Origin of the sequence: Kitasatospora sp. NPDC001547 (genome assembly GCF_042894165.1) — a bacterium.
In the GTDB taxonomy this organism is placed as follows: domain Bacteria; phylum Actinomycetota; class Actinomycetes; order Streptomycetales; family Streptomycetaceae; genus Kitasatospora.
This window is the reverse complement of record NZ_JBIAVL010000014.1, coordinates 1-54,988: the sequence shown is the minus strand read 5'-3', so window position 1 is coordinate 54,988 and position 54,988 is coordinate 1. Positions and strand designations below refer to the sequence as shown.

The window sequence follows — 54,988 nt, the reverse complement described above, 5'->3', positions numbered from 1 at the left end:
GGCCGCCGCGACCTCCGCCGGGTCGCCGAGCCGGCCCATCGGGTGCAGCTTCTCGATCGCCGCGAGGTACTCGGTGCCGCCGGGCTCGTCGTACAGCCGGGCGACGCGCTCGGTGGTGATGGTGCCGGGGGCGACGGCGTTGATCCGGATGCCGCGGTCCGCCCATTCGACGGCGAGGTGCTTGGTGAGGCCGGAGGCGACGAACTTGGCGGGCCCGTACACCGCCTGCCCGCGCTGGCCGGCCTCGCCGGAGATGGAGGACAGGCAGACGATCGAGCCGCCGGGCCGGTCCTGCGCGGTCATCGCCTCGATCGCGTACTTGCAGGTGAGGAACATCCCGCGGCCGTCCACGGCCATCACGTGGTCCCAGTCCTCGGCGGTGGCCTCGGTGATCTCCATCAGCGGGATGATCCCCGCGTTGGCCACCAGGACGTCCAGTCGTCCGTGCCGCTCGACGGCGGCCGCCACCATCCGGCGGGCGTCCTCGTCCCGGGCCACGTCCCCGACCACCGTGCTCACGGCGCCCGGGAGTTGCTCGGCCAGCCGGTCCAGGCCCGCGGCGTCCACGTCGGCGGCGACCACCGACGCGCCCTCCCGGACGAAGCGCTCGGCGACGGCCCGGCCGATGCCGCTGGCCGCGCCCGTCACCACACAGGAGCGGCCGGCCAGCCGCCCGCCCACGGGGCCTCCCGCGTTCACAGTCACCATGGCGCGACTCTACCCAGCGGGCGGGCGGGAGCCGGGGCTCTTCGACCGGTGCGCCGGATCCGGCCGGTGCGCGGCTCAAAAGCGGCGCGGGGGCCGGGCGATGGCCGAGAACACCGCACACCGCACCCCGCCAGGACAACAGACACCGCACCCGCCAGGAAAACGGCCACCGCCCAACGCGGCCCCCGCCGACAACGACGGCGACGGCGGCCGGGACCGTCGTACGGTCCCGACCGCCGCGCCGGCTGAACTCCGCGGACCACACCCGCGCGTCGGTGGTCAGGGCCTCCGCCACCGGAAGGTCGGCTGCGGGTGGGTCAGCAGGTACACGCCCGCCGCCAGCGCGCCGCCGGCCGGCGGGGCGAGCAGGAACAGCCACAGCTGCGACAGCGCGTCACCGCCCGCGAACAGCGCCGGGCCGGGGCTGCGCGCCGGGTTGAGGTGGCAGCCGGAGACCGGGCCGAGCGCGTACGCGGGCGCGAACAGCACGAAGCCCAACGCGAGCGCGATGCCCACCGGCGGCGGGCGGCTGTCAGACCGTCAGCACGATCTTTCCGCGCAGGTGTCCCTGCTCACTGATCCGCTGCGCCTCGGCCGCCTCCGCCAACGGGAGCACCCGGTGCAGCGGCAGCCGCAGGGTGCCCGCCTCGTGCAGGGCGAGCGCGGCGGCGTAGGCGCGCTGGTGGTAGGACTCGACGCCCTCGGCGCCGCCGGTGAAGCGGACGCCGTGCTCCTCCGCGCCCTGGATGTCGGCGATCGTCAGCACCCGGTCCGCGCTCCCCGTCAGTTCGATCGACAGCGGCAGCACCCCGTCCCGACCGGCCACGTCCAGCACCCGGTCCACCCCGCCCGGGGCGGCGGCCCGCACCCGCTCGGCCAGGCCCTCGCCGTACGTCACCGGGATCGCGCCGAGCTCGCGCAGATGGGCGTGGTTCGACTCGCTCGCCGTGCCGACCACCGTGATCCCGCGCGCCCGGGCGAGCTGGAGCAGCACGGTGCCCACCCCGCCGCCGGCGCCGTGCACCAGCAGGGTCTCGCCGGAGCGCACGCCGAGGACGTCGAGGGCGCGCTCGGAGGTCTCGGCGCCCACCGCGATCGCCGCGGCCTCCGCCCAGCCCAGCGTGGCCGGCTTGTGGGCCAGCGTCTCCGCGTCCACCAGCGCGTGCTCGGCGTACCCGCCGCCCATCAGGGCGCCGAACACCTCGTCGCCGGGCGCGAAACCGCTCACCTCCGCGCCGACGGCCTCGACCACACCGGACAGCTCGAAGCCCGGCACGTAGGGGAAGGCCACCGGGAAGTACGCGGCCAGCTCGCCGGTGCGCAGCTTGTGGTCCAGCGGGTTGACGCCCACGGCGCGGACCGCGACCCGCACCTGGCCGGGGCCGGGGGCGGGCAGTTCGATGTCGATCGGGCGCAGCAGGTCCGCGCCGCCGAACTCGTGGAAGGCGATCGCCTTGGTCATGGAAGGTCCTTGGGGTTGAGGTGAGTTGGTTCCTCCGACGCCTTCCATCCTGCGGCCGGGCAGCGGCCGTTCGGCCAGCCCTTCGGACGGTTCGACCTGGCCGAACGGCCAGGCACGGACGGCACCGCCCGAACTAGGCTGGACCGCATGGACGGCACGAGCGGTACCAGCGGCGCGGGCGGCAGCGCGGGCGGCGACCCGGACCACAGCGCGGACGGCGGCACGGACCACCGCACGGACGGCGGCGCGGACAAGACCTGGCGGCAGCACTGGGGCCGCCCCGAGGACGCGCTGGCCCGGGTCGCCGAGGTGCTCCGCACGCCCCGCCCCGACCTCCTGCGGCAGCTGTCGGCGGTGCTCGACACCCTCGTCCCGCACACGGCGCTGGCGCAGCTCAGCGGCGTCTGCACGTTCAGCCCCTCGCTCGGCTACGGTCCGCCCGAGCTGACCGGGGCCATCGGCGCACTCGACCTGTCCCGGCTGGCCGAGCGCGCGGCCGGGACGACGGCGGCCGGCCGCCCCTGGCAGGGTGAGGCCGAACTCGCCGGACGCTCCTGGCCGGTGGTGGTCACGGCGACCTCACCGGGCAACGGCCACGGTGCCGTCCTGGTCCTCGTCCGGGCGGACACCGGCCCCGTGGCGTCCGGGGCACTCGCCGTCCTGCATCAGCTGTGGGACCTGGTGATCGCCCACTCCGACCACCGCGCCACCGACGCCGCCCCCGCCCAGACCGCCACCTCCCGCGCCTCCGCCAACGCCCGCGCCCGGGCCATCGCCGAGTTCACCGGCACCCACAGCGCCGCGCTCGCCGCGATCCTGGCGCCGCTGCGCTCGGCCGACCTGGACGACGCCACGGCCCGCCGCAGCGCCACCGAGCTGGCCGTCACCGCCCTGCTCGAACTGCGCCAGGGCGCCGAACTGGACCGCGCGCTCAGCGAGAAGCCCGCCGCCGAGGCCTTCGCCCGGATGGTGCGCGAGCTGCGCCCACTGCTCCGGCACACCCGGGTCCAGCTCGACGTCGCGCCCCCGGCGGAGGCCGACCGATCCCTGCCCGCGGACGCGGCGCACACCGCCCGCGACGCCGTCCGGGCGGCCGTGCTGCTGATGCTCGAACAGGAGAAGCCGACCCGGCTGCACGTGAGCTGGCAGTTCACGGCGGACGGCCTGCTGCGCGCCGTGGTGCGCGGGGACGGGCTCGGCCTGCTCACCGCTGAGGCCCTCACCGTCCACCGCACCGCCGACCGCATCGCCGCCCTCGGTGGACGTCACGGCGTCGAGGCCGTTCCCGGCTGGGGCACCACGGTGACCGTCGACCTCCCGCTCGCCCTGCCCGAACCCGTACCCGCCACCGCCGCCGACCCGCTGGACGGCCTCCACCCGCGCGAGCGGGAGGTCCTCGACCAGTTGGCGCGCGGCCGCCGCAACCGGGACATCGCGGCGGCGCTGCACATCAGCGAGTCGACGGTGAAGTTCCACGTCGCCAACATCCTCGCCAAACTGGACGTCGCCTCACGCGGTGAGGCCGCCGCCCTCGCCCATCGCGCCGGCCTGCCGCACGGCCCGGTCGGGCTGCACGCCGCCTCCTGACCGACCGACTCGCCCCGAGGAGAGCCGACATGACCGACCCCGCCACCTGGGACCCGACCGCCCCCGGCGTCCTGCGCCTGCCCTCCGGCCGCCTCCTGCGCGGCCGCGGCCTCAGTCGCCCCCTGCCACCCGGGCCCCAACCGACTTTCGGGCTCTACCTGTTGGGCCGTCGGCCGCAGACCTTCGACTGGCCGAGCCGCTGGGTCCGCTGGCCCGACTTCCGCCTCCCCGCCGACCGCGCGGACGCCGCCGACGCCTTCCGCGAAGCCTGGGACCGCTCCGCCACCGAACGCGTCGAACTCGCCTGCGCCGGCGGCCGCGGCCGTACCGGCACCGCCCTCGCCTGCATCGCCGTCCTCGACGGCGTCCCGCCCACCGAGGCGGTGGCGTACGTGCGCGAGCACTACAGCCGGCACGCCGTCGAAACGCCCTGGCAGCGCAAGTTCGTGGAGCGGCCGGCCTCCGGCGCGTGACGGTCCACCTCACCTCCGCCGGACGAGTTCGACGTCCGGCTCTTCCCGCGCCACTGTGAAGCGCTCCGGGGCACCCGGGTGGTCAGGGTGCCACCCGGCGGCGAGCGCGGCGCGGACGAGGGTCGCGGCGAGGGACGGGGTGACGGGGGCGAGGTGGAAGACCTCGGCGACGCGGTCGGCGGGGGCGGTCAGCAGGGTGCCGTAGTTGAGCCACGGGTCGTCGAAGCGTCGGACCAGTTCCACCCGGCGGCCGGACCGCCGGTCGGGCCAGATGCGGACCACCACGTGCTCGGCGTCGTGGAAGCGGACCACCCAGCGGTAGTCACGGCCGTCGACGTGGATCCTGCGCGGTGTCCTGGGTGCCATCCGGGCAACGGTAGGCCCTGGAGGTCAGAGGTCCCAGGTGCGGGCGGCCGCCCAGGTGTCGAGGGACTGCCAGTCGATGTCGGGGTGTGCGGCGTGCAGGGCGTCGGTGTCGACGTCGAGGCCGGGGTCCTGGAAGTACCGGAACATCGCGGCGAGGTCCTCCGAGTAGCCGGCCACGACCGAGAGCGGCACCTCCTCGCAGCGGATGGCGCGGCCGCTCGCCGCGCTGATGGCGGCGGCGATCTGCTCGCCGGTGCACCACTGGGAGGCGATGTCGATGCGTCGGCCCGCGTAGGCGTCGGGCCGGGCGAGGACGTGGGCGGCGAAGGCGCCGATGGTGTCGGCGGCGATCACGGGCAGCGGGACGCCGGGCGGCATGGGGAGGTGGAAGACGCCGTCGCGGAGGGACCGGAGGGTCCAGTCGTTGGCGTAGTTGTCCAGGAACGCGGCGGGGCCGAGGACGGTCCAGGGTAGGTCGAGGCCGGCCAGGTGCCGCTCGATGCGGTACTTGCTGTCGAAGTGCGGGATGCCGGTGGAGCGGTCGGCGTTGGTGGCGGAGGTGAAGACGACGTGCCGGACGGTGCCCACGGCGCGGGCGGCGTCCAACAGGGCGATGCCCTGGCGCACCTCGGTGTCGGGGTCGGTTCCGAACGGGGTGGACATCGCGAACAGCGCACCGGTGCCGTCGAGGGCGGCGGCGAGCGAGTCCGGGTCGTCGAAGTCGGCGCGGGCCAACTCGGCGCCGAGTGCGGTGAGTTCGGCGGCAGCGGGCGAGCCGGGGTCGCGGGTGAGGGCGCGGACGGGGCGGCCGGCGCGCAGCAGGGCGCGGGCGGTGGCGCCGCCCTGGGCGCCGGTGGCTCCGGTCACGGCGACGGGGAGCGGGGCGGCAGCGGCGGGGAGGGTGGCGACCGACTTGTTTATCTGCGTCATGCAGACAACATAGGGATAGATGTCTGCGCGACGCAAATAAATATCGCTGAGCCCGGCCGGTTACCCTTCCCCCATGACGACGACCCGCGACGAACTGATGGCACGGCTGTGGCCGGCCTCGCGCCGCTACCTGGCCTCGTACGTCCTGTTCAACCAGGCCGTCGCCGACCACCTGGGCATGCACCCGACCGACGTCCAGTGCCTCAATCTGCTCACCCTGGAGGACGGGCCGGTCACCACCGGCCGGATCGCCGAACTCACCGGGCTCACCAGCGGCTCGGCCACCCGGCTGGTCGACCGGCTGGCGAGGGCCGGGCTGGTCGCCCGGCAGCGGGACGAGGCGGACCGGCGCCGCGTGCTGGTCGTGGTCCTCCCCGAGGCGCTGGACCGCTTCGGGGAGGTGTGGCGCGAGCTGTCCACCGACTGGGTGGCCGCCTTCGCCGAGGACAGTGAGGACGAACTCGCCTTCCTGCTGCGGCACATGAACCGTACGGTCGAACTCGGCCACCGCCAGGTCGCCCGGCTGGCGGCGATGGACTCCGGCCTGTCGAGCGATGCCGCCGAGCCAGGCGGGGCCGGTGAGTCGAGCGACGCCGCCGGGCCAGGCGCGGCCGGTGAGTCGAGCGAGGCCGGCGAGGCGGGCAACTGTTCTACTGACGGTTGACACCGGCGGCGCCGGAGCCCGCGTTCACCGCGCCCGGCCGCCCAGATGCCGGGCCAGGAACCGTTCGGACGAGGCCAGTTCGATCTCCGGCACGTCCAAGTGCCCGCCGGGGTTGGCGTGCAGCGTCTTCTCCCGCGAACCCAGCGCGCCGAACAGTGCGAGCGCCCCCTCGCGCGGGACCAGCTCGTCGTCCCACTGCAGGAGGAACTCCACCGGTACCCCGACCCGGGCCGCCGCCTCCGTCTGCGACGCGTGCCCCGTCAGCCCGAACACGGCGACGGCGATGCGCGGTTCGACCGCCGCCAGCGGGATGCCGATCACGCTCCCCAGCGACAGGCCCCAGAAGCCCACCGGCCCGAAGCCCTCCCCGCGGTCCCCCCACTCCCCCCGCTCGCCCAGCGCGTCCAGCACGGCCACCCACTCCGGCACCGCCCGCTCCGCGAGCGCCGCCGTGTGCCGCGCGACCCAGGCGCTGATCGGCCGGCCCGCCGCGATGAGCTCCCCGATCTCGGTGGCGAACCGCTCGTCCTGCGCGCTGCGCGGCCGCTCCCCGTGCCCGGGCGCGTCCAGCGCCAGCGCCGCGAACCCGTGCCGCCGCACGCACCGCCGGGCCCGGTCCACCTGCCCCGGCCCCAGCTTGTGCTGGCCGCCGCCGTGTCCCAGCAGCACCAACGGCCGCCCGTCGAGGGGTGGTCCGTCCGGCTGCCAGAGCACACCGGGCACGCCGTCGAGGGTGAAGCGGCGTTCCGTCACGCCGTCCGCGCTGGATTCCGAGGTGAAGTGCACCCCGCCATCATGGCTCCCGACACACGTTCGAGTCCCGGCTTTTCCCGTTGTCGACGGACCGGCCGCGGACGACCGCGTTCCCGGCGGTCGGGGAGGCTCGGCACGGCGGTCCGGGAGGAACGGTGGGACACGTCGCGGGGACCGGCCGGTACGGTGCCCACCGGCGACGTGATGAGCTCGACGACGGACGCGCACAGCCCCCGGATCACTTCCGGGGGCTGTGCGCGTCCGTCCGAAGAGGCCCCCGGCACCACCGAAGCGGGGAGGACACCGCCACCGGCCCGGCGCGGGAGCCGCCCGCCGGGGAGACCGGTGGGCGGGCGGGGGTGCTACCGCGCGACCGGGGCCGACTCGCGCAGGAAGGCGAGGAGCAGCTCGGTGGTCTCGGCGGGGCGTTCCAGGCTGGGGAGGTGGCCGGCCCAGGGGAGTTCCTGGTGGCGGGCGTCGGGGAGGATGGTGGGGAGGGTCGCGGCGATCTCCCGGAAGTCCGGGAAGTCGTGGGCGCCGGACACGGCCAGGGTGGGCGCGGTGATCCGGCTGAGGTCGACGTCCTCGCGGTCGGGGCCGACCGTCGCCTCCAGCTGGACGTCGAAGGCGTGGCGCTGCATCCGGCGGACCTTCGCGCGGGTCTCCTCGTCGGCCTCCGGGCCGAGCCAGGCCTCGACGTTCAGCTCGACGGCCGCGTCGATCTCGCCGGCCTCGATCAGCTCGTCCTCGCGGCCGCCGAAGGCGCGCAGGGTGTCGCTGGGCTGGTGTCCGGGCATGCCCGCGCCGAGCAGGGCCAGCGCCGTCACCGCCTCGGGGCGCAGCGCGGCGGCCGTCAGGGCGATCCGGCCGCCGTGGGAGGCGCCGACCAGGGCGGCGGTCTCGATGCCGAGGTGGTCGAGCAGGGCCAGGACGTCCGCGGTGTCGCTGTACGGGACCTCCGAGAGCGGGGTCTCGCCGAATCCGTGGAAGTCGCAGCGGACCACCCGGTACCCGGCGTCGATCAGCGGCTGCCACTGTGCGTCCCACATCCGACGGTCGCACACCGAGGAGTGCAGCAGGACCACGGCGGGCCCACTGCCTGCTACATCATGAGAAATGATCATCAGGCGGATAGTAGCGTCCCCGCCGCCCGTTCCCCAAGCACTTTTATCCGCCCCACCGGTAAGCGCTTCCGGCCGCCCCCGGGCTCTGGACAGGTGAAGGAGGTGCTCATGGGAGAAGCGGAAAGCGGTCGGGACGACGGGTTCCAGGCGTTCATCGTCGCGGTCTGGCCGCGCCTGGTGCGGACGGCGTACCTGCTGGCCGGCGAGCAGTACGCGGCCGAGGACCTGGTGCAGTCCGCCGCCGAGAAGGCCTGCGCGGCCTGGTCGAAGGTGCGCCGGGCCGACGATCCGTACGCCTACGTGCGGCGGATCCTGGTCAACCAGCACGCCCGCCGCTGGCGCCGCCGGGCGCCGGAGCTGCTGGTGGACGCGGTGCCGGACGCGGCGGGGGTGGAGGACGGCTTCGCCCGCTCCGACCAGCGCGGGGCCCTGCTGGCCGCGCTGGCCACCCTGCCGCCGCGCCAGCGCGAGGCGGTGGTGCTGCGGCACTGGGAGGACCTGAGCGACAGCCGGACGGCCGAGGCCATGGGGTGCTCGGTGGGCGCGGTGCGCAGTCACGCGGCGAAGGGCATCGCCCGGCTGCGGCAGGTCACGGCACTGGTGGAACTGAAGGACCCGACCCGCATCGGAGGAGCGGTATGACGAACGGTACGAACCGGGAACCGGACGGGACGGGCGCCGGCCCGGACGGCGGCACGGACCTGTGGGTGGGGCTCGGCCTGGCCGAGGCGGCGGCCGGCGCGCGGATCGGCCCGCCGCCGGTGGCGGACATCGTGGCGGGCGGCCGTCGGCTGAGGCACCGCCGCCGTACGGTGGCCGGCGCGGCGGCGCTGGCCGCGGTGGTGGCCCTGTCCGGCGGGGCGCTGGCGCAGCTGCGCCCGGACCCGGCCGTCGCCCGCGGGACCGGTCCGGCGGGCGTCGGCGCCGGGCTCGCGCCGGCGGCGGCCCCCACGGCGACCGGCCCCACGCCGACCGCGGCCGCGCCGACCGCCCCCGCGACGGGCGCCACTCCCGGGGTGCGCGACCCGCTCACCCCGGTCCGGGTCCTGCTGGGCCAGGGCCGGACCGGGGACGGCAGGCAGTGGCAGCTGTGGGAGGCGCTGTGGCCACTGGCCCCGCAGGAGCGGGCGTTCGAACAGGCGACGGCGGTGTGGGAGGAGCGCAGCCGGTACGACCAGACGGTCCCCAAGCCGACGGAGGAGTTCGTCCGGCAGTACTGGCAACCGGACAGCGACGTCACCAACGTCTACCTCACGCTGGACGGGCAGCGGCTCGGCCACGACTCCGCGGGCTCCCAGCCGGCCCCGGGCAGGGTCGACCCGCGCAGCCGGACGACCTTCGCCGGTGGCCTGGTCGGCCGTTCGAGCAAGGACGGCGTCATTCCCCCGGTCGACCTGGTGCTGATCTCGCTCGGCCCGGACGTCGGCCGGGTGGTGGTGACCTGGGCGGACGGCAGCACCACCGAGCCGCAGGCCGTCACGGTGGCCGACTCCCCCGTCCGGGAGATGGCGGTGGCCCGCCCGGGGACGATGCGGGCGAAGTCCTGGCAGTTCTTCGACAAGGACGGCAGGGAGCTTCCCGACGCCGGCGCCAGGTACTTCACCGAACCGGCCTCCTGAGGTGGACGGCGGGAGTGGGCAGTCGGCCGGGCCGACTTCCCACTCCCGTCCGACGTCCCGTTCCCCGTCCGACGTCCCGCCCGACGTCCGACGTCCCGCTCCCCGTCCGCCGCTCAGCCCAGCAGCAGCTTCGCGGCCACCGCCGCGCCGTCCGTGCGGACGCCGGCGGCGAGGGCGGCGGCGCGCTCGCGGGTAGCGGGGGCGAGGGCCTCGCGCAGGGCGGCGGTGAGGGACTCGGTGGTCGGGGTCGGGCCGTCGTGGGCGACGCCGATGCCCAGCGCCGCCACCCGCGAGGCCCAGTACGGCTGGTCCACGATCTGCGGGACCAGCACCTGGGGCACGCCGGCCCGGGCGGCCGTGGTGGTGGTGCCCGCGCCCCCGTGGTGGACGACGGCGGCGACCTTCGGGAACAGCGCCTGCTGGTTGACCTCGCCGATCGCGAAGCAGTCCTCGGCCCCGTCCACCTCGGCCAGTCGGGCCCAGCCGCGGCCGAGCAGCACCCGGCGGCCCTGGGCCCGGACCACCTCGACGGCGACCCGGGCGGCGTCCGCCGGGTCGCGCAGCGGCATGCTGCCGAAGCCGACGTACACCGGCGCCTCGCCGGCCGCCAGGAAGGCCGACAGGTCGGCGGGCAGCGGGCGTTCGTCCGGCAGGATCCAGGCGCCGGTCTGCACCACGTCGGGCCAGCCCGCGCCGCCGCCCTCGCCCGGGCTCGTCCACGGGTCGAGCAGCGGGTCGGTCGCCAGCCACGGCCGGTCGGTGAGGACGTGGTCCCGCACGTTGTCGACCTCCGGCAGCCCGACCGCCGCCCGGTGGGCGTTGACCGGTCCTCCGAACAGCGCGTTCATCGTCCCGATGTTGAGGTCCCACAGCTCCCGGGGGTCGGTCACCTCCGGCGGGTACGGCTGCATCGGGTACTCGAACGGCCGGTGGTGCGGGGAGGGCAGCACGGTCGGCTGGAGGGCGATGTACCGGAAGCGGGCGCCCAGTTGCTCGGCCGCCGAGCGGGAGCCGGCCACCGCCGGGAACAGGCCGGTGGACACCACCGCGCCGCCGGGCTCGGCCGCCCCGAGCACCGCCGCGTGGAACTGCTCCACCAGCGCGGCCGCGCGCTTGGGCAGGTCGGACGGCGCCGGGGGCGGGCCGCTGACCAGCTCGCGCACCGACTGCCCGACCGGCACCAGCTCCACCCCGGCCTCGGCCAGCCGGGCCGCGAACTCCTCGTCCGGCGGCGCGCACACCCGCGCCTCGGCGCCCAGTTCCCGCAGCCGCAGCGCCAGCGCGGCCATCGGCTCGACGTCCCCGCGCGACCCGTACGTCGACAGAACAACTCGCACTTCGTGACTCCCCGTTCCAGCGGATCATGCCCTTGAGCCGGTGATTCTGCGTCATCACCGGGGCCTTGCCGCAAGGCCCCCCATGCGCTATAAGTTGAGCGTGGCGAGGAGTGGCCGCACCTGCGCGAACGCCGGGGCGACACCGAACTCCCGCCGGCCGCCGGGCCCTTCCGGCCCCTCCGGCGCACCACGTGCCAGACTCTCCCCATGCGCGCGATCATCGAGAACATGGCCGCCCGACTCGCCCGCGTACCCGGCGTGGTGGGGGTGATGCTCGGCGGCAGCCGGGCCCGGGGCGAGGAACGGCCGGAGTCGGACTGGGACCTCGGGGTGTACTACCGGGGCGTCCTCGACCTCGACGCACTGCGGGAGCTCGCCGGGCCGGAGACCGAGGTGGCCGGGCCGGGCGGCTGGGGCCCGTGGGTCAACGGCGGGGCGTGGCTGCGGGTCGACGGCGTCGCCGTGGACTGGATCCTGCGGGACCTCGACCGGGTCGAACAGGTCTGGGCGGACTGCCGCCAGGGCCGCTACGAGGTGGGGACGCAGGCCGGCCACCCGCTCGGTTTCTGGTCGCCCTGCTATCCGGGCGAGGTCGCCCTCGGGCAGCCGTTGGCCGATCCCACCGGGGAGTTGGCTCGGCTGAAGCGGCAGACCGCCGACTACCCGGAGCCGCTGCGCGAGGCGCTCACCGCAGCCGGTTGGGAGGCCGGGTTCCTGCTCGACACCGCCGCGAAGAGCGCCGCCCGCGCCGACGCCCTGCACGTCTCGCTCTGCCTGTCCCGCGCCGTCGGCGTCCTGGTCCAGGCGCTGTACGCCCACCACCGCCGCTGGTGCCTCAACGAGAAGGGCGCCCTGGCCGTGGCCGAGCGACTGCCCGACGCCCCACCGGAGTTCGGCCCGCGCGTGCGCGGTCTGCTCGCCGCGCCCGGCGGGTCGGCGGCCGAGCTGACGGCCACCGTCGCCCGGGCGCAGGAACTGACCCGGGAGACCGTGGCGGCGCTGAACCGCTGACCCGGGAGACCGCGGCCGCGCCGAAGCACTGACCCGGCCCTGGTCGGCCGCCGAGCGAACGCCCGGCGGCCGACCGGGGTTCAGCCGCCGAGCCCGGCGGCGGTGCGCGGATCGCCGCCGGCCAGCACCCCGGCGGCCGCCGCCGTCACCTCCCGCACCCAGGCCCGCGCCAGCTCCTCCGGCCACGCGCCGAGGCAGTCCGGGCAGCCGGCCTCGTCGACCGCCGCCACGAACCGCCGCTCCGCCTCGGTCGCCTCCGCACCGGTCCAGTGCCAGGCCGTGACGGCGACCTCGTCGGGCGAGAGCTCCCCGGACACCAGCTCGACGGCCGTCTCGTACATCCGGCAGCGCTCCACCAACTCCTCGTCGAGGACCGGCAGGCCGAGCTCCTCCGTCGCCTGCCGCAACAGCTCCGTCAGCTCGCCCGCGCGCTCACCCCGACCCGACCGTCCCGCCAGCTCGCACAGCGCGGGCGATTCCCCGCCGATGCCCCGCGCCAGCAGTTCGGCGGCGGCCATCGGCAGGTCCTCGGGGAACACCCGCCCGGCGTCGTGCCGCAGGGCCAGGGTGAATACGGCGTCCATGGCGCCATCCTGACGCCACGGCCGGGGGCCCGCCAGCGAATTCCGGCACCCTGCGGAAAACCGCAGGGTGCGGGGGTACGGAAAACCGCAGCCGGTTCGCCGGAAACCCGCATACCGCCGATGACCTGCGGTTCCTAGCGTGGAGTCGACCGGGGACAAGCCGTCCCCCGACCCCTCCGGAGCCCCGCATGCAGCACACGATCCTCGCCGTCGCCCAGCAGCCCGCCGACGGCTTCGCCGGCTGGGCGGCCGACCTGGTGGACACCATGGGCGGCCCGGGCGCCGGCCTGGCGATCGCGCTGGAGAACCTGTTCCCGCCGCTGCCCAGCGAGGTGATCCTGCCGCTGACGGGCTTCGCCGCCGGGCAGGGCGTGATCAGCCTCGCCTCCGCGCTGACCTGGACCACCCTCGGTTCGGTCGCCGGGGCGGTCGTCCTGTACTGGCTGGGCGCCCTGTTCGGCCGGGAGCGGATGCACGCGCTCTGGGCCCGGCTGCCGCTGGTCAAGGCCTCCGACCTGGAGCGCACCGAGGCCTGGTTCGCCCGACACGGCACGAAGGCGGTGCTGCTGGGCCGGATGGTGCCGATCTTCCGCAGCCTGATCTCGGTGCCCGCCGGGGTCGAGCGGATGCCGCTGCCCGCGTTCGTCATGCTGACCACGCTCGGCAGCCTGGTGTGGAACAGCGTGCTGGTGATGGCCGGATTCCTGCTCGGGGACCGCTGGGACGTGGTGGAGACGTACGTCGGAGTGTTCTCCAAGGCGGTCCTGGTGCTGGTCGCGCTGGCCGTGGCCGGGTACGTCGCGATGCGCTGGCGCGGGCGCAACGGCGCCGCCCAGCACCGTCGCGCCCGGTGACCGCCCCGGCCCGCCGCCCGGGCCCGGCCCGGCCCACCAGCCCCATGCCCCCCTCGGGCCCCTCAGGCCTCCCGGGCCCGGCCGAACCCTCCGGGCCCACCGCCCCCACGGGCTCCGCACGTCCGGCCCGCCCCGTAAGCTCGGACCCCGTGCAGGGGGACGGACCGGACACCACGTCATGGCCGCGCCGCGCGGCCGGAGTTCTGCTCGGCTGCCCGAGCGCCGCCCTCGGCGCGCTGTACCTCCTGCTCGCCGCCACCGCCCTCGGCCCGTTCCTGCTCTGGCCGCGCACCCGCCCGTACGCGGTGCCGGGCCTGCTGTCCGGGGCGCGCCGCCTCGCCGCGCTCGAACGGGCCCGGCGCGGCGCCTTCTTCGGCGACCGCTTCCCCCGCCACTACCGGGCGGACGACCGCAGGCTGCTGCGCTACCTGGCGGTGCGCAGCGGTGGCGGGCTGGTCGCCGGGGTGGTGCTGGGGCTGCTGGTCTTCGGGCTGGTGCTGGCCGTGCTGCTGGTCGGCGGGGTGGTGCGCGGCTCGCTGGGCTGGGAGGAGCTGGCGACCCAGGTGCTGCTCGGCGGGGTGCTGCTCTTCCTCGCCGTGCAGGGCCTGTCCTCACTGGCCGCGCTGGACGCCCGGCTCGCCCGGGAGTGCTTCGGACCGTCCGAGGCCGAGCTGCTGCGCCACCGGATCGCCGAACTCGCCGACAGCCGGGCCGCGGTGGTGCGGGCCGTGGACACCGAGCGGCGGCGGATCGAGCGGGACCTGCACGACGGCGTGCAGCAGCGGGTGGTGGCGCTGGCGATGCTGCTCGGCCGGGCGCGGCGCGGCCTGGACCGCGACCGGGACCCGGAGCGGACGGAGGCACTGCTGCGCCAGGCCCACCGGGAGGCGCAGGGGGTGCTGACCGAGCTGCGCGAGGTGGCCTGGCGGGCGTACCCGTCGGCACTGGACACCCTGGGGCTGGAGGAGGCGCTGGGCGGGGTGGCCGAGCGGTGCGCCATCCCGTTGCGGCTGCGCTACGAGGTGGCCGGCCCGCTGCCCGAACCCGTGCGGACCGCGGCCTACTTCGTGGTCTCCGAGTGCGTCACCAATGCCGCCAAGCACTCCGCCGCCTCGGCGGTGTCGGTGCGGGTCGAGCGGGCCGCCGGCCTGCTCACCGTACGGGTGGAGGACGACGGCGGCGGCGGCGCGGACCCGGCGGGCAGCGGCCTGACCGGCCTGCGCGGGCGGGTCGCCGCGCTGGACGGTACCCTCCACGTCCACAGCCCCGCCGGGGGCCCGACCGTCATCACCGCGGAGCTGCCATGCGCGTGACCCTCGCCGAGGACTCGACCCTGCTGCGGGAGGGCCTGGTCCGCCTGCTCGCCGAGGAGGGGCACGAGGTGCTGGCCGCGGTCGGGGACGCCGCGGCGCTGACGGCGGCGGTGGCGCGGCGGCCGCCGGACGTCGTGGTGGTGGACATCCGGATGCCGCCGACCCACACCGACGAGGGGCTGCGGGCCGCGGTGGAGATCCGCGGGCGGTGGCCGGACGTCGGGGTCCTGGTGCTCTCCCAGCACATCGAACGCCGGTACGCGGCGCAGCTGTTGGCCGCCGGTGCGGAGCGGGTCGGGTACCTGCTCAAGGACCGGGTGGCCGAGGTCGACGAGTTCCTGGACGCGCTGGTGCGGGTGGCGGCGGGCGGCGCGGTGATCGACCCGGAGGTGGTGCGGCAGCTGGTGGTGCGCACCACCCGGACCGACCCGCTGGCCCGGCTCACGCCGCGCGAGCGCAGCGTGCTGGAGGCGCTCGCGCAGGGCTGGACCAACGCGGCGATCGCCCAGCGGCTGCACGTCTCGTCGAGCGCGGTGGAGAAGAACCTCAACGCCGTCTTCGACAAGCTGGAGCTGCCCCGCACCACCGACTACAACCGCCGCATCCTGGCGGTGCTGCGCTACCTCGGCGGGTAGGACGCCCGCTCGGACACCCCGCGCCTCAGTGGTGCCAGGCCTGCCCGCCGGTGTTGTGGACGAACCGCTGGAGGACCTTGAGCGCGGCCAGGTACTCCTCGTCGGAGATGCCCGCGTGGCGCTCGGCCCACAGCTCGTCCTGAAGGGCGGCCGCCTTGTCGAAGAACACCCGGCCCTCCGGGGTGAGGTCGAGCCGGCCCGCGGCGGACTCGGTGACCCAGCCGCGCTCGACGGTCGCGTCGATCTCGGCGTCCAGGGCCTCCGGCCCGGTGTCCAGGTAGTCGCGCAGGACGGCGGAGACGTCGTCCCGGGTCCGCGGCTGCTCGGCCCGGGCAAGCTGGGCGAGCACCCACCACTGCGGCTGGGTGGTGCCGAGCTCGGCCAGCGCACCGCGGGTGCGGCTGACGACGGCCTTGTAGGCCGCCCAACTCCAGTAGCCGATCGGCTGCTTGACCAGTTCGGCGTCGCTGTGCGAGTACTCCACGGCCCGGACCTTCCCCGTCCTCGTCGACCGCCCTTGCGGCGGCCGCTCCGATGCGGACGACGATAGGAGTTCAAGTCGACTTGAGGTCAAGCGCGGCCCGGGCGGGCCGGCCTCGGCGGCCGGGGCGGCTATTCGGCCGCCACGGTGGCCGGGGTCCCGCCGGTGACGGCGAGCAGTTCCCGGTAGGTCATCGGCACGACGGTGTGCGGGTGCCCGGCGGCGGCCCAGAGCACCTCGTACGCCTCGAGCGCCGTGTCGACCACGGTGCGCAGCCGCGCCGGGTGGCCGGTCGGGGCGACGCCGCCGATGGCCTGTCCGGTGGCCTCGCGGACCTGGGCGGCGGTGGCGCGCTCGATCGGGCCGGTGCCCAGCTGCCCGGCCAGGTGGGCGGTGTCGACCCGGTGGGCGCCGCTGGTCATCACCAGCAGCGGCGCTCCGTCGCAGACGAACACCAGGCTGTTCGCGATGGCGCCGACCTCGCAGCCGAGCGCGGCGGCGGCCTCGGCGGCGGTGCGGGCGGAGTCGGGCAGGACGCGGATCTCGCCGGGGACACCGGCCGCCGCCAGCGCTTCGGCGACGGCCTGACTGCGGGTGGGGAGAGAAGAGGTCATCGGCCCATCATGCCGCCCGGGCCGACGCGGTCCGCACCGGGCAGCGCGCCCGCGGACGCACCGGCCTCCGCCCGCCGGGTGCCTCCCGTCGGGGCGTCACACACTTTTCACACCCCGGCCATCCACCGGCCGCGCAGCTCGTCGACACTGTGTCGAGCAAGTCCGGAACCGCCTGCTCCGCATACGTACGGTCAATGACCAGGTGACATTGTGTCTACTGCGTGTGCAACCACGGCTCAGGCGGCGAACGGGTTTTCACTCCAATCACACGGTATGACTAGTATCGCTTCGTCAAAATCCCGTGCCCGGACGGCCCGCCCCTCACCGGCCGGCCGCCAGCCCCAAGGAGTCAGCTCTGCGCGCGCGTGCGAATCGGCGGCCCCCGACGCCGAAGGGCCCCCGCAGGCGTCCACGCCTGTCCCTGCGGACGGCGCTGCTCGTCCTGGCCGTCGTCCCCAGCATCGCCCTCGCCGTCCTCTGGGCGGTCACCAGCGGCGAGACCGTCTTCGACTTCCAACGGCAGGCCGCCCAGGGCCTGCTGGCCCAGAAGGCCGGACAGCCGTCCAACATCGTCTACTACAACCTCCAGGAGGAGCGCCGGCTCAGCGCCGAGGCGCTCGCCCGGCCCGGCGCCAACGCCGACCAGCTCCGCCGCCAGCGCCAGCTGACCGACGAGGCGGTGCGCCAGTTCCAGACCCTCTCCGGCGAGACCGCCGACAACGCGCCCGAGGAGGTGCGCACCGCCGTCACCGAGGCCCGGCAGGCGATGGGCAGGCTGGCCGAGCAGCGCGCCAACGTGGACCGCGGCTCCGTCGACCAGCAGACGGTCTACACCTACTACACCGACCTGATCGCGGTGGACCTGCGGCTGTTCACCGCGCTCAGCCACGTGGACACCGGTGAGGTCACCTGGATCTCCAAGACCCTGGTCAACGCCTTCTGGGCCAAGGAGATGATCGCCCGCGAGGACGCCCTCCTCGCCCGCGGCTGGCCCACCGGCCGGCTGAGCACCGCCGACCTCCAGGCCGTCCAGCAGACCATCGGCGCGCAGGACCACCTGCTCACCGTCCAGGTCCTCCCGTACATCCCGGAAGGCGAGTCGGCCGCCTGGCGCGAGCTGATGAACAGCCCGGCCTGGCAGGCCAAGGCCGCCGTCGAACAGCAGCTCACCAAGCCCACCGCCGCCGAGGCCAACGGCACCGTCAGGCTGCCCGCCGCCCAGGAGCAGTGGCGCCAGGCCCTCGACCAGCTCAACCCGCCGCTGGTCAAGGCCCTTGAGACCCGCACCAGCGGCATCGTGGACGTCGGCAAGGGCACCATCATGGACCTGCTCGTCCGCGTGGTGCTGACCACCGTCATCGGCCTGATCACGGTCGTCGCGGTCGTCATCGCCTCCTGGCGCCTGAGCCGCTCGCTGCGCCGCCGCATCAAGGACCTGCACACCCAGGCCGAGGAGATGCGGCGCACCCTGCCCGAGGTGGTCGACCGGCTCGGCCGCGGCGAGCAGGTGGACGTCGAGGCCGAGAGCCGCACCATCACGGCCGGCTCGCACGGCGACGGCACCGACGAGCTGGCCCGCCTCGGCCAAGCGCTCGACCTGGCCCGCTCCGCCGCCCTGGAGGCCGCCGTCGGCCAGGCCGAGCAGCACCGCGGCTTCGAGCGGCTGCTCCAGCGCATCGCCCGCCGCACCCAGCTGCTGATCGGCCGCCAGCTGCGCAAGCTGGACGAGCTGGAGCGCCGGCACGACGACCCGGAGGTCCTGGAGGGCCTCTTCGACCTCGACCACCTCACCGCCCGCCTGCGCCGCTACGAGGAGAACCTCGTCATCATGGCCGGCGGCCAGCCCCAGCGGCGCTGGCGCAAGCCCGTCCCGCTGCTGGACGTGCTGCGCGCCGCGCAGGGCGAGGTGCAGGACTACCGCCGGATCTCGATCGACATCGAGGGCCACCCGTGGCTCTCCGAGCGGGCCGTCGGCCCGGTGGCGCACGTGCTCGCCGAGCTGATGGAGAACGCCACCACCTTCTCCAAGCCGCCCACGCCGGTCGAGGTGCGCGCCGCCATGGTCGGCCGCGGGCTCGCGATCGAGATCGAGGACCGGGGCCTCGGCATGGACCCGGAGCAGTACGACGCCGCCAACGAGCTGATGAGCCGCCCGCCGCGCACCGACGTGCTGGCCCGGGCCGACGACATCCGCCTCGGCTTCCACGTGGTCTCCCGGCTGGCCGCCCTGCACGGGCTGAGGATCGAGTTCCGCCCGTCGGCGTTCGGCGGCACCCGAGTGGTCGTGCTCGTCCCGGACCAGCTGGTCATCGAGGGCGACACCGGGCTGCCGGACGGCGCCGGCGGCACGGCCACCGAGCCGATCCCCCTGGTGCGCCGCTCGCGCCGGGCGGTGCGCTCGGCCTCCGACGAGACGCCCGCCCCGGCGCCGGCCGGTCCGCCGGTCGCTCCGGTGGACTCCTTCGCGCAGAGCGACTTCGCGCCGCAGGCCGCTCCGGTGCCGCTGTCGGCGCCGGAGCCGCTCCCGGCGCCGACTCCGCTGCAGGCCCCGGTTCCGGAGCCGGTGCCCCTGCCGGTTCGGGTGCCGCTGCGGCTGCCCCGGGCGGACGCCGGGGCGGGCGACGGGGCGGGCGACGGGCCGGTCGAAGGGCCGGAGACGACGCTCCAGGACGTCCCGGTGCCACCGGCGCCGTTCCCGGCGGAGCAGCCGTTCGCCGCCGGGCAGCCCTACCCGGCGGAGCAGCCGTACCCGGTGGAACAGCCGTTCGCCGCTGAGCAGCCCTACCCGGGCGAGCAGTCGTACGGCTCCGAACCGCCGTACGCCGGTGAACCGCCGTACGCCGCGGAGCCGTCGTACGGGTCAGGACCGTCCTACGGCTCGGAATCCCCCGTCCAACCGGAGCAGCCCATCGAGCACAGCTCGCCGGCCGACCCGGCGCCCGCCCTGGACGCCCCGGCCTACCCGGACATCGCCTACGCCCGGGTCACCGAGGCCGAGGCGCCGTACGCCGACGAGCAGTACCGCCCGGCCGACCACTACCGGCTGGCCGAGCGGCGCCAGCCCCGGGAGTACCGGACCTCGGTGCCGTTCAGCCCGGCCGAGGGCGGCCAGCCCCCGCTGCCGCAGCGCGTCCGGCAGGCCAGCCTGGCGGCCGAGCTGCGGGTGCCCCCGCCCGCCCAGCCGCAGTGGGTCGGGCGGCCCGCCGAGGACGCCACGCCCGCGGGCCCGTTCCAGCGCACCGAGCGCCCGGTGCGGCGCTCGGGTGCGGCGATCGGCGCCTTCCAGCGCCAGTCCCGCGCCGCCCGGGCCCAGGACAGCGGCGAGCACCCGCTGCCCGCCGCCTCGCCGACCCCCTCCCCCGCCCCCACCGACCCCCCGGCTGCCGCTCCCGCCCCGTCCCCCTGGGCCCTGCCGGGTGCGGACTCCCGAACCACACGAACGGATGACCAGTCATGAACCGCACGATCGCCACCCACCAGGACCTGGACTGGCTGCTGGACGGACTCGTCGACTCGGTGCCCGGGACCAGGAACGCCGTCCTGCTCTCCGACGACGGTCTCGTGGTCAGCCACTCCCGCACCATCGAGCGGGCCGACGCCGAGCGCCTGGCCGCCGTGGCCACCGGCCAGCAGAGCCTGGCCCGCGGGGTCGGGGCGCTGTTCGACGGCGGTCCGGTGCACCAGGTGATCGTCGAGCTCGCCGAGTGCTGGCTGTTCGTCATCGCCGCCGCCCAGGGCACCCACCTGGCCGTGGTCGCCTCCCAGGAGGTGGACGCCGAGGTGATGTCGGTCGCGATGCACACCCTGGTGCAGCAGGTCGGCCAGAAGCTCACCACGCCGGTCCGCGACGACGCCGCCGGTGCCCCCGGCGCCGCTCCGGCGTCCTTCGACGCCTTCGCCGCCCGGAACCGGGGCTGACCGTGGTGGAACCGTACGGGAACGACGCCTGGGGGGACGGCCTCGACGACGGCCGGCAGGCCGACCCGGGGCCCGGCCCGCAGCCGGCCGCGTGGTTCGGTCGGGACGACGGCGGGCGCCGCGCCGCGGTACCGCACTGGAGCGAGCTGGAGGAGGACGACGCGGAGGACGGGACGGGCAGCATGGTGCGTCCGTACACGATCACCCGCGGCCGGACCGCGCCCGAGCGCGACGACCTCACCCTCATCACCGTGCTCACCACGGTCGAGGAGGAGGCCGACGCGGCCCTGGCGCGGGGCAGCCGCGCCGGTGCGCGCGGCCTCCAGCCCGAACACCGGCTGATCCTCGAACGCTGCCGGCGCCCGATCGCCGTCGCCGAGGTGTCGGCGGGCCTGGACCTCCCGGTCTCGGTCACCAAGATCCTGCTGGGCGACCTGGTCGCCCAGGGCCTGCTGAAGGCCCGGGCGCCGCTCTCGGTGGCCCGGGCCGCCGGGGGCGTGGACCTCGGCCTGCTCACGGCCGTACGCGAAGGACTCCGGAGACTCTGAACATGGCAACGCCCCACTCCGCCACCGACCACCCCGCCGCCGCCCCGGCCGCCGTCAAGATCCTGATCGCCGGCGGCTTCGGCGTGGGCAAGACCACCCTGGTCGGCTCGGTCAGCGAGGTCACCCCGCTGCGCACCGAGGAGTACCTGACCCGGGCCAGCGTCGGCGTCGACGACCTGTCCGGCGTCGACCAGAAGACCACCACCACCGTCGCCCTCGACTTCGGCCGGATCACCGTCAGCCCCGAGCTGGTCGTCTACCTGTTCGGCACGCCCGGCCAGGAGCGCTTCTGGTTCATGTGGAACGACCTGGTCAACGGCGCCCTCGGCGGGATCGTCATCGCCGACACCCGCCGCCTGGAGACCAGCTTCGCCTCCATCGACTTCTTCGAGAGCCGGGGCATCCCGTTCGTGGTGGCGATCAACTGCTTCCACAACACCAACACCCGCACCTCCGACGAGATCCGGGCCGCGCTCGACCTCGACCCGCAGGTGCCGATGCTGCTCGGCGACGTGCGCGAGCGTGCCTTCGGGCGGGACCTCCTGCTCGCCCTGGTCGACCACCTGATGGACCTCGCCGCGGCCCCCGTCGGCTGAACCGGCTCCGGCCGGACCCCGCCGGCCCTCCGCACCGCCCCTTCGCACCAACCCTTCGCACTCCCCGAACCGCCTGTGAACCCCCCTTCGGAGCACCCCTCATGAGCAGATCCCTGCGCGTCCTCGTCAACGGTGGCGGCATCGGCGGCCTGACCCTCGCCACCGCCCTCGCCAAGCGCGGCCACCAGGTCGACGTCGCCGAGCTGCGCGAGCAGTTGGAGGCCCTCGGCGTCGGCATCATCCAGCCGTCCAACGCCCTGCACGTGATGCGCGAGATCGGCGTCCTGGAGGACTGCCTCGCCGTCGGCTTCGAGTGGGAGGTGCTGACCATCTGCGACCCGGCCGGCGCCACCCTCGCGCGGATCCCGCAGCCCCGGATGGGCGACGCCCCCGCCAACAACGGCATCCCGCGCCCCGCGCTGGCCCGCGTGCTCGCCGCCGCGGCCGCCGCGGCGGGCGTCACGGTCCGCTTCGGCACCACCATCGGCACCCTGTGCGAGGACGCCCACGGCGTCGAGGTCGCCCTCACCGACGGCCACGTCGGCCGCTACGACCTGGTCGTCGGCTTCGACGGCATCGGCTCGCCGCTGCGCCGCCACCTGTACGGCGACCGGTACCTCCCCGAGTACACCGGCTTCGCCAACTGGCGTGTCACGCTGCCGCGTTCGCCCGAGGTGCAGGGCGTGGTGATGTCCTCCGGCAACCTCCGGGCCAAGGCCCTGCTCACCCCGATCAGCGCCGAGCGGATGTACCTGGGCGCGGTCTTCGCCGAGGCCGAGGACTTCCGCCCGGACCCGCGGCGCGCCCACGAGCAGCTGCGCGAGCGGCTGGCCGGCTTCGGCGGCCCGGTCGCCGAGGCGCTGGCGGAGGTCACCGACCCGGCCGCGGTGGTCTACACGCGGATCTCCCAGGTCACCGTGGAGGAGCCCTGGCACGTCGGCCGGATCGTCCTGGCCGGCGACGCCGCCCACGCCTCCACCCCGCACCTGGCCCAGGGCGCCGCGATGGCCGTCGAGGACGCCCTCGTGCTCGCCCAGAGCCTGGACGCGGCCGACGGCGTCCCGGCCGCCCTCGCCGCCTGGGAGGAACGCCGCCGCCCGCGGGCGATGTGGGTCCAGGCCCTGTCCCGGGCGATCCTCAAGCAGGAGACGGGCGCGCCGACCACGCCGGAGGAGGACGAGCTGCTGAAGGTCGGCATCCCCGGCGCGGCGCACGTCCTCGTGCAGCCGTACTGACGTCCTCGCCGTCCTCGCCGTCCCGATGTCCTGACGTCCCGACGTCCTGACCTCCCGACGGCTCCGGAGGCCGGCGGACCCGGCGGGGCGCTTCGGCGCTCCGCCGGGTCACCAGAAGCCGGCCAGCTGCAGCACCCGGTAGCCGAGCCAGCCCGGCAGCACCAGCAGGACGGCCAGCCACATCCCCACCAGGTCGGCCTTCCGCGTCGCCAGCTGGGCCCGGTAGGCCATCGTCCGCCGTCGCCGCCCGGTGGCCGCCAGCGCGGTACGGATGGTGTGGGCCACGTGCACCGTGGGCGTCTCCACGGTCGCGACGCCCGAGCGCACCCTCCAGACCCGCAGCCCCCTGCGCTCCTGCACGGGCAGGGCCCTGGGCATCCAGTACCGGTCGAAGACGACGACGGCACCGACCCAGTACTTCCCCGTCGCCACCTCCTCCGGCAGCAGCGGAGTGGGCAGGTCCTCGTTGAAGCGGGCGGCCAGCTCGGAGCGGCCGGCCGGGACCAGCAGGATCAGCTTCTCCGGGGGCTGGGTGGCCCGCGCCCGCTCGATCTCCCACCGCAGCCCCTCCCCGTGCCCGAGCCGCAGGACGATGAGCTGGGAGAGGTCCATCAGTCGGCCGACGGTGCCCTGCCAGTCGTCGAGCGGCAGGTAGAACCGGGCCGCGCCCAGCAGCGGCAGCGGCTCGCCCGGCCGCCCCACCGCGATCACGGGGCCCACGACGGCCAGTGCGGCGGCCAGTTGCTCCTCCCGGGGGTGGACGGTGAGGTCCGCCCAGTCGTCCACCCGGGCGGCGGTCTCGTCGTCGTCGAAGCTGCGCAGGTAGAGCACGGGATCGCGACCGTCCCGCAACAGGGCCTGGGCCGCCCCGCGGACGGCGTGCGGACGGGTGCGGCGCAGGACCAGGAAGCCGGCCCCCGCGGCCGCCACGCCCCCCACCAGCACCGCGACCGACGCTTCCAGGGTCATGCGGTCGCCCCGCTCCGAGACCGCGACGGCCAGGATCCCGCCTCCGAACAGCACGTACCCGGCGGTGTTCGCCACCCGGACGGTCCTCCGCCACCGCGGCTGCCGCTCCTCGTACTGGTTGACGAGTCCGACGAGCTCCACCACCCCGGCCCGGCGAAGGCGCCGCAGCCACAGGGCGGGCCCGAGCAGCACCAGGGCGACCGCCCCGAGCAGCACGGCCCCCACCCTGCTCACCCCCACGTCCTGCCCCATGCCGACGTTGACCAGCAGGTGCAGCGCCACATAGGCCGAAGCGATCGCACCCACCGAGATCCACCGGGCGAACATCCGTAGCCGGGACGACACTTCAGCCCACCCCCTGAACCGCTTGAGCAGGACGCTTCAAACCGATACCGCATCCGACTGATCGTCATGCGTATTCGACCGATAACGGTTTGGAGGCGAACACCCGGGCGGAGGCGCTCTTGTGCCCGCACGGCCTCGCGGTACAGGCTGGCGGCCGTCCCGACCGGTCGACGCCCTGGGGGTACGGTGCCGTCCCTGTTCCGCATGCTCGACCTGCACGAGGCCGTGGAGCGCGAACGGCAGAACCCGGACGGCCGGCTCTTCGTCTCCGACTACAACGGCGGGCACCCGTACGTCGCCGACTACCTGGGCCCGCTCGCCGACACCCCGCCGTACCTGCTCGGCGACGTCACCCGGTACTCGGCGATCGACGAGGACGACGCGCTGCGGACCAAGATCGCCCGGCTGCACGGCGAGTACGACGACGTGGAGCACGGGCCCGGCCGGGTGATCCCGGCGGGCGGCTCCAGCAGCCTGCTCGGCACCTTCTGCACCTGGCTGCACCTGAGCGGCGTACGGCGCGTCCACTACCTGCCGCCCGTCTACTACAAGTTCGCCTACCTCTTCCGGAGGTTCGGCATCGAGCCGGTCCGGGTGAGCGAGCTGCACGCCCAGCAGTCGGGCTTCGCACCGGAGTTGCCCGACGAGCGGACGGTCCTGCTGCTCACCGACCCGCTCTGGTACGCCGGTCGGCCCGTCCCCGCCGAGGTGCTCAAGCGGATCGGCGAGTGGCAACGGGCCACCGGGTCACTGGTGTTCGTGGACGGCACCTTCCAGTACCTGCGGTGGGACGGCGGCCGGCGCGAGGAGAGCGCCGCGCTGCCTGCCGACCTCACGCTGCGGCTGGTGTGCCCCACCAAGTACCTGTCCATCCACGGCTACCGCTGCGCCCACCTGCTGGTCCCCGAGCACCTGCGGGAGCCGCTCGCCGACCTGCACCTCAACCTGCACGGGGACGTCACGGTGGCCGACCGCCTGTTCGCCCACCGCGCCGCCGACCTGATGCTCGACGGGGAGGGCAACCGGCGGCTGGTGGAGCACGTCCGGGCCAACCACCGGCGGATCCTGCGCAGCGGCGCGCTGCGGGAGTGCGCGCCGGTGGACACCGGGTACTTCCTGTTCGCCCGGACCGCCGCCCCGGCCGACCGGCTGCTCGCGCTCGACGAGCGCCACTTCGAACTGACCGGGCACGAGGGGTTCGTACGGATCAACCTGCTGAACGAGGCGGCACTGGACGGGTTGACGGCGCTCGCGCGGTGATCTCGTCGCGCCGGTCCCACACCGCCTTGGAGATCCGGGCGAGCAGCCGGGCCGCCGGGTCGGTGCGGTCCGTGCCGTCGGCGAGCGGGCCGGTGTAGCAGACGGCGATCAGGTAGGGCGGGCAGTCGGCCGACTGGACGAGGCCGACGCTCAGCCGGACACCGGGGAACCAGCCGTTCTTGAACGCGATCCGGGTGTTGGCCGGGAGGCCTGCGGCCAGGTCGACCCGGAAGTCGTTCTGTTCGAGGAGCGCGAGGAGTTCGGGCTCGCCGGCGAGCGAGCGCAGCAGGCGGACCAGGTCGTGGGCGCTCACCCGGTTGTGCACGCCCCGGGCGCGCGCCGCGTAGTCCTCGATCCCGCGCGGGGTGGCGCTGCGGGTGGCCCCGGCGCGCCGCCAGACGTCGGCGACGGCCTGCTGGGTGGTGCGGGCCAGGCAGAGGTTGGTGGCCAGGTTGGAGGAGTGGGTGATCATCCGCTCGGCGAGGAGGCGGAGCGGGACGTGGGTGCCCAGGAGCTCCCAGGGGAGGGGGTCGCTGTCCCAGTCCGGGTCGTTGCCGAACTCGCCGCCCACGACGGACTCGAAGCGGTTCACCACGGGGACCTCGGCATCGAGGTCGACGCCGCTGCGGCAGAGCGCGGCCAGCACCGCGACCTTCATCGTGCTCGCGGCATCGTGGAGTTCGTCCGGGTTGTGGACGAACACCGGCTTCGAGTCTCCCGTCCAGGGGGCCACCACCACAGAGAGCATGGGGGAAGCGTAGGGGAGGTCGGGGCCGGACCCCGGCTGTTGCGGCGGACGACACGAACACCCTGAACCTGCCGGGGGCGGCGCGGCCGGTCAGCCGCCGGTCAGCCGCCGGGCGGCAGGGCCGCGGGCTTGCGCAGCAGCCACCGGCCGGCCGTCCGCCGTGACTGCCGCACGACGACGCGGCCGTGGCTCTTCCTGCCGACCAGCTCCACCCGCAGCGCGGTCCGCGTGGTGGAGACCGGGCCCCGGCGGTTCCTGACCCGGCTGAACTCCAGCGCCAGGCCGTCGGCGTCGACCACGACGTCGGGCCCGGTGATCAGGGTCAGGGTCTTGCCCCGCATGTCCAGGTCGATCCGCAGGGTGTCCCGGGTGATCACGGCCTCGGTGAAGTCGAGGGTCACGTCGCACCACTCCACCGAGAGTTCCAGCCGGCGCGGCACCACCCAGCGCCCCTCCCGCCTGACCGGGCTGAACCGCTGCTCGATCCGGACCACTTCCTTGGCCTCCACCACGGCCCCGCCGGCGGCGAGCGACACGGCCGGCAGGTCGGCGGTGAGGTCGGTCAGCTCGCCGACCGTCCGTGCCGACAGGGCGGCCTCCACGCGCTGGTCCAGCTCGTCCGAGGTCAGCCGGCCGTCGCCCGCCGCGACCCCCAGCAGCTCGACCACCCGGTCCCGGTCCTCGTGGGAGGCCCGCATCGCGGGCTGCGCGTGACGGCCGGCCGGCTTCCCGGCGGGCGAGATCTCTCCCGGCATTCTTCCCGTCCTGAACTCGGCGAAGGTGTGCGCGCCGTACGGTCGGCGACACGGACCGGAACTCACGATATATCGCGATAGGGGTTCCCGCCAGACCCGTTCAGGAGGGTGTGCCCGCCGCGGCGCACGGCCCCACCGGCACGGGGATGCCGCCGGGGCCCGACGAAGCGCGGAGTGGGAGGTCGGCGGGGCCGACTTCCCACTCCGCGGGCCTCCTCCGGGATCAGTTGACGAAGTAGCTGAACCCGACGGTCGCCGCGGACATCCCGGCCGCGATCTGCCGGGTCAGCGCTCCCTGACAGTTCGCCGCGGCGTACACGCCGACCGTCGCGTCCGTGAGGTTCTGGACGAGGACCGGCGACAAGGTCGGGTAGCACCCCCGTGCCGGGTTCTGCTTCGCGACTCCGTTCACCACCAGGGTCCCCGTCGCTGCCTGGGCGGGCACGGCGGACGCGAGCACTCCGGCAGCGACCAGCATCCCGACCACGGCGATTCGACGACGCATGGCTGTTCTCCTTTCCGAGGGCGCACCACGGGTGACGGCGCCCTTCCCGGCCATGGATTCCCCCAACGTCCTGTCCATGCCAGAACACCCGCCGCAATCCCCCGAACCGACGACAGCGGCCGGCCCGCGCCGCACCCGCCGGCCGCTCCCGCACCGCTGCCCCCGCTCCGTCCGGGGGCGCACCCTACCGCCGCAGGTGCCGGCTCACGTCGCCGACCAGGGTGATCCGCACCCGCCGCTCCACGAACCGCCACCGCCCGTCCTCCCCGCGCGCGAAACCGTCGTGGTACCGGCCGGCGGCGACGGCCTGCAGCGGCAGCCCGGGCAGCGCCTGCAGCACGGTGACGTACGAACGGGCGGTCGCCGTCCCCGCCGGCTCGTCGACGTCGACCGCCACGTTGCTGGTGACGTGCTGGGTCCGCGGAGTGCCGTCGGCGTACACGACGATCGTGTCCCGGAACATCGCCTCGATCGCCTCGCCCCCGCGCACCGGTCCGCCGCCGCCGACGAAGACGGCGTCGGCGAGCAGGACGCCGAGCCCCGCGAAGTCGCCGTCGTCCACGAGTTCGGCGTAGCGCGCGATCAGGTTCTCGATCGCCCGGTGGCTCGGCACCGGATCGGCGGACGCGGACATGTTCCCCCCTGGGGCCGGACGGCGGTGGCACCCCCGACCCTCCCACGCCCTGCGGACGGGTGGGAAGAACCGCTGGTGGGCCCGGCCCCCGGCGGCTACCGGCCGGGAGCGGCGGCCAGCCGGGATATCTCGGCGGCGACGGCCTCCGGCTCGGCGGCGACGGTGACGCGGGCGACGCCGTCCAGGCCTGGGTGGGAGCCGACCCGCACCGAGTGGTGCGCGTTGCGCAGCAGGTCCAGGTCGTTGATGTCGTTGCCGAAGGCGTTGTACGCCTCGATCCCCAGCGAGGTCAGCGCCTCCCACTTGTTGGTGGCGCCCGGGGCGAAGTCGATGATCGCCTCGTCGAGGTGGTGGTTGACGGTCATCCCGAGCGCGCGGCCGGCCTCGGCGAGGCCCGCCAGGTCGGTCGCGTCCACCACCAGGAACTTGACGACGGCGGGGAGTTCGGCGAGCTCCACCCGGCGGGCCAGGGCGCCCTGGTCGACCCGGCCGCGGATCGGGTGGTCGGCCGGCCCGGTGTAGGCATAGTCCCACGGGCCGTCGGCGAGGTAGCCCGCCCGGAACCGCTCGGCCTCGGCCAGCAGCCGGCCGAGTTCACCGGCCTCGAACGCGGCCCGCGCCCGCACCCGGCCGTCCACGGAGACCAGGCTGCCGTTGCCGCCGATCAGCGTCGCGGTGGGGAAGGCCCCGTCGAGGACGGGCAGGAGGTCGCGGACCGGCCGGGCGGAGGCGAAGACCAGCTGGTGGCCGGCCCGCTCGCAGGCGTCGAGGGCCGCGAGGATCCGGGTGTCGATCGTCCGCCCGTCGAAGCAGAGCGTGCCGTCGATGTCGAAGACCGTGGTGCGGGCGCTGGAAGTGATCACCGGTTGATCGTATCCAGCCGGTGCCGTACGCGATCCACCGCCCGGCACCGCCCCGGGGAAGGCCCTGGAGGTGGGCGGCCATCGGCTCGGCGCCCCGGGGCGGAGCCCGCGGTGGTCGGCCTCGTCGTAGTCGTCGCGGGAGGCGTCGTACGAGTCGCGGGAGGCCTCGTACCAGGGGTGCGCGACCAAGCCCCGCTCGCCGGTCGCCGCACCCTCCCTGCCCGGCGCGGCGCACCACCGGGCGGCGTACGGCCGTGAACGACGCGACGCCTCCCGGGTGGTACCGGTCCCCGGTCCGGGCGGCGCACCCGGCCACGAACGCTGGTGGGACGGCAGCGCCTGGACCGACGGCGTCCGGTCGGCCCGGGGCGGCTACGGCTACCCGGGCCAGGAGGCGTACCCTGCGCCGCAGGAACCGGCGGAGGGGCCGCGTACCGACGACGGGTCAGCTGTGCTGCGGGGCGGGCAGTGTCGCCGAGCCCGCGAGCAGCGGCCACTCCCGGTGGAAGGGCGGCAGCGGCAGCTTGCCCTCGATGACCGGGGTGCCGAAGACCTTCAGGTGGGCGAGCAGCGAGCCGTTCAGGTCGACGCCGCCGACCAGCGACCAACTTCCCCGCACCTGCGGCGGGTTGCCGGAGGAGTCGGCGACCAGCGAGCCGTCGGCCTGGGCGCGCAGGTAGGGGGCGACGGTGGTCTCCACGCCGACGGTGTCGTACAGGCCGACGCTGATCTCGGCGCCGAGCGCGGACCGTACGCCCGCCTTGCCGTTGAGCCTCAGGTGCACCGGGGTGACCTTGGTCTCGGCACTGGTGACCGGGGTCCAGCCCTTGCCGCCGGTGTAGTCGGCGCGCACCGCCCAGGTGCCGGTGGCGTCCTGCTCCGCCTCCAGGTGGACCTGGCCGTCGGCGCCGACCTCCAGGTAGCAGGTGAGACCGAGGTTGACGACCACCGGCAGGCCGGCGACCGTCAGGACCGGGCTGGCCTGCAGCTTGGCGAAGGGCACCCGGACCGGTGCCGCGCCGGTGCTGCGGGCGGCGTCGCCGGTGACCTTCCACCGGGCGTGGGCGCCGAGGTCGAAGCCGATCGAGGCGGTGCGCGGGCTGCCCGCCGCCGCGCCGTGGTAGGCGAAGTGCACGGTGGGGTGCAGCTGGAGCGAGCCGGACGCGTCGAGGGTGGCGCCGTCCGGCAGCGGGACGGGGGCCTTGACGTTCACCTCCAGGGTGCCGGAGGCGTCGGCCCGGACGCCGTCGCCGCTCAGGCCCGCGGTCGCCCTGAGGTCCTTGACCAGCGGGGTCACCGTGATGCCGCGCGGGTCGACGGGGACGTTGCCGTCGGCCTCGGTGCCGCCGAGGAGTTCGGCCAGGGTGGCCGGACGGGTGGTCAGGGCGAGCGTGTCGCCCGTGCCGGGACGGACGCCGGTGACGGCGACGAGCGCGCCCTGCGGGGCGGCGGCGGTGGGCGGGCTGGCGATCAGCTGCCCGGGCTGGACGGCGGCGGCCGCAGCGGTCGGGACGGCGCCCGGCGAGGCGGCGGCCGAACCGGTCGGCGGAGCGGCGGCCGAGGCAGCGGCAGACGGCGGAGCGGTGGCCGGGGCCGTGCCGGCGGGTGCAGGGGCCCCCGCCGCCGACAGCACCGCCGTGCCGCCCGCCGGGTTGTACGCCGTCAGCTGGAGGTCCCTGGTGGCCGCCGCGACGGCGCCACCGTCCTTGCCGGGACTGCCGATAGCGGCCTGCCGGTCCCCGGCGGGCGCGGCGGTGACGGCCGCCCCGCCCGGGGTCGGACGGCCGGTGGCGGGGGTGCCCGCCTTGGCGCGCGGAGTGCTGCCGGCGGGCGGCGCGGCGGCCGCCGGGCTGCCCCCGGCGGCGGTCGGGGCCGGGTCGGCGACGGTGGCGGCGGCCGGTGCGGCACCGACCTGGGACGAGCCGGGGCTGGTCGGCCCGCACGCGGCGGCCCCGGCGAGGACGAGGGTGAGGACGGCGGGGCCGGCGGCCCTGCCTATCGAGCTCTTGAACACGCGGCGTCATGTTACTGACGGGGAATAAGTTTGTCGACGACCGGCCAAAAACCAGGTCCGCGCAGGTTTACCCGCAGGTCATCCTGGTTTACCGGAGCCGGATCACCCTGCCCGGCCGAGCCGCGCCGCCGGCAACGGCGCCCCGTCCAGCACACCGGCCCCGCCCCCGCCCGCCAGCTCCGCCAGGTAACGCGAGCGCGCCATCGGCTCGGCCCCGAGGCTCCGCACGTGCGGCCCGTCCCACTGGGCGTCGAGCAGCCGCCCGCCCGCCGCGCCGAACCGCGCCCCGAGGTCGGCGACGGCGACCCGGGCGGCGTCCGGGCGGCGGTGGAACATGGAGTCCAGGCTCAGCACCGGGCCGACCGCGACCCCGAACACCCCGCCGATCAGCTCCTCCCCCTCCCACACCTCCCCGCTGTGCGCCGCCCCCAGCTCGTGCAACCGCAGCAGCGCAGCCGCCAACTCTTCGGTGAGCCAAGCCGGTTGGCGCCCCTCGGCGCAGGCCGCCAGGACCTGCCCGAAGACCCGGTCGGCGCTGGTCCACCAGGAGCACCGGTTGCGCAGCCGCCGCGCCAGCCGGCTCCCGAGCCGTACACCGTCGGGCGCGATCACCGGCCGGGGGTCGGGCGACCACCAGGCCAGCGCGTACGGGTCGGCGCCGCCCGGCAGCAGCGCCACCCCGCCCGCCTCGACGGCGTCCCCGTACACCGCCTCGTTGTAGGCGCTCGCGTACACGTCCGCCGCCGGCAGCGGGAACAGCCCGCGCCGGTACGCCGCCAGCAACTCCCCGGCCGCGAGCCCCCCGAGTGACCCGCCGAAGGCCACCGGGCCGTCTCCGGGGCCGAGTCGGACGTCGAGCGAGTCGAAGACGGTCACGGCACCGCCGCCCGCAGGAACCCCTCCCGCTCCAGGCCCGCCAGGTAGTGGTCGATCAACCCGGCGTCCACCGGCGGCAGTTCGACCCCGCTCCCGGCCAGCGCCGCGTCCGCGCCGGCCCGTTCGAACAGCGGGAACGTCGGCCGGAAGTACATCTCGCTGATCGACAGCTCCGACCCCGGCGCGCGGTCCACGAACAGCGGGACGAACGGCGCGATCGGGTGCGTCGGGTTCCCGGCGGCGAACCGGACCAGCCGCTGCACCCAGTCCCCGTACGGGAGTGGGGCGATCCGGTGGCCGCGCGCCCGCAGCCGCTCGGCGAGGTCGGCGAGGACGCCCGGCCGGGGGGAGGTGAGGTGGTAGACCTCGCCGGCGGCGGGCGCGTGCGCGGCGATGTGGGCGATTGCGCGGGCGAAGCGGTCGGCGGGGACGAAGTCGAGCAGCAGCCGCACGTCGGGGCAGGTGCCGCTGTCGGCCAGGTAGGCGATCAGCGCGCACAGTTCGGTACCGGTGTTCATCACCCCGTCCGTGAGGTCCCCGGTGACGTCGTTGGTGCGCAGCACGGTGACCGGCAGCCCGGCGGCGGCCGCGTTGTGCAGCAGCTGTTCGGCGACCCACTTGCTCTCGACGTAGCCGACGCCGAGCCGTTCCGGATGGGCGAGCGGGGTCCGCTCGGTGACCTTGGCGACGCCGGCCGCGCCGAAGCCGGCCAGCACGGCGAGGGTGGAGAGGTAGTGCACGGGGATGCCCCGGCTGTGCCCGGCGAGGCGGACGACCTCCCGGGTGCCGCCGACGTTGGCCTGCCGCAACTGGTGGTACGGGTAGAGGAAGTTGACCTGCCCGCCGAGGTGGTGGATCGCGTCCAGGTGCTCGGCCAGCCAGTCGAACCTGTCGTCCGTCAGCCCGAGCCGGGGCCGGCTGAGGTCGCCGACCAGCGGGACCACCCGCGGGTCGGCGAGGTCGTGCCGCAGGAAGCGCTGCTGCGCCGCCCGCAGCCGTTCCAACGCGTGCTCCTCGTCGGGCGCGCGGACCAGGCAGTGCACGCGCGCCCGGGTGGTGGCGAGCAGCGCGTGCAGCAGGTGGGCGCCGCAGAAGCCGGTGGCGCCGGTGAGCAGGATCTCGGCGGGGTCGGCCCGGGAGGGGGCGGGGCTCCAGGACTGCCGGAGGTCCTCGGTGAGCCGGGCCTCCGCGAACCAGTCGACGCCGGTCTCCCGCACGCCGGTCTCCCGGACCACGGGGGCCGGGGTGCGCGCGGCCCGCAGCGCCCCGGCGAAGGCGCGCAGCACGGGCTCGCGCAGCAGTGCCCGGGTGAGCGCCCGCACCTGCCCGATGTCGACGCCGAACATGATCCGTGCCCGTGCCAGCATCTCCATCGCCAGCAGCGAGGTGCCGCCGAGTGCGAAGAAGTCGCCGTCCGGGCCGACGTGTTCGAGGCCGAGCAGCTCCGCCCAGAGCTGTCCGACGGCCGCCTCCACCGCCGCCGCTCCGGCCGGGCCGGGCGGGGGCGCCGGCTCCGGGGTCGGCTCCGCCGGGCGCTCCGGCGGTCCCACCGCCGGTCCGGGCGCCGGGCGCACCGGTGCCTGCGGCAGCCGCCGCCGGTCGATCTTCCCCGCCGCCGTGAGCGGCATCGCCTCCAGCGGCACGAACTCGGCCGGCACCAGGTACTCCGGCAGCCGCTCGGCGAGGAACGCGCGGATCGCCCCGGCCCCGCCGGCCGCCCCGGCGGCGGGCGTGTAGTACGCGGTGAGCGTGCGGCTGCCGTCCGCCGCCTCGCCGTCGGCCGCGACCCGGGCCTGCCGGACGTCGGGGTGGGCGGCCAGGACGGCCTCGATCTCGGCCGGGTCCACCCGGTGCCCGCGCACCTTCACCTGGTCGTCGAAGCGCCCGAGGATCTCCAGCCGCCCGTCCGTGCGCCACCGCCCGGCGTCGCCGGTGCGGTACATCCGCTCACCGGGCAGCGGCGCGTACGGGTCGGGCAGGAAGGACTCGGCGGTGAGCCCGACCTGCCGCCAGTAGCCCCGGGCCAGGCCGGGCCCGCCGAGGTGGATCTGCCCCTTCTCCCCGGGCCGGACGGGGCGCAGCCGGGCGTCCAGCACGTGCACCCGCACCCCGGGCAGCGGCCGCCCGATCGGCACGGGTGCGGCGGCGGTGCCCTCCGCCCCGCCGAGCAGGTCCGCCGTGACCTCGCAGAGCGTCGAGGTGACGGCCGCCTCGGTGACCCCGTACGCGTTGAGCAGCCGGGTGCCCGGCAGCCGCTCCAGACAGCGCCGGCAGTCGTCGGCGTGCACGGCCTCCCCGCCGACCACCACCAGCCGCAGCCCCCGGGGGCCGGGCCCGCCGGGCGGGAGCAGGTCGAGCAGGTGGTGCCAGTAGGCGGGGGTGAAGTCGGCGACGGCCAGGCCCAGCCCGGGCAGCCGGCCGGCCAGCTCGGTGGGCGCCCAGGTGCCGCCCGCGCTCCCGCCGCCGCCCAGCACCACCGCCGCACCGGCGAGCAGCGCGCCGAACACCTGCTCCAGCGCGGTGTCGGAGCCCAGCGCGGCCAGTTGCAGGACGCGTTCGCCGGGGCGCAGCCGGTAGGCGTGGACGATCCGGTCGAGGGTGAACAGCAGCGCACGGTGGGTGACCGGGACGCCCTTGGGGCGGCCGGTGGTGCCGGAGGTGTAGATCAGGTAGGCGAGGTCGTCGGGGACGGCGCCGCCGCCGTCGGAGAGCCTCCCGGCGTACGGGGACTCCCCGGCGGACGGGACCTCCCCGGGAGGCGGGAACTCCCCGGCCGCGCCGCCCTCCGGCCCGAGCACGGGCACCCGGGGCGCCCCCGGGAACCCGTCACCGTCCGCGACCACCACCCGCGCCCCGCAGTCCTCGACCAGCCGGGCCAGTCGCCGCCGGGGGTGCGCCGGGTCCAGCGGCAGGAAGGCCCCGCCGGCCTTGAGCACGGCCAGCCAGGCGGTCACCAGGCCCGTCCCGCGCTCCAGGCAGACCGGCACCACCTGTTCCGGGCCGGTCCCGCGGGCCCGCAGCGCGGCGGCCAACCGGTCGCTGCGCAGGTCGAGTTCGCGGTAGCTCAGCGTGGCGCCGTCGGCGACGACGGCGACCGCCTCCGGGTCGTGCGCCGCCCGCGCGCGGAACAGTCCGTGCACCGTGTCGGCGAATCCGGCCGCCGCCCGCCGTACCGGGGTCCCGTCGGGGAAGCCCAGTTCGGCCGGGCGCCACTCGCGTTCCACCCAGTCCCGGCAGTCGGCCCGCCGGGCCGGCCCGTGGACCTGCCACCAGCCCGCCGGGACGGTCAAGTCCCCCGGCCAGATCGCGTACTGACCGTCGTCGTTGCGGACCACGGCGTGACGGCCGGAGCTCACATCCGTTCGTACGCCCCGTGCGCTGTCTACTGCGTCGTCCACCGGCTTGACCTCGTGCTGTGGCGGCAGAATGCTTGGGAGTGCGACATTTCCGACTATACGCACTCATGGCCCGTCGAGGACGTCCGGTCGCACCCCCACCGGACGCCTCGCTGCTGCGCGAAAGCGCTCACCCGTCCCACCGGGCACAGGCCCCGCACGCCTGGCCCGCCCAGCCCTCGCCCGAACTCCCCCGCCCGACCGGCGGGGTGATGTCGCGGAGGAGGTAGCCTCGTTGACTCGCCGGCGACAACACCTGATGGTCTGCTACCTGCTCTGGATGGTGCTGTTCACCGGCATCTACTACGTGAACCCGGGCCAGCGGATCATCTGGTGGACGGGCATCGGCCTCGGCGGCGTCGCCGCCATCGTGGTCGGCGTCCGCCTCAACCGTCCCGCGCACGCGCGCTTCTGGTACGTGCTGGCGCTCGCCAACCTCAGCTTCACCGTGGGTGAGGTGGTGCAGGCCGTCCAGCTGGACATCCTGCACCTGCCCAACCCGTTCCCGTCCGTCGCGGACGGCTTCTACCTCGCCGAGTACGTGCTGTACGCGATCGGCGTGCTGGGCTTCATCCGCTGGCGCACGGCCCGTCAGGACCTCGCCGGACTGCTCGACGCGCTCATCCCCACCATCGGGCTGGCCCTGCTCGCCTGGATCTACCTGATCCTCCCGTACGCCCGGAACCCGGACCTCACCTGGTTCCAGCGGGCCGTCTCGATCGCCTACCCGCTCGGCGACGTGGTGGTGCTCGCCCTGCTGATGCGCCTGCTGACCGCACGCGGCGGCAACTCCCGCTCGCTGCAGCTGCTCGCCGTCGGCTCGCTCGGCATCCTGGTCTCCGACGTGCTGTACGGGCTGATCCAGCTGCACGGCACCTGGCACATCGGCACGCCCGTCGAACTCGGCTGGGCCGCCTTCTACACCGCCTGGGGCGCGGCCGCGCTGCACCCCTCGATGGTCGAGCTGACCCGGCCGGTGCCCACCCAGCACCCGGACCTGAGCCCCGCCCGGCTGGCGCTGCTCACCCTCGCCTCGCTGATCGCCCCGACGATGCTGATCATCGAGTCGCTGGCCGGCAACACCAGCAACGCGGGCGTGATCGGCGCCTTCTCCGCGCTGCTCTACCTGCTGGTGCTGGCCCGGCTGGCGGTGGTGGTCTCCGCCCGCAGACAGGCCCTCGCCCGCGAGCGGGCGCTGCGCGAGGCGGGCGCCCGGCTGACCGGGGCCGTGACGGTGGAGGAGGTCGCGGACGCCGTCCAGTCCGCCGCCTCCACCCTGATGCCGGCCGAGGCCGGGCACGTCGCCCTGCTGGCGGTGACCGAGGACGGCGTGCTGCACGTCCGGCACGCCGGGAGCGGCGCCGCCCGGCCCCGGCCGGGGGACGCCGCGTCGTCCGACCAGGTGCTCGAACTGGCCGCCGCCCGGGAGACCCTGCTGCTGCCCGTGGCCTCGCTGGGCCTGGAGGCCGTCGGCCCGCCCGACGGCACCGCGAAGGCCGGGGGCTCGAAGAACGGCAGCGCTAAGGCCTGGGGCGCGAAAAACGGCAGCGCGAGGAACGGCAGCGCGAGGAACGGTGCCGCGCGGCCCGACGGCGAGCGGCGCGGCCGCCTCGGCGGCATGCCGTACGCCCTGGTCTGCCCGCTCACCCTCGCCGAGCGCCCCTCCGGCGACCCGCTGATCGGCGCGCTCATCGTCACCGGCACCGAGCAGGAGCTGACCAGCCTCTGGAGCTCGCTGGAGATCCTCGCCGCGCAGGCCGCCCTCGCCGTCGAGCGGGTGGTGCTGAGCCGGGAGGTCACCCGCCGCAACAGCGAGCTGTACTTCCGCACCCTGGTGCAGAACGCCAGCGACGTCATCCTGATCCTCGACGCGGACGACGGCGTGCGCTACGCCTCCCCGTCCGCCGAGACGGTGCTCGGCCACCCGGACCTGGCCGGCACCCTGCTGACCGACCTGGTCCCGCCCGAGGACAGCCGGGAGGTCGGCAAGGCGCTGGCCCGGATGCGGGAGGCGGCCGACCAGCCCCGGGGCGAGCAGCCGCGCGAGCACTGGCGGCTGCTGCGCCAGGACCGCACCCCGATCGAGGCCGAGGTCCGCTTCAACGACCTGCGCGCGGACCCGACCGTCGGCGCCCTGGTGCTCACCCTGCGCGACGTGACCGAGCAGCGGCGGATGGAGCGGGAGCTGACTCACCGGGCCTTCCACGACTCCCTGACCGGCCTGGCCAACCGGGTGCTGTTCCAGGACCGGGTCGGCCACGCGCTGTCCCGGGGCGAGCGCAGCGGGGCGGTCACCGGGGTGCTCTTCATCGACCTGGACGACTTCAAGGTGGTCAACGACACCCAGGGCCACGCGGTCGGCGACGAGCTGCTGGTCGCCGTCTCGCTGCGGATCTCCACCGCGCTGCGCGCCTCGGACACCGCCGCCCGGCTCGGCGGCGACGAGTTCGCCGTGCTGGTGGAGGACGCCAGGCGGCCGGCCGACGTGGACACCATCGCGGCCGGGGTGCTGGCGGTGTTCGCCGAGCCGTTCCGGCTGAAGTCGGGCGCGGTCCGGGTGAGCGCCAGCATCGGCGTGGCGACCACCGAGGACAGCGTGGACGCCGCCGAGCTGCTCACCCACGCCGACCTCGCGCTCTACTCCGCCAAGGCGGCCGGCCGCCGCCAGTGGTGCCACTACCGGCCGGCCCTGCAGACCGGGATGGTGGAGCGGCACGAGCTGAACGAGCACCTCGACTCGGCGATCGCGGAGTCGGCCTTCCAGCTGTACTACCAGCCGATCGTCGACCTGCGCTCGGGCGATCTGGTCGCCTTCGAGGCGCTGGTCCGCTGGCCGCACGACCGGCGCGGCATGGTGCTGCCCGACGAGTTCATCGCCCTGGCCGAGGAGAGCGGCCAGATCGTCCCGCTCGGCGCCTGGGTGCTGGAGCGCGCCGCCCAGGAGGCCGCCGCCTGGCAGGCCGCGAGCTCCGCGGCCCGTACCGCCGCCGGCCGGCCGCCGCTGCGGGTCAACGTCAACGTATCGGCGCGCCAGTTCCGCGACGCCGGCTTCGTGGACGTGGTCCGCCGGTCGCTGGCCACCTCCGGCATCGACCCGCACACCCTGGTCCTGGAGCTCACCGAGTCCGTGCTGATGCGCCGCGACGACCGCATCCACGCCGACATGGCCACCCTGTCCGGCCTGGGCGTCGGCATCGCCATCGACGACTTCGGCACCGGCTACTCCTCGCTGTCCTACCTGCGCGAGTTCCCGATCTCCCTGCTCAAGATCGACAAGTCCTTCATCGACGGCCTCGGCCACTCGCCCCAGCAGTACGCCCTGGTCGAGGGCATCACCCGGATCGCCGACACCCTCGGGGTCCAGGTCATCGCCGAGGGCATCGAGCACCCCGAACAGCGCGACCTGCTCGCCGCCATGGGCTGCCCGCTCGGCCAGGGGTACCTCTTCGCCCACCCCATGGACTCCCCCAGGGCCCGCGCCCTGGTCGGCGGGACCTCCTTCGAACCGGCCTAAGGCCCCGGAGACCTCCGACGAACCGGCCCGAGGCCCCGGGACCGGGCCCCGGAGGGTCAGGAGTTCGCGCGGACCAGGTCGAGCAGCCCCGGGAAGCGCCGGTCCAGGTCCTCGCGGCGCAGGGTGGCCGCACGGCTGTTGCCGCGGTCGACCTGGCGGATCAGGCCCGCCTCGCGCAGCACCCGGAAGTGGTGGGTGAGCGTGGACTTGGAGACCGGGAGGTCGAAGGAGGCACAGGTGCGCGCCGTCCCCTCGGCCTCCCGCAGCAGGGCGGCGACCACCCCGTAGCGCAGCGGATCGGCGAGCGCGTTGAGCACCGTGCGCAGATCCATCTCCTCGGTCGAGGGGTGGCCTTCCGGGTCGGGCATCGGATCCTCCATCGCCAGGCGTCCTCAGGTACGGGTTGCATCGTACCTCGATCGCATGACACCGTGAGGTTCGACCAAATCCGTACCTGGCCGTCCGGACCGACGGCCGGTCCAGCCTGGAGTCACGCCGTCTTGCGCACCCAGAGCCCGCCCTCCGCCGCACCCTCCGCCGACGCGGAGGGCCCGTACCCCGGCCGCACCCTGACACTGGCCGCCGTCCTCCTCGCGGTCTTCGTCGTCCCCATGTCCATCTCCGGCACCGCGGTCGCCCTCCCGCGGATCGGCGCCGGCACCCACGCCGACCTGGCCCCGCTCCAGTGGGTGGTCAACGCCTTCAACGTGGCCTTCGCCTGCTTCACCCTGGTCTGGGGCTCGGTCGCCGACGTGATCGGCCGGGTCCGGGCCTTCGCGGCCGGCGTCGCCCTCTACGCCCTCGGCTCACTGGCCAGCGCCGTCGCCACCGACGTCCGCTGGCTGGACGCCGCCCGCGCGCTCGCCGGCATCGGCGGCGCCGCGATCTTCTCCTGCGGCGCGGCGATCCTCTCCACCGTCTTCGCCGGTCCGGCCCGCGCCAGGGCCTTCGCGCTGTTCGGCACCACCGCCGGGGTCGGCGTCGCCATCGGCCCCTCCCTGGCCGGCGTGCTGGTGCAGGGCGTCGGCTGGCGCTGGGTGTTCGCCCTGCACGCCGTCGCCCTGGCCGCGGTCCTGCTCGCGCTGCCCGCGATCTCCCGCGCCGTGCCCGCCGACACCCGCGGCGGACGGATCGACGTCCCCGGCAGCGCCCTGTTCGTGCTCGCCATGGTGCTGCTCACCACCGCCATCGTGCAGGGCTCCCAGTGGGGTTGGGGCAGCGCGGGCGTCCTCGGCCTGTTCCTCGGCGCGGCCCTCGTGCTGGCCGTTTTCGCCGTCGTCGAGCGGCGCAGCGCCCACCCGGTGCTGGACCTCGGCCTGCTGCGCGACCGCCGCTTCCTCGGCCTCTGCCTGGTGCCGGTGGCCGCCTCCTTCGGCTTCGTCACCCTGCTCACCTACCTGCCGAGCTACCTCACCGCCGTCACCGGCCGCGGCACCGGCGCCGCCGGACTGCTGATGCTGCTGCTCACCGCGCCGGTGCTGGTCCTGCCGCTGCTCGCCGCCGGGCTGGTCTCGCGCGGCGTGCCCGCGCTCACCCTGATCCTCCTCAGCCTGGCCTGCCTGGTGGCCGGCGACCTCGCCCTCACCCTGCTCTCCCCCTCCGTCACCGTCCTGCTGCTCGCCGTCCCGATGCTGGTCACCGGCGCCGGGATGGGCCTGTCCGCCGGGCTGGTCGACGGCCAGGCGCTGGAGCTGGTCGAGCCGGCCAAGGCGGGCATGGCGGCCGGCTTCCTCAACACCCTGCGCCTGGGCAGCGAGGCCGTCGCCGTCGCGGTGTACGGCTCCGCGCTGGCCACCGTGCTGGGCACCCGGATCGCCGACGGCATCGGCGCGCACCCGGGTGCCGCCCGGGCCGGCGAGGTCGCCGACCGGGCGGCCGGCGGGGACCTCGCGGGCGCCGCCGAGCTGTCCGGCGCCACCGACCGCCGGGCCTTCACGGACTTCCTCGCGCACTCCTACGACTCCGCGTTCCACTCCGTGCTGTGGGGCCTGGCGGCCGTCGGCGCGGTGCTGGGCGTCGTGATCGCGGCGCTGCTGCGCGGCGGCGAGCGGCGGCGGCCCGAGGCCTGACCGGTGCCCGTGCCCGTGCCCGTGCCGGTGCCGGTGCCGGTGCCGGTGCCGGTACCGATGGGAGCGGCCCGCCACGGCGGGCCGCTCCGGAGGCCGTTCGGATCAGCCCAGCGGCAGCTCCAACCGGGACTCGCTCCCGCTCGGCGAGCCGATCGTGACGGTGCCCTTCTTCGCGGCGTAGGAGTACAGGTCGTCACGGCTGTTGACGACCAGGGCCAGCCGGTGGCCGCTCCGCACGTCGTACGAGGCGGCCTGGAGCTTCCAGCCGACGGTGGTGTCCGCGTCCGGGGTGAGACCGGTCGCGGTGTACGGCTCGTGGGTGATGATCCGCGCGGTGCCGTCCGGGGCGACGTCGAACAGGTAGGCCACCAGGGTCGCGGCCTCCTCGGTGCTGCGCACCGTGAGCCGGACCTCGGCGGCTCCCCTGATCCGGCGCGCCGCGTCGCCGCTCTGCGCCGTCAGCTCGTCCGTCGACCAGGACAGCAGCCGCGACGGCTCGAACTGCTCCAGGTCGTAGCGCTTGGGATTGCCGAACCACTCCTTCCCGCCGGTCGCGAGGAGCTCCCCCGCGTTGGCCTCGGTCGCGGAGCCGGCGGTGAAGTCCCGTGACCACCCGGCGGCCGGCTTGTCGGTCAGCGCGCCCTCGCCGGTGAGGTGCCAGGTCTCCCCGCCGGTGGTGATCTCGCTCCACGACGCGTAGGACTCCCGGTGCGCGGGGACGGTGATCTTGTTGCCGATGACGGTGCGGGTGGTCTCGTAGGTGAACATGGACTGGTTGACCACCTGCGGCCAGGTCGGCACCTCGTTGTCCCGGTCGAGCAGGTAGTGGTCCAGCCAGGCGTAGGCCTCCTGGATCGGTACCTCCAGGCCGGGGAACGGCAGTCCGGACACCAGGCCGGCCAGGCCGGGGCCCTCGGGGGCGCCGTGGTCGCCGATCCAGAGGTTGAGGTGCTTCGGCACCGTCAGCTCCTCGAACGTCTCGACCACCGGGCCGACCGGGAAGAGCGTCTCGTGCCAGGTGTTCGAGATGAACGTCGGGATGCCGCGCTCGTTCGTCCGGCCCACGTGGGTCTGCGGGGAGCGCTTGGTGCCCCAGGCGACGACCTTGTCCAGGTTCTCGCCGTTCTCGAAGTCCTTGAGGATCCGGACGGTCTCCTCGTCGAACTTCTCCTCCAGCACCTCCGGGTCGCCACCGGTGAAGCCGATCAGCGCCTTGACGGCGGCGGTGTGCCGGGTGCCGTTGTCGTAGAGGCTGGTGGCCAGGTTGCCCCAGGTGCTCAGGGCGACGACCGCGTCGACCCTGTCCTGCGGGTCGTGGGCGGCCACCAACTGGCTGATCCCGGAGCCGTAGGACTCGCCGAGGAATCCGATCCGACTGGGCTCGAAGTACCGCTCCGCGAAGTCGATCACCCTCGCGCCGTCGGCCCAGTCCTTGTCGCCGCCGACGTCGATGAACCCCTGGGAGGTGGACAGCCAGCCCTTCTTGCCGAGGCCGCGCGGGGTGTAGGCGAGGACGTGGTACCCCTTTCGCGCCAGCGTGAGGTACAGGTACAGGAAGGGCAGCCAGCCGTACGGGTTCCAGCCTGCGGGCACGATCACGACCGGGTGGGGCCCGCCGTCACGGAGCTTGACGGCGAGCCCCGAGAGCCGGACGTCGTCGGCGCCGTCGATCCCGGGGAGCTCGGTCGTGGCCTTCTCCCGCACCTCGGCCACCAGTTCCGCCAGCGCCGGCGGCAGCTGCACGCCCGACTCGCCCCGGAGCGCCGCGAGCAGGGCCTCGGACACCCCCAGGACGGACGCGCTGGGGGTGAGGCCGTCGCCCCAGACGCCGTTGGTGGCGATGTCGGTGAGCGTGGCCTCCGTGATCGACGGGATCGGCTCTCCACTGATGCTGGTCATGCGAACCACCCTTTCCGCAACGGATACTGACCGCATCCTGGTCACGGCGGACGGAATCAAACTGACTCATCATCAGATTCACTGGAACGAGTGGACTCTGCGGTCAGCTCCTGACGACGGCGGAAGGATCTTCACACCCGCCGAGGAGCCGTTCCCGGAGTTCGGCGGTGCACATCATGTAGCCGTCCGGGGTGGGCACGTGGGCGAGGTAGTGGGCGAGGTCCGAACCCAGCGCGAACACCCGCACCGGGGTGCCCGTGGCACGCGCGGACTCCACCACCCTGCGCAGCCCGTCCAGGACGGCCGGGTGCCGGGTCTGGTAGGACTCCGCCACCAGGTGGTTGCCGCGGTCCGCGGCGAGGTAGAACTGCACCAGGTCCTTCACCCCGACGAACAGTTCGCCGGCGCCGGCCGCGCAGATCTCCGCCGTGGCGTGCACCGCCGCGGGCGTCTCGATGAACGCGGACAGCGGCACCTCGGGCGGCAGTTCGAGGTGCTTCCTGAGCTGGGCGAACTCCTCCGCGTCGTTCAGGAACGGGACGGACAGGTGCACCCGGCCGGCGGCGTCGCCGAGCCGCTCGCGCAGCGAGCCCAGCATGGCGTGCAGCGCGTCCCGGTAGGCGGCCGACCCCAGCAGCCAGCGGGCGCCGTGCAGGCCCAGCTCGGGGTTGGGTTCGACCGCGACCGGGGCCTGCTCGGTGACGCTGGCGGCGTGGTCGGAGCGGAGGTCGAGCATCCTCAGGACCAGCCGCTGGCCGGGCAGCAGCGCCTCGACGAAGGTGCACAGCCGGTCCGCGAGGGCCCGTCCGTAGGCCACCGCCTCGGCGGGGCCGCCGGCCAGCGAGTCGAGCGGGCTCAGCGCCGCCGCCAGGCAGAGGAACTCCTCCCGGATGAAGAAGCACTCGACCCGCTCCGCCTCCGGGCCGCAGGAGTTGATCGTGCGGATGTCCCGCAGGTCCGCGATGACCGCGCACGCCGAACCGAGGTCGTCCAGCGAGGGGCGCCCGGGCCCGGCACTCCGGTCGGCCCCTGCCCCGAGCACGATCGACTCGCTCTCGAGGTCCACCACCACCTCGCCGACCAGGAGGTCGAGGTCCTCCTGGTCGACGCGGAGCACCGGTATCCCGCGGCCGCGGCAGAGCGACTGCATGTGGCCGGTCAGCCCACCCTCACCGCAGACGACCGCGCGGGCCACCACGATCGCCTCGTACAGGCCCGCGTCGAGGGAAGGGGCGACGAGGACGGACCCCTCCAGTGGACGTCTCGTGCGATTGCAGGCACCTCGCACTTCGCTCTGTGTACCACCGGTCAGCAGGGATCCCTGAATCCGTCGCCCGTTCAACTACTCCTCCTGTTCTTCGGCGGTCGCCAGTCCCAGCTGTCGGCGCAGTTGTCGTGGCGTCACGGAAACATCGGTGAGCCGTTCGACCGCGGCCCGGTTGACGGCCACCCTCATCAGGCGGTCGTGCCGGGCGGCATCCGCCGCGTGGGCCGGACGTTCGCCCATGGACCGAATGCGGGTCTCCAGTTGGTAATCGAGCCTCTCCCGCTCGATTCGACCGCGTGAGGCCAATCTCCTCGCCTCCATAACCACAGCGTCCTCGAATCCTCCCGGCGCCGCTTCCTCCAGATTGCCGTCACCTCCGTGGCGCCGGGCGAGGAATTCGGCCACGCCTTCGGCCGTGTTCCGCGGGGAAATGCCGGCGCCCGGTTCCGGTTCCGGTTCCAGTTCCAGTCGTTCCACCACGTGGGCGGCCACCGCGATCGAGTGGTTCTTGATGGCGGCGAGATTGAAGGTGAACGCACCGGTCCGCCCGTTGCGCACCATCTCGTCGCCCTCCCGCAGCACGCCGACCGCGGAGATCGGGCCGGGCTCCCCGTCGGCGCCCAGCAGCACCCCCCGCGCGTCGACCTCCAGGCCGCGCCCGGTGCGCTCGTGGGGTACCGCGAGCCCGCGCCGCAGGACGTTCCGCCAGAGCGGCTGGTCGACCCTGCCGTAGTCCGACTCCCGGCCGAAGTTGGACACCACCAGGTCCGCCTCGATGGCGTGCGTCCGCTCCGGGGACGCGACCGACACCGCCAGCCGGCCCGACTCCACCGGCCGGACCCCCTCCACCTTGCCGACGACCAGCCTCACCGGCCCGTCCACCGGGTGCATGGCGCGCTCGATGACCGCCATCGTGTACTCCAGCACCCCGACCCGCAGCGCGGCCAGCGCGGTCCCGAACTCGTCCAGCAGAGCCCGCAGTTCCGCGGACGGGATGCGCTCGACGGCCTCCGGCAGGTGCGGCTCCCACGCCTTGACCACCCGCTCGGCGACCACCGCCGGGGCGATGTCGGGATGCTCCCGGACGACCGTCGCGCACGCCGCGTCCCACTCGGCCCGCAGCCGGGCGAGGAACTCCTCACGGTTCCGGTAGGGCTCCAGCAACGACTTCGGGCAGGGCAGGCGCACCACCCCGTGCTCGTGGCCGCCGGGGTACGTCCGGAACAGGGTGCCGGTTCTGGAGATCAGGTGGATCCGCCCGGTGTGGCCCCGGCGCAGCAGGAGGCCCGCCGAGTCGTAGGCGCTCAATACCGAGCCGACGATCGCGACCGTTGCCTCGGAACGGAGGTCCGCGAGCTTCCGGATTCCGGCCGCGGAGTAGGGGTTGCGCACGAAGGACGCATGGGTGCGGACCTCGGAGGCGAAGGCCGGCTCCCGGAGTTCGAGACCGGTCGCGAGGACGACGTGGTCGGCGCGGAGCACGGTGGCCGCCCGGCCCGGACCGCCTTCCACGGCGAACCGTTCCACCGTCACGTCGACGCGGCCGGATCGGACTTCGAGGTCGACCGCTTCGCCGTCCGCCTCGACGAGCACGACACCCGGGCTGGCCTCACGCCGCGCCTCGGCCAGCCGGTCGACCAGGTAGTCCTGGAAGATCCGTCGGGGCGCCGGCCCCTGCTCGACGAACCGGAGGCCGGCCCAGGGCTCCGGCCAACCGCCGCGGTCCGCCTCGTGGTTGGCCCAGCGGACGAAGTCGAGCACGTCCTCGCGGAACACCGACATCCGGCCCGCCTGGATGTTGAACACGTGGTCCCAGGGGTTGCCGTCCCGGTGGTAGGCGACCCCGGCGCACCGGTAGTCGGGACGCCGTTCCAGCAGGACGATCTCCAGCGGCCCGCGCGCGAAGCAGAGCAGCCGGATGGCCGTGGCCGTCCCGGCCAGGCCCGCCCCGACTATCAGGACTCTTGGACACGTACCCGTTCGACTCATGGTGAAGCCTCCCCCTCGAAGGATGGGAACCCGGCCCCGCCGCCCCGGACGCCGGACACGGGTTCTGCCGGCGACGTGCCGCCCGGAAGGAGCGAAGCGCTGTCCGAACTACGGCGATCGGCCGCCCCGCCCCTTCCACCCCGGCCGCGTTCCCGGAGCTCACGGGGAAGGGAACCTTCACCGGCCCCAGGATCCTAGAACAGGCGATCCACCACGTCATGACGACCGGTCAGGAACGTTTGCGGCGCGGGTGAGGAGGTTGCCTCGGGCGCCTCGGGTGCGGCGGGCACGGCGAGTGCGGGGAGTGCGGGGGAGTGCGGGGAGTGCGGCGGGCGCCACGGTTACGGCGGACACGGCGATGCGGCGGTTACGGCGGTTACGGCGGTTACGGCGCAAGCTTGTTGGCACAGGACCTGTCGGCCGTCGACCCCACCCGGCACAATCACCGGTATGACGACGACCACCGGCGCGCCGCCTGGACGCAACACCCCGGTCGCCCTCGCCCGCGGCTTCCTGACCGGGGGCGTGATCGGCGGCTCGCTCGCCGCGATGGTCGTCGGCGTCGTGGTCGAGAAGGTGCCGCTGCTCGTCGGGGGCCTGGGCGTGCCGATCGCCTACGGCCTGCTGCTGCTCCTCGCCGACCGGCCGCGGCAGGCCCGGGAGGCCGCTGTCGTCCCGCGTACCGCGCTCGCGACGGTCGAGAGCCTGACCGCCGCCGAGACGAAGCTGACCGACGTGCCGGTGCGCTTCGACCTCACCGTCGTGCCCGACGAAGGGCCCGCGTTCCGGGTGGAGTTCACCCAGGACGTCAACGTCGTCGACCTCCCCGACCACCGGCCGGGCGACGTCCTGGTGGTCCGGTATCCGCCGGACCGGCCGTGGCTGGTGAGGATCGTGAAGCGGCCGACTCCGGAGTGGGAGGAACGGGCGGCCGGCGCGCGGCTCGACGCCGTGCCCGGCGCGGCCAGGGTGAGCGAGCCGCCCGAGGTCCGTGCCGTCGGCTTCCTCGGGCTGCTCGGCCTGTTGCTCGGCGCGGCGGCCGTCGTCCTCCTGTTCCGGGCGGACCTGTTCGAGCGGAAGGCCACCGCCCAGCCGCCCCCGTCCGCGACGCCGACGGTCTCCTCGACGTGGTCGTCCACCGTGGTGACGGCGGGCTCCGGCACCGTCGTGCTCGGCGCCGGGCAGTCCTTCCTCGACGGCGGCGAACTGCGCCTCGCCGTCGACTCGCTGACCCGGCAAGGGGACTCGCACCTGGTGACCGGCCTCACCGTCACGGACCGCACGCTGTCGGTGGTGTTCTCCTCGGCCGATACGAATGCCCGGGAGTTCGATCCGCTGGAACTGCCCTACGAGCGGCTCCCCGCCCTGGTGGAGGAGGCGAGAAACACCCTCGGCGCCCAGGCCCCGCGGGACTGGAGCATCGTCGTCCACCGCCTCACCGGCACCGTCACCATCGTGGTCAGCGCGACCGGGGCCGAGGGAAGCGCCGTACTGGAGGCCGACGGCCAGGGCGGGGTGCGGCGGCGCACCTCATCGCACTGATCACGGACAGGAGCGGGTCACGCATGGACTGGCACGGAGTTCTGGCGCTGTGGTGCGGGGTGTTCGGCCTCGTGGCGCTGGTCGGGTACGGCCGGTCGCTGGCCGGCGTGACCCGGGCGCAGCGGACGGTCCGCGCGACGGGCCGGATCGAACGGGTCCGGGAGCCCCGGAACGGGAGCTCCGACAGGGACGGGATAGCGGTCGTCGTCCGCTTCCAGGACCCCTCCACCGGCGAGGAGTTCACCGTCACCAACGACGGCGACTGCGGCGACCGGATCACCACGGCCTGGGTGGGCCGGGAGATCGGAGTCCACTACCCGCCGGGGATGCCGCACGCCTTCCGGTTCGCCAACGACCCCCACGAGCGGAGCCGGGGGCTCGCCTGGCCGAACTCGGCGGTGTTCCTGATCTACGTCGGGCTGGTGGTCGTCGCCTCGATCGACTGGGGCTGGCCGTGGGCCCTGGTCGCGGTCTGCGGGCCTCTCACCGTCCTGACCGCGTTCCACCTGCCCGGGGAGAGGCGGACGACGAGAAGCCGGCTCGACGCACTGGCCGCCATGGTGTCCGTGCCGGGCCCCGTCGTCGCCGTCCTCAGGACCGTCGCGACCGACGCGGACGGTGACGTCCGGACCAGCCGGACACCCGTCATCGCCTTCACCACCCAGGACGGAACGGCCGTCACCGCCTACTACCCGTCGGCCCTGCCCGACCGCGCCGTCGTGCACGGCCAGGAAGTCACGGTCCACTACGCGCCGGGGGATCCGGCCGACTTCACACCGGACCTCGCGGCCACCCGCCGATCCGTGGCCGGGAACGTCGGCTTCGCGGTCACGGCGCTCGTCGTCATGGCGGCGGCGACGGTCGCGGGCGTGGTCCTGCTCCGGTGACGCCGCCGGAGCCTGGCAGGGCGCCGGCAGCGGGTCCGGCGGCGGGTCCGGGATCCTCCCGATGCGCCCCGCATCGTGCCGCGGCGGCCACCGGGCCGTCCCCCGGCTTCCCGGCCAGGGCGCCGCCCGGGCCTCAGGGGTTCGTAGCGGCCCGGTCGGACTCGCTGCGCAGCACGCAGAACTCGTTGCCCTCGGGGTCGGCGAGGACGGCCCACCCCGAACCGTCGGGGTTCCGGTGGTCGCCGACGAAGGCGGCACCGAGGCCCAGCAGCCGGTCCACCTCCTGGTCGCGCGAGGTCTCGGGGCGCAGGCACAGGTGGACCCGGTTCTTGACCGTCTTCGCCTCGGGCACCTGGTTGAAGTACAGCACCGGGCCGTCCGCCAGCAGCACCTGGGTCTCGTGGTCCCCCGGCCGGCAGTCGGGATCCAACGGCCGACCGGTCACCCTGCTCCAGAACCGGGCCAGTTCATAGGCGTCCGCACAGTCGATCGCCACGTTCTGCAACACCGAAACCATGCGGGCGAGTCTTCCCGATCTCCGCGCCGCGCGCCACCGGGTCGGCCCGGCTCCCGACGGACCCGGTCCTCACGGGCCTGCTGCCACGCTGATCCGCGACGGTACCGCGTGACCGGCGGCTCGGTCGGCGTGCGGCCGGCGCCGTCCCGGTGACCGACCCCGAGGAGTGGGAAGCCGGCCCGGCCGGCTTCCCACTCCTTCGCACTCCGTCCCCACTGCGCGTCCCGGCCAACCGCGCGGTTTCGGCCGGATCCGCCGTCCCAGGAGCGGTGTTCCGGCCTCCGTTCGTGTCCGCCCCGCACGAGTCGCCGCCGTCGCCGATCCTGGGCGCAGCTGACGACACCCGGAGGTGGACGGATGAGGACCAGGTTCAGGACCCGGACCGGAGTGCGCGCGGTGGCCGCCGCCCTGCTGGTCGCCGCGGCGACCGCCCAGGCCGCGACCCCGGCGCAGGCGCAGAGCGCCCGCCCCGGCATGCTCACCGTCGCGGACCTGCCGCCGGACGACCTCACCTGGCAGGGCGGCGCGTCGGACCAGCCCGGCGGGGGCTTCGACACCCGCTGTCTCGCCGACTGGAACCGCCCGAGCGTCCCCGAGGAGAACATCTGGAGTGCGGACTTCCTCACCTCCGAGACCGCCTCCGCCTACGAGCGGGTCTACGTGCTGCCGACCGAGGCCGAGGCGATCGCCCTCGCCGACTCCGCCCGGCAGTACTACGCCGGCTGCGCGGGCCGGCAGCAGGCCCAGTACCCGGGCGACGTGGTGACCGGCCAGGACCACGGCACGGTCGACGTCGAGGAGGGCGCGACCGTCGGCGGCATCCACCTGAAGTACGTCACCACGTGGAGCGGCCACGTCGACGTCCTCTACGGCGTGGGCCGGGACGGCAACACCGTCGCCCTGGTCGAGTGGGAGAGCAACTGGACCCAGCCCGACGTCCCCGCGTTCAAGGAGACCGTCCGGGCCGCCGTGAACAAGCTGTACTGATCCCGAGGGCCCGGTGGGGCATGACCTGGCGGTCCGTCATATCCGTCTATGGTGACGCCATGACCGACCCGCGCCCCACCTCGGCCTTCCACCGCGCCAACGCCGACCCGGCGGTCACCGACCGGCTGATCGCCGCGCTGGACGCCCAGGCCGCCAACCCCGGCGTACGGCGGCTGCGCGCCTGGGCACACGCCGAACTCGCCGTACGCCCCGGCGAGCGCGCGCTGGACGTCGGCGCGGGCACCGGGTCGGAGACCCAGGTGCTCGCGGCGGCGGTCACCCCGGAGGGCGGCGCGACGGACGGCGGAACGGGCGACGCGACGGGCAGCGGAACGGGCGGCGCGATCGGTGGTGCGATTGGTAGTGCGATCGGCGTCGAGCCCAACCCCGGGCTGCGGGCCGTCGCCGAGCGGCGTGCCGCCGAGGCCGGCAGCCCGGCCCGGTTCGTGGACGGCGACGCGCTCGCACTGCCGCTGCCGGACGGTGAGTTGGACGCGGTCTGGTGCGAGCGCGTCCTCCAGCACCTCACCGATCCGGCGCGGGCCGTCGCCGAAATGGCCCGGGTGCTGCGCCCCGGCGGTCGGGTCGCGCTGCTGGACACCGACTGGTCCACCTTCCTGATCCATCCGGCCGAGCCGGACGTCCAGTCCGCGCTGGCCACCGTCGTCCGGGACGCCGCCGCCCGACCCGACGCCGGGCGCAGCCTCGCGGGCTGGCTGGTCGAGGCGGGGCTGACCGTCGACCGGCTCGGCGCCGACGTCCTGCTGCACGACTCCCACGCCACCGGCGGGCCGCTCGTCCGCGGGCTCGGCGCGGCGGCCGTCGAGCGGGGTCTGATCACCGAGGAGCAGCGCGACCGGCTGTACGCCGATCTCGACGCGGCCGCCGGGGCCGGGGCGTTCCACCTGTCGGTGACGATGTTCGCCGCCGTCGCCCACCGGCCCCGCTGAGCCCTGCCCGGCCGCCCGCCCGCATCCCTGTCTGCCCAGTCTGCCTGTCTGCCTACCCGTCTGCCGGCGCCGCACCACCGGTCGTCACCTCCGGGGCGGCGGCCCGCGCGATCACGGACGGCGACCGCCGGGCGGTACGGACACGGCGGCGGGACCACGGGTCGCCGCGGGGCGTTCAGAGCCGGTGCAGCGCCGCCTCGCAGAGCCGGCAGCGTTGCTGCTCCAGCTCCGGCGGGTACCACGGTTCACCCGGCCGGGCGGGGCGGAAGTGGGCGTGCTCCATCGGAGCGGTGTCCAGCCCGCAGAGGGTGCGCGGCTGCGGGTCCTCCGGAACGTCCGGGTCCTGGCCGGCGGCGTGCACCCCGACCACGCCCGGGCCGACACCCTCGGGGCCGAGGGCCTGGTCCGGGGCCATTTCGAAGAGGACGACGATCGCAGCCACGGTCCCACCGTGGAGGGCCGCGGCCGTCCGCGCATTTCGATCTTCACCCCGCCGAGGGCTCGGCGGGGAAGCCGGGGGTCCGGCCACTACTCCTGGTAGCAGGGGCCGCCCGGCTCGGCGTCCGGCGAGCCCAGGGCGACGCCGAGCAGGAGGAACAGCACCACGGCGGCCACGACCAGCACCACCCACTTGACCTCCGGTTCGATGCCCTCCGGCAGCACCAGCGCCAGCAGGGCCTGCAGCAGCACCAGCAACACGGTGATGCCGACCCAGGCGAACGGCATGCTCATCGCCATCGACGCCCGGGTCGGCGCGTCCATCCCGAACGGGCAGGCGTCCCACCTCCGCGAGGCCAGGGCCGTCGCCAGCGCGGTGCCCGCCGCCGCGAGCACCGGCCCGGCGAGGAACCACGCGCAGCCGCCCGATCTACCGTCCTTCTCCGTTGCCGCCATCCGTGCTCGTTCCCCCTCGTCCGACCTGCGATCCGTGATGCGTGATGCGTGATCGCGTTTCCGAGGTGCACACGCCGCGGGATCCCCGCCCGGTTCCTGGGATCGGAGTGCGGCGCTCCGGCTGTCGCCGGGTCGGCGCCCGGCCGTCGGCAGGTCGTCGCCGTCCGGCTACAGCCGCTCGGCGAGCGCCTCGTGGACCCGCCGCCAGGCGTCGGCCGTCGCGGCGGCGTCGTGGTCCGCCGGGCGGTCGGCCGCGAAGCCGTGCCGGGCGCCCGGGTAGGTGACCAACTCGTGCTCGACCCCGGCCGCGGTCAGCCGCCGCTCGGCCTCCTGCCACTCCTCCAGCGGGAGGATGTGGTCCAGCCCGCCGCAGAAGCCCAGCAGGTACACGCCGTTCGCCGCGATCCGCTCGGCCGTCTCCAGCGGCGGCACCGGACCGACCAACGGGAAGCCGGAGTTCAGCAGCCAGCCCGGGTAGAACACCGCGGCCAGCTCGAAGCGCAGCTCGGTGGCCGCCCGTACGGCGATGTGCCCGCCCATGCTCGTCCCGACGAACGCCACCCCGCGCCCCTCGGCCAGGCCCCGGGCGGCGGCGAGCGCCTCGGCGGCGTCGGCGACCAGCTCGTCGCGGTCCAGGGCGCGCATCAGCACCAGGCCCGCCTCGCGTTCCTCGGCGGCGTAGCCGAGTTCCGTGCGCCGGGCGCTGCGCCAGTAGAAGTCCGGAGCCACCGCCACGTAGCCGAGGCCCGCCAACTCGGCGCAGACGCCCCGAAGGTAGTCGTTGACCCCGTACAGCTCCGAGCAGACCACCACCGCGCCACGCACCTCGCCCTCCGGCCGGTGCACGTACGCCTCGATCCCGCCCGGCGCGCCGAGTTCCTGCCACTGACCCGTCATCAGATCCCCCGTGAGTCATTCGGAAAGTGCCGCTGCGCATCGTAGTACCGGACACGGGTCGGCTCCGACCTCCGGCCGCCCGGAGCCGTTCCGCATCAGCCCGGGGGTGTAAATCCGTGGGCCAATGCCCGGCGACGGAGGATCAATCGGCGGGCCGATGACGTCCACCCGCCACGCGTGACAGCGTTCCACTCATGGACACCACGCCTGTCGCATCCCTCACCGGACCGACCCGCCGCCGCCTGCTGGGCGCCGCCCTCGCGCTGGGGGCCGTCGCGCCACTGGGCCTCACCCGCACCGCCTCGGCCGCGCCCGTTCCCGCTTCCCCTGCTGTCGATGCCGGGCGCCTCACCCTGCCCGCGCCCACCGGCCCGTACCCGGTGGGCATGGTGCCGCTGCACCTGCGCGACGAGTCCCGCCTGGACCCGAACGCCAGGCCCGGCCGGTTCCGCGAGCTGATGGCCACCGTCTGGTACCCGGCCCGCACCGCCGACGCCGGCGCGTACCCGCTCGCCCCCTGGATGACCGAGGGCGCCCTGAAGGCCTTCCTCGACGACGTCGGCTTCCCGATCCCCCTCGCGCTGGCCCCGCTCACCTCGGGCCACCAGGGCGCCCCCGTCCACCGGACCGGCCGGCCGCTTCCCGTGGTGCTCTACTCCCACGGCGCGGGCAGCCACCGCGCCGACCACACCATCACCGTCCAGGAGTTGGCCAGCCACGGCTTCGCCGTCGTCACCGTCGACCACACCCACGACGGGGTCACCGAGTTCCCGGACGGCACCGTCGTCACCCGGGACGGCGTCGACCCCGGGCTGTACCCGCGGGACTACGCCGCCGACCTGCTCTTCCTGCTCGACCGCGTCGTCGACCTCGCCAACGGGCGCAACCCCGACGTCGCCGGCCGCACCCTGCCGACCGGTCTGCTCGGCGGCCTCGACGCGCGGAACATCGGCGCCTTCGGCTGGTCCAAGGGCGGCACCGCCACCGCCCTCGCCATGGTCGCCGACCGCCGCATCCGCGCCGGGCTCTCCCTCGACGGCCCGATGGCCGCCAACCCCGCGATCAGCACCGACATCGACCGGCCCTTCATGCTGATGACCGCCGACTTCGCCCGGGCCACCAACCCGTACGCCGAGACCTTCTGGACCCACCTGCGCGGCTGGCGCCTCGACGTCCAGGCCACCGGCGCCGTGCACAACTCCTACGGCGACAACATGACGCTGATCCCGCAGGCGGGCCGGCTGCTCGGCCTGACCGAGCAGCAGATCCGGTCCCAGGTCGGCACCCTCGACCCGGCCCGCGGCGTCCTCATCCAACAGGCGTACCCACGCGCCTTCTTCGACCTCCACCTGCGCGGCCGGCACTGCGGCGACCTGCTCGACGGGCCGTCGAAGGCCTTCCCCGAGGTGGTGTACCACCCCTGAGCCCCGCCGGCTCGCCGTCGCCCCCGCCCGTCAACCCCCGGTGAGGGTGACCCCCGTCCGGTACAGCTCCACCAGCAGCGGCCGCAGCGCCTCGCCCGCCGACGTCAGCCGGTACGAGGTCCGCACCGGAAAGCCCGGCAGCCGCTCCCGCACCACCAACGCCCGCTCCCCCAGCGCCTGCAGGCGCTCCGCCAGCACTTTCGAGCTGATCTCCGGCAACCGCGCGCGCAACTCCCCGTTCGAGGCGGGGCCGTGCATCAACTCCCGCAGCACCAACGTCGTCCACCGCCCGGCCACCGCCGCGAGCGCCACCTCCACCGGGCAGTCCGCCTCCGGTCGCACCGTACGGCCGCGCCCGTCCGGCACCAACTCCTCGTCCCAGAACCGTCCGCCGGTTCCCATTTGGTAACCCACGCCGGGCCGGTCTTCACTGCTCCCATGACTCACCCCGCCACCCTCCCCCTCACCACCGACCCGGCACAACACCCGGCCGTCTTCGCCGCCGCCTTCAACTCCGGCGACCCGGCCCTGCTCGCGCAGGTCTACGAACCCGGCGCCGTCTTCGTGCCCACCCCGGGCACCACCGCCACCGGCCCCGAACTCCACCGCGCCAACGCCGACTTCCTCGCCCTCGGCCTGCCCATCACCGTCCACCCCCGGCACACCTACGTGGCCGGCGACCTCGCCCTCCTCATCGTCGACTGGCAGATCACCGGCACCACCCCCGACGGCACCCCCGTCCACCTCACCGGCACCGCCACCGACGTCGCCCGCCGCGACCCCACCGGCCACTGGCGCTACGTGATCGACAACCCCTTCGGCACAGCGCATCCCTGAGCCGGACCACCGGGGGGGGGGGGGCCCCCCCCGGGGGGGGGGGGGGCCCCCGCCCCCGGGCCCCCCGCCCGCGCGCGCCCCCCCCCCCCCCAAAAGAGGCGAAAGGCCGAGGGGGGGGGGGGACCCCCGCCCCGATACA

51 protein-coding genes and 2 pseudogenes (1 of these 53 cut by a window edge) are annotated in these 54,988 nt (G+C 74.9%); 24 read left to right on the top strand and 29 right to left on the bottom strand.

Annotated features, from left to right (window positions below):
- The 3 genes and pseudogenes from ACFY0X_RS24500 to ACFY0X_RS24490 form a co-directional block, all read right to left on the bottom strand.
- On the bottom strand, window positions 1-708 hold the 5' portion of the coding sequence (locus tag ACFY0X_RS24500) for an SDR family NAD(P)-dependent oxidoreductase (RefSeq protein WP_387757536.1). 81 nt of this gene lie to the left of the window's left edge; 708 of the gene's 789 nt are visible here — the first part of the coding sequence; it begins with the start codon at window positions 706-708; its stop codon lies off the left edge, out of view.
- Between the two features lie 279 nt (window positions 709-987).
- Window positions 988-1,227, bottom strand: a pseudogene (locus ACFY0X_RS24495) (aquaporin); the annotation flags it as partial.
- A gap of 13 nt (window positions 1,228-1,240) precedes the next feature.
- Window positions 1,241-2,170, bottom strand: coding sequence for an NADP-dependent oxidoreductase (locus ACFY0X_RS24490; RefSeq protein ID WP_387757534.1), 930 nt, complete (start codon window positions 2,168-2,170; stop codon window positions 1,241-1,243).
- 147 nt (window positions 2,171-2,317) lie between these two features.
- Between ACFY0X_RS24490 and ACFY0X_RS24485 the strand changes: the two genes are divergently transcribed.
- Window positions 2,318-3,757 (top strand): LuxR C-terminal-related transcriptional regulator, encoded by a 1,440-nt coding sequence (locus ACFY0X_RS24485; protein ID WP_387757532.1) that lies wholly within the window; start codon window positions 2,318-2,320, stop codon window positions 3,755-3,757.
- A gap of 29 nt (window positions 3,758-3,786) precedes the next feature.
- On the top strand, window positions 3,787-4,230 hold the full coding sequence (locus ACFY0X_RS24480) for a protein phosphatase (protein WP_387757530.1): 444 nt from the start codon (window positions 3,787-3,789) through the stop codon (window positions 4,228-4,230).
- 9 nt (window positions 4,231-4,239) lie between these two features.
- Here the strand turns inward: ACFY0X_RS24480 and ACFY0X_RS24475 are convergent, their stop codons facing one another.
- Both ACFY0X_RS24475 and ACFY0X_RS24470 read right to left on the bottom strand, forming a co-directional pair.
- Window positions 4,240-4,596, bottom strand: a complete 357-nt coding sequence (locus ACFY0X_RS24475) for a hypothetical protein (protein ID WP_387757529.1) — start codon at window positions 4,594-4,596, stop codon at window positions 4,240-4,242.
- Between the two features lie 24 nt (window positions 4,597-4,620).
- Complete coding sequence (locus tag ACFY0X_RS24470) at window positions 4,621-5,526, bottom strand: NmrA/HSCARG family protein (protein WP_387757528.1); 906 nt, start codon at window positions 5,524-5,526, stop codon at window positions 4,621-4,623.
- Between the two features lie 73 nt (window positions 5,527-5,599).
- Between ACFY0X_RS24470 and ACFY0X_RS24465 the strand changes: the two genes are divergently transcribed.
- On the top strand, window positions 5,600-6,190 hold the full coding sequence (locus ACFY0X_RS24465) for a MarR family winged helix-turn-helix transcriptional regulator (protein WP_387757526.1): 591 nt from the start codon (window positions 5,600-5,602) through the stop codon (window positions 6,188-6,190).
- 24 nt (window positions 6,191-6,214) lie between these two features.
- Here the strand turns inward: ACFY0X_RS24465 and ACFY0X_RS24460 are convergent, their stop codons facing one another.
- Together ACFY0X_RS24460 and ACFY0X_RS24455 are read right to left on the bottom strand one after the other, a co-directional pair.
- Window positions 6,215-6,976 (bottom strand): dienelactone hydrolase family protein, encoded by a 762-nt coding sequence (locus tag ACFY0X_RS24460; protein ID WP_387757524.1) that lies wholly within the window; start codon window positions 6,974-6,976, stop codon window positions 6,215-6,217.
- Between the two features lie 329 nt (window positions 6,977-7,305).
- Window positions 7,306-8,067: an alpha/beta fold hydrolase gene (locus tag ACFY0X_RS24455; protein WP_387757523.1), complete on the bottom strand. Its 762-nt coding sequence runs from the start codon at window positions 8,065-8,067 to the stop codon at window positions 7,306-7,308.
- Window positions 8,068-8,175: 108 nt separating this feature from the next.
- Between ACFY0X_RS24455 and ACFY0X_RS24450 the strand changes: the two genes are divergently transcribed.
- Window positions 8,176-8,709: a SigE family RNA polymerase sigma factor gene (locus tag ACFY0X_RS24450; RefSeq protein WP_387757521.1), complete on the top strand. Its 534-nt coding sequence runs from the start codon at window positions 8,176-8,178 to the stop codon at window positions 8,707-8,709.
- The gene (locus ACFY0X_RS24445; RefSeq protein WP_387757520.1) at window positions 8,706-9,686 is read left to right on the top strand and encodes a hypothetical protein; all 981 of its coding nucleotides are present in this window, start codon (window positions 8,706-8,708) and stop codon (window positions 9,684-9,686) included. The genes ACFY0X_RS24450 and ACFY0X_RS24445 overlap by 4 nt, the downstream gene beginning before the upstream one ends.
- A gap of 113 nt (window positions 9,687-9,799) precedes the next feature.
- Here ACFY0X_RS24445 and ACFY0X_RS24440 read toward each other — a convergent pair whose 3' ends face one another.
- Window positions 9,800-11,023, bottom strand: a complete 1,224-nt coding sequence (locus ACFY0X_RS24440) for a glycosyltransferase (RefSeq protein ID WP_387757518.1) — start codon at window positions 11,021-11,023, stop codon at window positions 9,800-9,802.
- Window positions 11,024-11,230: 207 nt separating this feature from the next.
- On the opposite strand from ACFY0X_RS24440, the gene ACFY0X_RS24435 reads away from it, so the two are divergent.
- Entirely contained in the window at window positions 11,231-12,034 is an 804-nt protein-coding gene (locus tag ACFY0X_RS24435; RefSeq protein WP_387757517.1) for a nucleotidyltransferase domain-containing protein, read from the top strand.
- Between the two features lie 80 nt (window positions 12,035-12,114).
- Here the strand turns inward: ACFY0X_RS24435 and ACFY0X_RS24430 are convergent, their stop codons facing one another.
- Window positions 12,115-12,618, bottom strand: a complete 504-nt coding sequence (locus ACFY0X_RS24430) for a hypothetical protein (protein ID WP_387757515.1) — start codon at window positions 12,616-12,618, stop codon at window positions 12,115-12,117.
- Window positions 12,619-12,806: 188 nt separating this feature from the next.
- Here ACFY0X_RS24430 and ACFY0X_RS24425 point away from each other — a divergent pair, with 188 nt between their 5' ends.
- From ACFY0X_RS24425 to ACFY0X_RS24415, 3 genes are all read left to right on the top strand, one after another.
- A complete protein-coding gene (locus ACFY0X_RS24425) occupies window positions 12,807-13,472 on the top strand; it encodes a DedA family protein (protein WP_387757513.1) in 666 nt (221 codons plus the stop codon).
- Window positions 13,473-13,621: 149 nt separating this feature from the next.
- On the top strand, window positions 13,622-14,785 hold the full coding sequence (locus ACFY0X_RS24420; RefSeq protein ID WP_387757511.1) for a sensor histidine kinase: 1,164 nt from the start codon (window positions 13,622-13,624) through the stop codon (window positions 14,783-14,785).
- On the top strand, window positions 14,776-15,420 hold the full coding sequence (locus ACFY0X_RS24415) for a response regulator (protein WP_387757509.1): 645 nt from the start codon (window positions 14,776-14,778) through the stop codon (window positions 15,418-15,420). Before ACFY0X_RS24420 ends, ACFY0X_RS24415 begins: the two co-directional genes overlap by 10 nt.
- A 25-nt stretch (window positions 15,421-15,445) precedes the next feature.
- Here ACFY0X_RS24415 and ACFY0X_RS24410 read toward each other — a convergent pair whose 3' ends face one another.
- Together ACFY0X_RS24410 and ACFY0X_RS24405 are read right to left on the bottom strand one after the other, a co-directional pair.
- Window positions 15,446-15,904 (bottom strand): MarR family winged helix-turn-helix transcriptional regulator, encoded by a 459-nt coding sequence (locus tag ACFY0X_RS24410; protein ID WP_387757508.1) that lies wholly within the window; start codon window positions 15,902-15,904, stop codon window positions 15,446-15,448.
- Between the two features lie 128 nt (window positions 15,905-16,032).
- Entirely contained in the window at window positions 16,033-16,515 is a 483-nt protein-coding gene (locus ACFY0X_RS24405) for a YbaK/EbsC family protein (protein WP_387757506.1), read from the bottom strand.
- Between the two features lie 301 nt (window positions 16,516-16,816).
- Here ACFY0X_RS24405 and ACFY0X_RS24400 point away from each other — a divergent pair, with 301 nt between their 5' ends.
- The 5 genes from ACFY0X_RS24400 (at window position 16,817) to ACFY0X_RS24380 (ending at window position 22,812) form a co-directional block, all read left to right on the top strand.
- Complete coding sequence (locus ACFY0X_RS24400; RefSeq protein ID WP_387757504.1) at window positions 16,817-19,972, top strand: nitrate- and nitrite sensing domain-containing protein; 3,156 nt, start codon at window positions 16,817-16,819, stop codon at window positions 19,970-19,972.
- On the top strand, window positions 19,969-20,433 hold the full coding sequence (locus ACFY0X_RS24395; protein WP_387757502.1) for a roadblock/LC7 domain-containing protein: 465 nt from the start codon (window positions 19,969-19,971) through the stop codon (window positions 20,431-20,433). Before ACFY0X_RS24400 ends, ACFY0X_RS24395 begins: the two co-directional genes overlap by 4 nt.
- 2 nt (window positions 20,434-20,435) lie before the next feature.
- Window positions 20,436-20,981, top strand: a complete 546-nt coding sequence (locus ACFY0X_RS24390) for a DUF742 domain-containing protein (RefSeq protein ID WP_387757500.1) — start codon at window positions 20,436-20,438, stop codon at window positions 20,979-20,981.
- Window positions 20,982-20,983: 2 nt separating this feature from the next.
- Complete coding sequence (locus tag ACFY0X_RS24385) at window positions 20,984-21,577, top strand: ATP/GTP-binding protein (protein WP_387757499.1); 594 nt, start codon at window positions 20,984-20,986, stop codon at window positions 21,575-21,577.
- A gap of 101 nt (window positions 21,578-21,678) precedes the next feature.
- A complete protein-coding gene (locus ACFY0X_RS24380; RefSeq protein WP_387757497.1) occupies window positions 21,679-22,812 on the top strand; it encodes an FAD-dependent monooxygenase in 1,134 nt (377 codons plus the stop codon).
- A 108-nt stretch (window positions 22,813-22,920) separates the two neighbouring features.
- Here the strand turns inward: ACFY0X_RS24380 and ACFY0X_RS24375 are convergent, their stop codons facing one another.
- On the bottom strand, window positions 22,921-24,087 hold the full coding sequence (locus ACFY0X_RS24375; protein WP_387757495.1) for a transferase: 1,167 nt from the start codon (window positions 24,085-24,087) through the stop codon (window positions 22,921-22,923).
- 243 nt (window positions 24,088-24,330) lie between these two features.
- On the opposite strand from ACFY0X_RS24375, the gene ACFY0X_RS24370 reads away from it, so the two are divergent.
- Window positions 24,331-25,386 carry an aminotransferase class I/II-fold pyridoxal phosphate-dependent enzyme gene (locus ACFY0X_RS24370; RefSeq protein WP_387757494.1) on the top strand — a complete coding sequence of 352 codons (1,056 nt, stop codon included), beginning with the start codon at window positions 24,331-24,333 and terminating at the stop codon, window positions 25,384-25,386.
- Here ACFY0X_RS24370 and ACFY0X_RS24365 read toward each other — a convergent pair.
- The 5 genes from ACFY0X_RS24365 to ACFY0X_RS24345 form a co-directional block, all read right to left on the bottom strand.
- On the bottom strand, window positions 25,334-26,134 hold the full coding sequence (locus ACFY0X_RS24365; protein WP_387757492.1) for a serine hydrolase: 801 nt from the start codon (window positions 26,132-26,134) through the stop codon (window positions 25,334-25,336). The genes ACFY0X_RS24370 and ACFY0X_RS24365 overlap by 53 nt on opposite strands.
- Window positions 26,135-26,235: 101 nt before the next feature.
- Entirely contained in the window at window positions 26,236-26,889 is a 654-nt protein-coding gene (locus ACFY0X_RS24360; RefSeq protein WP_387757491.1) for a DUF1707 domain-containing protein, read from the bottom strand.
- Window positions 26,890-27,112: 223 nt separating this feature from the next.
- On the bottom strand, window positions 27,113-27,394 hold the full coding sequence (locus ACFY0X_RS24355) for a hypothetical protein (protein WP_387757489.1): 282 nt from the start codon (window positions 27,392-27,394) through the stop codon (window positions 27,113-27,115).
- Between the two features lie 184 nt (window positions 27,395-27,578).
- The gene (locus ACFY0X_RS24350; RefSeq protein WP_387757488.1) at window positions 27,579-28,028 is read right to left on the bottom strand and encodes a nuclear transport factor 2 family protein; all 450 of its coding nucleotides are present in this window, start codon (window positions 28,026-28,028) and stop codon (window positions 27,579-27,581) included.
- Between the two features lie 95 nt (window positions 28,029-28,123).
- Complete coding sequence (locus ACFY0X_RS24345; protein WP_387757487.1) at window positions 28,124-28,891, bottom strand: HAD hydrolase family protein; 768 nt, start codon at window positions 28,889-28,891, stop codon at window positions 28,124-28,126.
- 277 nt (window positions 28,892-29,168) lie between these two features.
- Between ACFY0X_RS24345 and ACFY0X_RS24340 the strand changes: the two are divergent.
- A pseudogene (locus ACFY0X_RS24340) lies at window positions 29,169-29,246 on the top strand (DUF2510 domain-containing protein); the annotation flags it as partial.
- Between the two features lie 90 nt (window positions 29,247-29,336).
- On the opposite strand, the gene ACFY0X_RS24335 reads toward ACFY0X_RS24340, so the two are convergent.
- From ACFY0X_RS24335 to ACFY0X_RS24325, 3 genes are all read right to left on the bottom strand, one after another.
- On the bottom strand, window positions 29,337-30,905 hold the full coding sequence (locus ACFY0X_RS24335) for a hypothetical protein (protein WP_387757486.1): 1,569 nt from the start codon (window positions 30,903-30,905) through the stop codon (window positions 29,337-29,339).
- Between the two features lie 102 nt (window positions 30,906-31,007).
- Entirely contained in the window at window positions 31,008-31,781 is a 774-nt protein-coding gene (locus tag ACFY0X_RS24330; protein WP_387757485.1) for a leucyl/phenylalanyl-tRNA--protein transferase, read from the bottom strand.
- Window positions 31,778-35,137, bottom strand: coding sequence for an amino acid adenylation domain-containing protein (locus ACFY0X_RS24325; protein ID WP_387757484.1), 3,360 nt, complete (start codon window positions 35,135-35,137; stop codon window positions 31,778-31,780). The genes ACFY0X_RS24330 and ACFY0X_RS24325 overlap by 4 nt, the downstream gene beginning before the upstream one ends.
- A 274-nt stretch (window positions 35,138-35,411) precedes the next feature.
- Between ACFY0X_RS24325 and ACFY0X_RS24320 the strand changes: the two genes are divergently transcribed.
- Entirely contained in the window at window positions 35,412-38,690 is a 3,279-nt protein-coding gene (locus tag ACFY0X_RS24320) for an EAL domain-containing protein (RefSeq protein ID WP_387757482.1), read from the top strand.
- Window positions 38,691-38,746: 56 nt separating this feature from the next.
- Here ACFY0X_RS24320 and ACFY0X_RS24315 read toward each other — a convergent pair whose 3' ends face one another.
- Window positions 38,747-39,058, bottom strand: coding sequence for an ArsR/SmtB family transcription factor (locus tag ACFY0X_RS24315; RefSeq protein ID WP_387757481.1), 312 nt, complete (start codon window positions 39,056-39,058; stop codon window positions 38,747-38,749).
- Window positions 39,059-39,301: 243 nt separating this feature from the next.
- Between ACFY0X_RS24315 and ACFY0X_RS24310 the strand changes: the two genes are divergently transcribed.
- Window positions 39,302-40,759, top strand: coding sequence for an MFS transporter (locus tag ACFY0X_RS24310; protein ID WP_387757771.1), 1,458 nt, complete (start codon window positions 39,302-39,304; stop codon window positions 40,757-40,759).
- A 102-nt stretch (window positions 40,760-40,861) separates the two neighbouring features.
- Here the strand turns inward: ACFY0X_RS24310 and ACFY0X_RS24305 are convergent, their stop codons facing one another.
- From ACFY0X_RS24305 to ACFY0X_RS24295, 3 genes are all read right to left on the bottom strand, one after another.
- Window positions 40,862-42,658 carry an alpha/beta fold hydrolase gene (locus tag ACFY0X_RS24305; protein ID WP_387757479.1) on the bottom strand — a complete coding sequence of 599 codons (1,797 nt, stop codon included), beginning with the start codon at window positions 42,656-42,658 and terminating at the stop codon, window positions 40,862-40,864.
- Window positions 42,659-42,761: 103 nt separating this feature from the next.
- Window positions 42,762-44,000: a putative PEP-binding protein gene (locus ACFY0X_RS24300; protein WP_387757478.1), complete on the bottom strand. Its 1,239-nt coding sequence runs from the start codon at window positions 43,998-44,000 to the stop codon at window positions 42,762-42,764.
- A complete protein-coding gene (locus ACFY0X_RS24295) occupies window positions 44,001-45,914 on the bottom strand; it encodes an FAD/NAD(P)-binding protein (protein ID WP_387757476.1) in 1,914 nt (637 codons plus the stop codon).
- Between the two features lie 450 nt (window positions 45,915-46,364).
- On the opposite strand from ACFY0X_RS24295, the gene ACFY0X_RS24290 reads away from it, so the two are divergent.
- Both ACFY0X_RS24290 and ACFY0X_RS24285 read left to right on the top strand, forming a co-directional pair.
- Window positions 46,365-47,456 (top strand): hypothetical protein, encoded by a 1,092-nt coding sequence (locus tag ACFY0X_RS24290; protein ID WP_387757475.1) that lies wholly within the window; start codon window positions 46,365-46,367, stop codon window positions 47,454-47,456.
- A gap of 23 nt (window positions 47,457-47,479) precedes the next feature.
- Window positions 47,480-48,343, top strand: coding sequence for a DUF3592 domain-containing protein (locus tag ACFY0X_RS24285; protein ID WP_387757473.1), 864 nt, complete (start codon window positions 47,480-47,482; stop codon window positions 48,341-48,343).
- A 133-nt stretch (window positions 48,344-48,476) separates the two neighbouring features.
- On the opposite strand, the gene ACFY0X_RS24280 is transcribed toward ACFY0X_RS24285, so the two are convergent.
- Window positions 48,477-48,860: a VOC family protein gene (locus ACFY0X_RS24280; RefSeq protein WP_387757472.1), complete on the bottom strand. Its 384-nt coding sequence runs from the start codon at window positions 48,858-48,860 to the stop codon at window positions 48,477-48,479.
- A 357-nt stretch (window positions 48,861-49,217) separates the two neighbouring features.
- Between ACFY0X_RS24280 and ACFY0X_RS24275 the strand changes: the two genes are divergently transcribed.
- The gene (locus ACFY0X_RS24275) at window positions 49,218-49,847 is read left to right on the top strand and encodes a hypothetical protein (protein WP_387757471.1); all 630 of its coding nucleotides are present in this window, start codon (window positions 49,218-49,220) and stop codon (window positions 49,845-49,847) included.
- A gap of 59 nt (window positions 49,848-49,906) precedes the next feature.
- Window positions 49,907-50,797 (top strand): methyltransferase domain-containing protein, encoded by an 891-nt coding sequence (locus ACFY0X_RS24270; RefSeq protein WP_387757469.1) that lies wholly within the window; start codon window positions 49,907-49,909, stop codon window positions 50,795-50,797.
- A 175-nt stretch (window positions 50,798-50,972) separates the two neighbouring features.
- On the opposite strand, the gene ACFY0X_RS24265 is transcribed toward ACFY0X_RS24270, so the two are convergent.
- From ACFY0X_RS24265 to ACFY0X_RS24255, 3 genes are all read right to left on the bottom strand, one after another.
- A complete protein-coding gene (locus ACFY0X_RS24265) occupies window positions 50,973-51,239 on the bottom strand; it encodes a hypothetical protein (RefSeq protein ID WP_387757467.1) in 267 nt (88 codons plus the stop codon).
- A gap of 86 nt (window positions 51,240-51,325) precedes the next feature.
- Window positions 51,326-51,691: a hypothetical protein gene (locus ACFY0X_RS24260; RefSeq protein ID WP_387757465.1), complete on the bottom strand. Its 366-nt coding sequence runs from the start codon at window positions 51,689-51,691 to the stop codon at window positions 51,326-51,328.
- Between the two features lie 168 nt (window positions 51,692-51,859).
- On the bottom strand, window positions 51,860-52,588 hold the full coding sequence (locus tag ACFY0X_RS24255) for a dienelactone hydrolase family protein (RefSeq protein WP_387757464.1): 729 nt from the start codon (window positions 52,586-52,588) through the stop codon (window positions 51,860-51,862).
- Window positions 52,589-52,782: 194 nt separating this feature from the next.
- Between ACFY0X_RS24255 and ACFY0X_RS24250 the strand changes: the two genes are divergently transcribed.
- On the top strand, window positions 52,783-54,012 hold the full coding sequence (locus ACFY0X_RS24250; RefSeq protein ID WP_387757463.1) for an alpha/beta hydrolase family protein: 1,230 nt from the start codon (window positions 52,783-52,785) through the stop codon (window positions 54,010-54,012).
- Window positions 54,013-54,042: 30 nt separating this feature from the next.
- Here ACFY0X_RS24250 and ACFY0X_RS24245 read toward each other — a convergent pair whose 3' ends face one another.
- Entirely contained in the window at window positions 54,043-54,414 is a 372-nt protein-coding gene (locus tag ACFY0X_RS24245; RefSeq protein ID WP_387757461.1) for a winged helix-turn-helix transcriptional regulator, read from the bottom strand.
- 36 nt (window positions 54,415-54,450) lie between these two features.
- Between ACFY0X_RS24245 and ACFY0X_RS24240 the strand changes: the two genes are divergently transcribed.
- Window positions 54,451-54,849 (top strand): YybH family protein, encoded by a 399-nt coding sequence (locus ACFY0X_RS24240; protein WP_387757460.1) that lies wholly within the window; start codon window positions 54,451-54,453, stop codon window positions 54,847-54,849.
- Window positions 54,850-54,988: the final 139 nt, after the last annotated feature.

Coding starts and splice junctions, on each gene's coding strand:
- ACFY0X_RS24430 (WP_387757515.1), bottom strand. CDS start 12,618: ATGGACGCCGTATTCACCCTGGCCCTGCGGCACGACGCCGGGCGGGTG.
- ACFY0X_RS24360 (WP_387757491.1), bottom strand. CDS start 26,889: ATGCCGGGAGAGATCTCGCCCGCCGGGAAGCCGGCCGGCCGTCACGCG.
- ACFY0X_RS24425 (WP_387757513.1), top strand. CDS start 12,807: ATGCAGCACACGATCCTCGCCGTCGCCCAGCAGCCCGCCGACGGCTTC.
- ACFY0X_RS24275 (WP_387757471.1), top strand. CDS start 49,218: ATGAGGACCAGGTTCAGGACCCGGACCGGAGTGCGCGCGGTGGCCGCC.
- ACFY0X_RS24385 (WP_387757499.1), top strand. CDS start 20,984: ATGGCAACGCCCCACTCCGCCACCGACCACCCCGCCGCCGCCCCGGCC.
- ACFY0X_RS24415 (WP_387757509.1), top strand. CDS start 14,776: ATGCGCGTGACCCTCGCCGAGGACTCGACCCTGCTGCGGGAGGGCCTG.
- ACFY0X_RS24480 (WP_387757530.1), top strand. CDS start 3,787: ATGACCGACCCCGCCACCTGGGACCCGACCGCCCCCGGCGTCCTGCGC.
- ACFY0X_RS24485 (WP_387757532.1), top strand. CDS start 2,318: ATGGACGGCACGAGCGGTACCAGCGGCGCGGGCGGCAGCGCGGGCGGC.
- ACFY0X_RS24380 (WP_387757497.1), top strand. CDS start 21,679: ATGAGCAGATCCCTGCGCGTCCTCGTCAACGGTGGCGGCATCGGCGGC.
- ACFY0X_RS24370 (WP_387757494.1), top strand. CDS start 24,331: ATGCTCGACCTGCACGAGGCCGTGGAGCGCGAACGGCAGAACCCGGAC.
- ACFY0X_RS24490 (WP_387757534.1), bottom strand. CDS start 2,170: ATGACCAAGGCGATCGCCTTCCACGAGTTCGGCGGCGCGGACCTGCTG.
- ACFY0X_RS24240 (WP_387757460.1), top strand. CDS start 54,451: ATGACTCACCCCGCCACCCTCCCCCTCACCACCGACCCGGCACAACAC.
- ACFY0X_RS24285 (WP_387757473.1), top strand. CDS start 47,480: ATGGACTGGCACGGAGTTCTGGCGCTGTGGTGCGGGGTGTTCGGCCTC.
- ACFY0X_RS24470 (WP_387757528.1), bottom strand. CDS start 5,526: ATGACGCAGATAAACAAGTCGGTCGCCACCCTCCCCGCCGCTGCCGCC.
- ACFY0X_RS24465 (WP_387757526.1), top strand. CDS start 5,600: ATGACGACGACCCGCGACGAACTGATGGCACGGCTGTGGCCGGCCTCG.
- ACFY0X_RS24365 (WP_387757492.1), bottom strand. CDS start 26,134: ATGCTCTCTGTGGTGGTGGCCCCCTGGACGGGAGACTCGAAGCCGGTG.
- ACFY0X_RS24315 (WP_387757481.1), bottom strand. CDS start 39,058: ATGCCCGACCCGGAAGGCCACCCCTCGACCGAGGAGATGGATCTGCGC.
- ACFY0X_RS24350 (WP_387757488.1), bottom strand. CDS start 28,028: ATGTCCGCGTCCGCCGATCCGGTGCCGAGCCACCGGGCGATCGAGAAC.
- ACFY0X_RS24305 (WP_387757479.1), bottom strand. CDS start 42,658: ATGACCAGCATCAGTGGAGAGCCGATCCCGTCGATCACGGAGGCCACG.
- ACFY0X_RS24450 (WP_387757521.1), top strand. CDS start 8,176: ATGGGAGAAGCGGAAAGCGGTCGGGACGACGGGTTCCAGGCGTTCATC.
- ACFY0X_RS24355 (WP_387757489.1), bottom strand. CDS start 27,394: ATGCGTCGTCGAATCGCCGTGGTCGGGATGCTGGTCGCTGCCGGAGTG.
- ACFY0X_RS24455 (WP_387757523.1), bottom strand. CDS start 8,067: ATGATCATTTCTCATGATGTAGCAGGCAGTGGGCCCGCCGTGGTCCTG.
- ACFY0X_RS24255 (WP_387757464.1), bottom strand. CDS start 52,588: ATGACGGGTCAGTGGCAGGAACTCGGCGCGCCGGGCGGGATCGAGGCG.
- ACFY0X_RS24295 (WP_387757476.1), bottom strand. CDS start 45,914: ATGAGTCGAACGGGTACGTGTCCAAGAGTCCTGATAGTCGGGGCGGGC.
- ACFY0X_RS24435 (WP_387757517.1), top strand. CDS start 11,231: ATGCGCGCGATCATCGAGAACATGGCCGCCCGACTCGCCCGCGTACCC.
- ACFY0X_RS24260 (WP_387757465.1), bottom strand. CDS start 51,691: ATGGCGGCAACGGAGAAGGACGGTAGATCGGGCGGCTGCGCGTGGTTC.
- ACFY0X_RS24395 (WP_387757502.1), top strand. CDS start 19,969: ATGAACCGCACGATCGCCACCCACCAGGACCTGGACTGGCTGCTGGAC.
- ACFY0X_RS24405 (WP_387757506.1), bottom strand. CDS start 16,515: ATGACCTCTTCTCTCCCCACCCGCAGTCAGGCCGTCGCCGAAGCGCTG.
- ACFY0X_RS24280 (WP_387757472.1), bottom strand. CDS start 48,860: ATGGTTTCGGTGTTGCAGAACGTGGCGATCGACTGTGCGGACGCCTAT.
- ACFY0X_RS24475 (WP_387757529.1), bottom strand. CDS start 4,596: ATGGCACCCAGGACACCGCGCAGGATCCACGTCGACGGCCGTGACTAC.
- ACFY0X_RS24250 (WP_387757463.1), top strand. CDS start 52,783: ATGGACACCACGCCTGTCGCATCCCTCACCGGACCGACCCGCCGCCGC.
- ACFY0X_RS24245 (WP_387757461.1), bottom strand. CDS start 54,414: ATGGGAACCGGCGGACGGTTCTGGGACGAGGAGTTGGTGCCGGACGGG.
- ACFY0X_RS24310 (WP_387757771.1), top strand. CDS start 39,302: ATGTCCATCTCCGGCACCGCGGTCGCCCTCCCGCGGATCGGCGCCGGC.
- ACFY0X_RS24270 (WP_387757469.1), top strand. CDS start 49,907: ATGACCGACCCGCGCCCCACCTCGGCCTTCCACCGCGCCAACGCCGAC.
- ACFY0X_RS24290 (WP_387757475.1), top strand. CDS start 46,365: ATGACGACGACCACCGGCGCGCCGCCTGGACGCAACACCCCGGTCGCC.
- ACFY0X_RS24445 (WP_387757520.1), top strand. CDS start 8,706: ATGACGAACGGTACGAACCGGGAACCGGACGGGACGGGCGCCGGCCCG.